The organism is Streptomyces marokkonensis, assembly GCF_039539045.1.
In the GTDB taxonomy this organism is placed as follows: Bacteria; Actinomycetota; Actinomycetes; order Streptomycetales; family Streptomycetaceae; genus Streptomyces; species Streptomyces marokkonensis.
On sequence record NZ_BAABCQ010000043.1, the window covers coordinates 1 to 48,044 of the forward strand.

At 71.4% G+C, this 48,044-nt stretch carries 43 protein-coding genes and 1 tRNA gene; 18 read left to right on the forward strand and 26 right to left on the reverse strand.

Features of this window, described 5'->3' with window-relative positions; genetic code table 11:
* The coding region (locus tag ABEA26_RS13485) for a response regulator (RefSeq protein ID WP_345592265.1) at positions 1-637 on the forward strand (637 nt) is incomplete at its 5' end.
* Positions 638-894: 257 nt separating this feature from the next.
* Here the strand turns inward: ABEA26_RS13485 and ABEA26_RS13490 are convergent.
* Positions 895-2,520 carry a protein kinase domain-containing protein gene (locus tag ABEA26_RS13490; RefSeq protein WP_345592266.1) on the reverse strand — a complete coding sequence of 542 codons (1,626 nt, stop codon included), beginning with the start codon at positions 2,518-2,520 and terminating at the stop codon, positions 895-897.
* Between the two features lie 359 nt (positions 2,521-2,879).
* Between ABEA26_RS13490 and ABEA26_RS13495 the strand changes: the two genes are divergently transcribed.
* Positions 2,880-4,571 (forward strand): Stk1 family PASTA domain-containing Ser/Thr kinase, encoded by a 1,692-nt coding sequence (locus tag ABEA26_RS13495; protein ID WP_345592268.1) that lies wholly within the window; start codon positions 2,880-2,882, stop codon positions 4,569-4,571.
* A 148-nt stretch (positions 4,572-4,719) separates the two neighbouring features.
* Here the strand turns inward: ABEA26_RS13495 and ABEA26_RS13500 are convergent, their stop codons facing one another.
* The gene (locus ABEA26_RS13500) at positions 4,720-5,259 is read right to left on the reverse strand and encodes a bacterial proteasome activator family protein (protein WP_345592270.1); all 540 of its coding nucleotides are present in this window, start codon (positions 5,257-5,259) and stop codon (positions 4,720-4,722) included.
* Positions 5,260-5,921: 662 nt separating this feature from the next.
* On the opposite strand from ABEA26_RS13500, the gene ABEA26_RS13505 reads away from it, so the two are divergent.
* Positions 5,922-6,191 carry a hypothetical protein gene (locus ABEA26_RS13505; protein ID WP_345592271.1) on the forward strand — a complete coding sequence of 90 codons (270 nt, stop codon included), beginning with the start codon at positions 5,922-5,924 and terminating at the stop codon, positions 6,189-6,191.
* Between the two features lie 10 nt (positions 6,192-6,201).
* Here ABEA26_RS13505 and ABEA26_RS13510 read toward each other — a convergent pair whose 3' ends face one another.
* Complete coding sequence (locus ABEA26_RS13510) at positions 6,202-7,182, reverse strand: NAD(P)H-quinone oxidoreductase (protein WP_345592273.1); 981 nt, start codon at positions 7,180-7,182, stop codon at positions 6,202-6,204.
* Positions 7,183-7,412: 230 nt separating this feature from the next.
* Between ABEA26_RS13510 and ABEA26_RS13515 the strand changes: the two genes are divergently transcribed.
* A complete protein-coding gene (locus ABEA26_RS13515; RefSeq protein WP_345592275.1) occupies positions 7,413-8,459 on the forward strand; it encodes an ATP-binding cassette domain-containing protein in 1,047 nt (348 codons plus the stop codon).
* Positions 8,456-9,304, forward strand: a complete 849-nt coding sequence (locus ABEA26_RS13520; RefSeq protein WP_345592276.1) for an ABC transporter permease — start codon at positions 8,456-8,458, stop codon at positions 9,302-9,304. The genes ABEA26_RS13515 and ABEA26_RS13520 overlap by 4 nt, the downstream gene beginning before the upstream one ends.
* 49 nt (positions 9,305-9,353) lie before the next feature.
* Here ABEA26_RS13520 and ABEA26_RS13525 read toward each other — a convergent pair whose 3' ends face one another.
* The 6 genes from ABEA26_RS13525 to pdhA form a co-directional block, all read right to left on the reverse strand.
* Positions 9,354-10,451 carry a potassium channel family protein gene (locus ABEA26_RS13525; RefSeq protein ID WP_345592278.1) on the reverse strand — a complete coding sequence of 366 codons (1,098 nt, stop codon included), beginning with the start codon at positions 10,449-10,451 and terminating at the stop codon, positions 9,354-9,356.
* Positions 10,448-11,929, reverse strand: coding sequence for a molybdopterin molybdotransferase MoeA (locus ABEA26_RS13530; RefSeq protein WP_345592280.1), 1,482 nt, complete (start codon positions 11,927-11,929; stop codon positions 10,448-10,450). Before ABEA26_RS13530 ends, ABEA26_RS13525 begins: the two co-directional genes overlap by 4 nt.
* Positions 11,929-12,969: an NTP transferase domain-containing protein gene (locus ABEA26_RS13535; protein ID WP_425587832.1), complete on the reverse strand. Its 1,041-nt coding sequence runs from the start codon at positions 12,967-12,969 to the stop codon at positions 11,929-11,931. The genes ABEA26_RS13530 and ABEA26_RS13535 overlap by 1 nt, the downstream gene beginning before the upstream one ends.
* Positions 12,970-13,129: 160 nt before the next feature.
* Positions 13,130-14,719 carry a dihydrolipoamide acetyltransferase family protein gene (locus ABEA26_RS13540; RefSeq protein ID WP_345592281.1) on the reverse strand — a complete coding sequence of 530 codons (1,590 nt, stop codon included), beginning with the start codon at positions 14,717-14,719 and terminating at the stop codon, positions 13,130-13,132.
* Positions 14,719-15,723, reverse strand: a complete 1,005-nt coding sequence (locus ABEA26_RS13545) for an alpha-ketoacid dehydrogenase subunit beta (protein WP_345592282.1) — start codon at positions 15,721-15,723, stop codon at positions 14,719-14,721. Before ABEA26_RS13545 ends, ABEA26_RS13540 begins: the two co-directional genes overlap by 1 nt.
* Positions 15,720-16,913, reverse strand: a complete 1,194-nt coding sequence (gene pdhA / locus ABEA26_RS13550) for a pyruvate dehydrogenase (acetyl-transferring) E1 component subunit alpha (RefSeq protein ID WP_345592283.1) — start codon at positions 16,911-16,913, stop codon at positions 15,720-15,722. The genes ABEA26_RS13545 and pdhA overlap by 4 nt, the downstream gene beginning before the upstream one ends.
* Positions 16,914-17,087: 174 nt before the next feature.
* Between pdhA and ABEA26_RS13555 the strand changes: the two genes are divergently transcribed.
* On the forward strand, positions 17,088-17,606 hold the full coding sequence (locus tag ABEA26_RS13555; RefSeq protein WP_345592284.1) for an Lrp/AsnC family transcriptional regulator: 519 nt from the start codon (positions 17,088-17,090) through the stop codon (positions 17,604-17,606).
* Between the two features lie 134 nt (positions 17,607-17,740).
* On the opposite strand, the gene ABEA26_RS13560 is transcribed toward ABEA26_RS13555, so the two are convergent.
* Positions 17,741-18,352: a TetR/AcrR family transcriptional regulator gene (locus ABEA26_RS13560; RefSeq protein ID WP_345592285.1), complete on the reverse strand. Its 612-nt coding sequence runs from the start codon at positions 18,350-18,352 to the stop codon at positions 17,741-17,743.
* The gene (locus tag ABEA26_RS13565) at positions 18,349-19,869 is read right to left on the reverse strand and encodes a 3-hydroxyacyl-CoA dehydrogenase (protein WP_345592287.1); all 1,521 of its coding nucleotides are present in this window, start codon (positions 19,867-19,869) and stop codon (positions 18,349-18,351) included. The genes ABEA26_RS13560 and ABEA26_RS13565 overlap by 4 nt, the downstream gene beginning before the upstream one ends.
* 182 nt (positions 19,870-20,051) lie before the next feature.
* On the opposite strand from ABEA26_RS13565, the gene paaN reads away from it, so the two are divergent.
* Positions 20,052-21,743, forward strand: a complete 1,692-nt coding sequence (gene paaN, locus ABEA26_RS13570) for a phenylacetic acid degradation protein PaaN (protein WP_345592288.1) — start codon at positions 20,052-20,054, stop codon at positions 21,741-21,743.
* On the opposite strand, the gene ABEA26_RS13575 is transcribed toward paaN, so the two are convergent.
* From ABEA26_RS13575 to ABEA26_RS13595, 5 genes are all read right to left on the reverse strand, one after another.
* Positions 21,740-22,549, reverse strand: coding sequence for a TrmH family RNA methyltransferase (locus tag ABEA26_RS13575; RefSeq protein WP_345592289.1), 810 nt, complete (start codon positions 22,547-22,549; stop codon positions 21,740-21,742). The two genes, paaN and ABEA26_RS13575, sit on opposite strands and share 4 nt — an antisense overlap.
* Entirely contained in the window at positions 22,546-23,835 is a 1,290-nt protein-coding gene (locus ABEA26_RS13580; protein WP_345592290.1) for an HTTM domain-containing protein, read from the reverse strand. Before ABEA26_RS13580 ends, ABEA26_RS13575 begins: the two co-directional genes overlap by 4 nt.
* A complete protein-coding gene (locus ABEA26_RS13585) occupies positions 23,832-24,815 on the reverse strand; it encodes a DUF5819 family protein (RefSeq protein ID WP_345592292.1) in 984 nt (327 codons plus the stop codon). The genes ABEA26_RS13580 and ABEA26_RS13585 overlap by 4 nt, the downstream gene beginning before the upstream one ends.
* A gap of 251 nt (positions 24,816-25,066) precedes the next feature.
* Positions 25,067-25,414, reverse strand: coding sequence for a rhodanese-like domain-containing protein (locus ABEA26_RS13590; RefSeq protein WP_345592293.1), 348 nt, complete (start codon positions 25,412-25,414; stop codon positions 25,067-25,069).
* Between the two features lie 69 nt (positions 25,415-25,483).
* A complete protein-coding gene (locus ABEA26_RS13595; protein ID WP_345592295.1) occupies positions 25,484-25,672 on the reverse strand; it encodes a hypothetical protein in 189 nt (62 codons plus the stop codon).
* A 242-nt stretch (positions 25,673-25,914) separates the two neighbouring features.
* Here ABEA26_RS13595 and ABEA26_RS13600 point away from each other — a divergent pair, with 242 nt between their 5' ends.
* On the forward strand, positions 25,915-26,916 hold the full coding sequence (locus tag ABEA26_RS13600; RefSeq protein ID WP_345592296.1) for a LuxR C-terminal-related transcriptional regulator: 1,002 nt from the start codon (positions 25,915-25,917) through the stop codon (positions 26,914-26,916).
* Between the two features lie 55 nt (positions 26,917-26,971).
* Here the strand turns inward: ABEA26_RS13600 and ABEA26_RS13605 are convergent, their stop codons facing one another.
* Positions 26,972-27,784, reverse strand: coding sequence for a J domain-containing protein (locus tag ABEA26_RS13605; RefSeq protein WP_345592298.1), 813 nt, complete (start codon positions 27,782-27,784; stop codon positions 26,972-26,974).
* A 65-nt stretch (positions 27,785-27,849) separates the two neighbouring features.
* Entirely contained in the window at positions 27,850-29,304 is a 1,455-nt protein-coding gene (locus ABEA26_RS13610) for a DUF2252 domain-containing protein (RefSeq protein ID WP_425587833.1), read from the reverse strand.
* 442 nt (positions 29,305-29,746) lie between these two features.
* On the opposite strand from ABEA26_RS13610, the gene ABEA26_RS13615 reads away from it, so the two are divergent.
* Positions 29,747-30,610 carry a dioxygenase family protein gene (locus ABEA26_RS13615; RefSeq protein ID WP_345592300.1) on the forward strand — a complete coding sequence of 288 codons (864 nt, stop codon included), beginning with the start codon at positions 29,747-29,749 and terminating at the stop codon, positions 30,608-30,610.
* Between the two features lie 395 nt (positions 30,611-31,005).
* Here ABEA26_RS13615 and ABEA26_RS13620 read toward each other — a convergent pair whose 3' ends face one another.
* Complete coding sequence (locus ABEA26_RS13620; RefSeq protein ID WP_345592302.1) at positions 31,006-32,352, reverse strand: aminotransferase-like domain-containing protein; 1,347 nt, start codon at positions 32,350-32,352, stop codon at positions 31,006-31,008.
* A gap of 133 nt (positions 32,353-32,485) precedes the next feature.
* Between ABEA26_RS13620 and ABEA26_RS13625 the strand changes: the two genes are divergently transcribed.
* Both ABEA26_RS13625 and ABEA26_RS13630 read left to right on the forward strand, forming a co-directional pair.
* Complete coding sequence (locus ABEA26_RS13625) at positions 32,486-32,899, forward strand: hypothetical protein (protein ID WP_345592304.1); 414 nt, start codon at positions 32,486-32,488, stop codon at positions 32,897-32,899.
* A 20-nt stretch (positions 32,900-32,919) separates the two neighbouring features.
* On the forward strand, positions 32,920-33,567 hold the full coding sequence (locus ABEA26_RS13630; RefSeq protein ID WP_345592306.1) for a LysE family translocator: 648 nt from the start codon (positions 32,920-32,922) through the stop codon (positions 33,565-33,567).
* A gap of 638 nt (positions 33,568-34,205) precedes the next feature.
* Here the strand turns inward: ABEA26_RS13630 and ABEA26_RS13635 are convergent.
* A tRNA-Leu gene (locus ABEA26_RS13635) sits at positions 34,206-34,292 on the reverse strand.
* Between the two features lie 552 nt (positions 34,293-34,844).
* Here ABEA26_RS13635 and ABEA26_RS13640 point away from each other — a divergent pair.
* The 6 genes from ABEA26_RS13640 to pknB all read left to right on the forward strand — a co-directional run bounded on the left by ABEA26_RS13640 (position 34,845) and on the right by pknB (position 43,104).
* Positions 34,845-35,744, forward strand: coding sequence for an FHA domain-containing protein (locus ABEA26_RS13640; protein WP_345592308.1), 900 nt, complete (start codon positions 34,845-34,847; stop codon positions 35,742-35,744).
* Between the two features lie 10 nt (positions 35,745-35,754).
* Positions 35,755-36,273: an antibiotic biosynthesis regulator FhaB gene (fhaB, locus tag ABEA26_RS13645; protein WP_345592309.1), complete on the forward strand. Its 519-nt coding sequence runs from the start codon at positions 35,755-35,757 to the stop codon at positions 36,271-36,273.
* A 141-nt stretch (positions 36,274-36,414) separates the two neighbouring features.
* Positions 36,415-37,974 carry a Stp1/IreP family PP2C-type Ser/Thr phosphatase gene (locus ABEA26_RS13650; RefSeq protein WP_345592311.1) on the forward strand — a complete coding sequence of 520 codons (1,560 nt, stop codon included), beginning with the start codon at positions 36,415-36,417 and terminating at the stop codon, positions 37,972-37,974.
* A 27-nt stretch (positions 37,975-38,001) separates the two neighbouring features.
* Positions 38,002-39,438 (forward strand): FtsW/RodA/SpoVE family cell cycle protein, encoded by a 1,437-nt coding sequence (locus tag ABEA26_RS13655; protein WP_345592313.1) that lies wholly within the window; start codon positions 38,002-38,004, stop codon positions 39,436-39,438.
* A complete protein-coding gene (locus ABEA26_RS13660) occupies positions 39,435-40,907 on the forward strand; it encodes a peptidoglycan D,D-transpeptidase FtsI family protein (RefSeq protein WP_345592315.1) in 1,473 nt (490 codons plus the stop codon). The genes ABEA26_RS13655 and ABEA26_RS13660 overlap by 4 nt, the downstream gene beginning before the upstream one ends.
* Positions 40,908-41,097: 190 nt before the next feature.
* Positions 41,098-43,104, forward strand: a complete 2,007-nt coding sequence (gene pknB / locus ABEA26_RS13665) for a Stk1 family PASTA domain-containing Ser/Thr kinase (protein ID WP_345592317.1) — start codon at positions 41,098-41,100, stop codon at positions 43,102-43,104.
* A gap of 497 nt (positions 43,105-43,601) precedes the next feature.
* Here pknB and ABEA26_RS13670 read toward each other — a convergent pair whose 3' ends face one another.
* Entirely contained in the window at positions 43,602-43,928 is a 327-nt protein-coding gene (locus ABEA26_RS13670) for a hypothetical protein (RefSeq protein WP_345592319.1), read from the reverse strand.
* A 4-nt stretch (positions 43,929-43,932) separates the two neighbouring features.
* On the opposite strand from ABEA26_RS13670, the gene ABEA26_RS13675 reads away from it, so the two are divergent.
* On the forward strand, positions 43,933-44,298 hold the full coding sequence (locus ABEA26_RS13675) for a restriction endonuclease (RefSeq protein WP_345592321.1): 366 nt from the start codon (positions 43,933-43,935) through the stop codon (positions 44,296-44,298).
* Between the two features lie 90 nt (positions 44,299-44,388).
* Here the strand turns inward: ABEA26_RS13675 and ABEA26_RS13680 are convergent, their stop codons facing one another.
* From ABEA26_RS13680 to ABEA26_RS13700, 5 genes are all read right to left on the reverse strand, one after another.
* The gene (locus ABEA26_RS13680; RefSeq protein WP_345592323.1) at positions 44,389-45,162 is read right to left on the reverse strand and encodes a class E sortase; all 774 of its coding nucleotides are present in this window, start codon (positions 45,160-45,162) and stop codon (positions 44,389-44,391) included.
* 13 nt (positions 45,163-45,175) lie between these two features.
* Positions 45,176-46,285, reverse strand: a complete 1,110-nt coding sequence (locus ABEA26_RS13685; RefSeq protein ID WP_345592325.1) for a class E sortase — start codon at positions 46,283-46,285, stop codon at positions 45,176-45,178.
* A complete protein-coding gene (locus tag ABEA26_RS13690; RefSeq protein ID WP_345592326.1) occupies positions 46,282-46,920 on the reverse strand; it encodes an aminodeoxychorismate/anthranilate synthase component II in 639 nt (212 codons plus the stop codon). The genes ABEA26_RS13685 and ABEA26_RS13690 overlap by 4 nt, the downstream gene beginning before the upstream one ends.
* Positions 46,917-47,078 (reverse strand): hypothetical protein, encoded by a 162-nt coding sequence (locus ABEA26_RS13695; RefSeq protein WP_043382636.1) that lies wholly within the window; start codon positions 47,076-47,078, stop codon positions 46,917-46,919. The genes ABEA26_RS13690 and ABEA26_RS13695 overlap by 4 nt, the downstream gene beginning before the upstream one ends.
* A gap of 81 nt (positions 47,079-47,159) precedes the next feature.
* Positions 47,160-47,939, reverse strand: a complete 780-nt coding sequence (locus ABEA26_RS13700; protein ID WP_345592327.1) for a DUF881 domain-containing protein — start codon at positions 47,937-47,939, stop codon at positions 47,160-47,162.
* Positions 47,940-48,044 lie beyond the last annotated feature (105 nt).

The following is a 48,044-nucleotide window of genomic DNA, read 5'->3' on the forward strand; positions in this document are numbered from 1 at the left end:
CCGGGTATTCCTCCTCGACGACCATGAGGTCGTCCGCCGGGGGGTGCACGATCTGCTCGGGGGCGAGGCCGACATCGAGGTGGTGGGCGAGGCCGGCACGGCGGCCGACGCACTGGCCCGGATCCCGGCCACCCGTCCGGATGTGGCGGTGCTCGACGTCCGGCTTCCGGACGGCAGCGGCGTCGAGGTGTGCCGCGAGATCCGCTCCCGGGACGAGTCCGTCCGGTGCCTCATGCTGACCTCCTTCGCCGACGACGAGGCCCTCTTCGACGCGATCATGGCGGGCGCCTCGGGCTACGTGCTCAAGGACATCCGGGGCGCCGAGCTGCTGAGTGCCGTACGGAAGGTGGCCGAGGGGAAGTCCCTGCTCGATCCGGCAGCCACCACGGGCGTGCTGGAGCGGCTGCGGGACGGCGGCACGCGTTCCGACGACCGGCTCGCCCGGCTGACCGAGCAGGAGCGGCGCATCCTCGATCTGATCGGCGAGGGGCTGACCAACCGCGCGATCGGCGAACGGCTGCACCTGGCCGAGAAGACGATCAAGAACTACGTGTCGAGCCTGTTGGCCAAGCTCGGTATGCAGCGGCGCTCGCAGGCGGCCGCCTTCGTGGCACGGCTACAGGCCGAGAGCCGCTGAGGAACGCTGAGGAACGGGGAGCGGTCCGGGAGCGTGCTTGCTGCGGATCGAGCCGCGGTTCGGCACCGTGCACTTCACGGACGGCCCCGCCGGCCCGCTGTGACGTCCGGAATCGACATCCGGAATCGACATCCGGAATCGACATCGGGAAACGTCCGAAGTCGACGCCCGGAATCGACGTCCGGAAAACGCGACGCGCGCGTGGAGCCCGTTTCCGGGTCGCACGCGCGCGTGAAGAGCGATTCGGGCGATTCGGGTCAGTCCACGACGCCGCCCGTCGGTTCGCCGCCGCCCGGCGGGGTCTCTTCGCCGCCCGGCGCGGTCTCTCCACCGCCCGGGGTCTCACCACCGCCCGGGGTCTCACCACCGCCCGGGGTCTCGCCGTCGTCCGGGGGCGTGGACGGTTCCGTCTCGCCGTCTGTCGGCTCGTTGGACGGCTGCTCGTCCGTCGCGGTCTCCGACGGCGTGTACGACGGCGTGTAGGGCTGGTCCCAGCCCCCGTCGCCCGTGCCCGCGCCGCCGTTGCCCTGCTCCGTGCCCGGGTCGGTGGTCTCCTGCGTCGTCTCGTCGCTGGGCGAGGAACTGGGCGACGCGTCGTCGGTGCTCTGCGAGGTGGTCGGCGACGGGCTGGTCGTCGGGCCGCCACCGCCCTTCTCACCGTCGCCGCCGTTCATGGCCAGCGCGACGCCCGCGGCGATGGCGATCACCGCGAGGACGGCCAGGATCCACAGCTTGCCGCGCCCGCTGCCCTTGTTGCCGTTGCCCTCGAAACCGCCGTCGTCGCCGTAGCCCCCGCCGTACCCGTTCGGCAGGATCGGCTGGGGGATCTGCGTGGTACCCGAGCCGTGGTCCGGGTGCGGCAGCGCCGTGGTGCCCGCGAGGCCTGCCGAGGGAGTGTGCCGGCCGTCGTGCGCGGCGACCGGGCCGGTGTTCCAGGTACCGGTGTGGCCGCCCTGCTCGTACAGCATCTGCAGCCCGTACTGGATCAGGCCGCGCATCTCCTCGGCGGTCTGGAAACGGTCGTCGGGCTCCTTGGCCAGCGAGCGCATCACCAGGCCGTCGAGCTCCGGCGGGGTGGCGTCGGAGACCTCGGACGGCGGCGTCGGGATGTCCTGGACGTGCTGGTAGACCACCGACAGCGGGGTCTCGCCGGTGAACGGGGGGCGCAGCGCGAGGAGTTCGTAGAGCAGGCAGCCCGTCGCGTACAGGTCGGAGCGGTGGTCGACGGCCTTGCCGAGCGCCTGCTCCGGGGAGAGGTACTGCGGGGTGCCCATGACCATGCCGGTCTGCGTCATCGTCGACTGGGCGCCGTGCAGGGCGCGGGCGATGCCGAAGTCCATCACCTTCACCGCGCCGTTGTCCGTGATGATGACGTTGGCGGGTTTGATGTCGCGGTGCACGATGCCGTGCTGGTGGGAGTAGGCGAGGGCCTCCAGGACACCGGAGACGATGATCAGCGCCTGCTCCGGGCCGGGGGCCTCGGCGTTGAGGAGGAGGTCGCGGATGGTGCGGCCCTCGACGATCTCCATCACGATGTACGGCACGGACTGGCCGCCGACGAAGTCCTCGCCGGAGTCGTACACGGCCACGATGGCGTGGTGGTTGAGGCCGGCCACCGACTGTGCCTCACGCGTGAAGCGCGCCTTGGAGACCGGGTCCTCGGCGAGGTCGGCGCGCAGCAGCTTGACCGCCACGGTGCGTCCCAGGCGGACGTCCTCGGCGGCGAACACCTCGGCCATGCCGCCCCGCCCGAGCCTGCGGGTCAGCCGGTACCGGCCGTCGCCGACCAGGCCGCCGTTGCCCCAGGCCTCCGGCGCGTCAGACATACCGCCGCCAGTCGCCTCGGGTTCGGACGGGCCCTGGGCGCGCTGCTGCTGTGCCATCAGTCCTCGCCGTCGTTTCTGCCCGCGGTGCGCGCGGTGTTGTTACGGTCTCCGTCGGCCACGCTACAGCCTCCGCACTGGCCTCCGGTCCGAGATGAGCGCCGGAACCGGCATCGAGACGGACCGGATATGAAACCCTGGTTCCGTACTGTCGTGCAAATTCCGTGAACCGGCGGTACGCCCGCTGTAACGCTTCCGCGACGCTTCCTTCGCGTACGGTCACGGAACGGGCACCACGCTTGACGTGTCAGTGCCCTGGGGCAGACTTGGCCGGGAATAGCACTTTCGATCACGATCGCAGACGCGAGCGCGCGTGCCGCCGCCACCGGCGTCGCGGCGCCTACGGGGGACAAAGAGACATGAGCCAGGACGCCGGACAGGGCCGGTACGCGGGGCGGGCGCTCGCCGGCGGCCGCTACCAGCTGCGCGACTTGCTCGGCGAGGGCGGTATGGCCTCCGTGCACCTGGCGTACGACTCAGTGCTGGACCGCCAGGTCGCGATCAAGACTTTGCACACCGAGCTGGGCCGGGAGCAGGCCTTCCGGGAGCGCTTCCGCCGCGAGGCCCAGGCAGTGGCCAAACTCACGCACACCAATATCGTGTCGGTCTTCGACACCGGCGAGGACACGTGGTCCGACGGCGGCTCCGCCGCGGGCGGCGGCATGCCGATGCCGTACATCGTCATGGAGTACGTCGAGGGTCGGCCGCTCGGCTCCGTGCTCGACGACGACGTCCGGCAGCAGGGCGCGATGCCCGCCGACAAGGCGCTGAAGATCACCGCGGACGTGCTGGCCGCCCTGGAGATCAGCCACGAGATGGGCCTGGTCCACCGGGACATCAAGCCGGGCAACGTGATGATGACCAAGCGCGGCGTGGTCAAGGTGATGGACTTCGGCATCGCCCGCGCCATGCAGTCCGGCGTGACCTCGATGACGCAGACCGGCATGGTCGTCGGCACCCCGCAGTACCTCTCACCGGAACAGGCCCTCGGCCGCGGTGTGGACGCCCGCTCCGACCTGTACTCGGTCGGCATCATGCTGTTCCAACTGGTCACCGGGCGCCTGCCGTTCGAGGCGGACTCGCCACTGGCCATCGCGTACGCGCACGTGCAGGAGGAGCCGGTTGCTCCCTCCTCCGTCAACAGCGCGCTCCCGCCGGCCGTGGACGCGCTGGTGGCCCGCGCGCTGAAGAAGAACCCGAACGAGCGTTTCCCCAGCTCCGAGGCCATGCGGGACGAGTGCCTGCGCGTGGCGGCCTCCTTCCGGGCGGCCCCGCCGAGCATCGTGCCCGGCGCGCACACGTCGAGCGGCGCGGGTGTCGGCTCCGCGGTGTTCCCGCCGGTCGACCAGAGCACACCGGCGCCGACGGGCCCCGTCCAGACGCCGTACCAGCCGACACCGAACCAGGGCCCGAACCCGTACGGCACCCCGGCGCCCGCCGCGCACTCGCCCGCGTACGGCTACCCGCAGCAGGGCGCCTACCAGACCCCGTCGCCGTACGCGCAGCAGCCGCAGCAGCCGCAATACCAGGGCGCGTCCACGCCGCCGCCGTACAACCTCGCGCCCGCCACCGCGGGGTCCGGCTCACCGGGGGGCGGCAAGAGCAACAAGATGGTGGTCATCGGCTCGATCGTGGTCTCCGTCCTGGTGGTCGGCGGTCTGATCGGTGCGCTGATGATGGACAAGGGCGGGGACGACCCCAAGGGCGGGGAGAGCACCGCGAGTGCCTCGGCGTCGGTCTCGAAGGCCGCGGGCTACCGCGGGCCGGACAAGACGAAGACGATCGAGAAGGACAAGTGCACCGAGCCGAAGGAGTCGTACAACGACCCCGACAAGATCCAGGTGCCCGACTTCACCTTCAAGTACATCGGCTCGGTCAAGGAGTGCTTCCAGGCCGCCGGCTGGCCGATAGAGGTCGTGGAGGTCGACGAGAACACGTACGGCGAGGGCTCGATCCGGGACCAGTTCCCGACGGCCGGGACGGACGTCGACCCGAAGAACATGCCGACGATCCAGCTCAAGGTCTCGACGGGCAACCCACCGTCGGCCTGATACCCCGCACGCACCACTCATGACGCACCACTCATGACGCACCACTCATGACGCATCGCGCATGACGCATCGCGCATGACGAAGGGCCCGGCAGCGGGTGCTGCCGGGCCCTTCGTGCTGTCGGTGGGTGATGGTCCCCGGGTGGGGTCTACAGGTAGGGACCGCCGGAGCGGCCGCCCGGGTGGGGCGGCTCCTCGTCATCCTGGCCGGCGCCCGGCGGGAGCGCGCGGCGCATCTGCTCCAGCTGGGCCCGCGCGGCCATCTGCTGGGCGAACAGCGTGGTCTGGATGCCGTGGAACAGGCCCTCCAGCCAGCCGACCAGCTGTGCCTGCGCGATCCGCAGTTCGGCGTCGGTCGGGGTGACGTCGTCCGTGAAGGGCAGCGAGAGCCTCTCCAGCTCCTCGACCAGCTCCGGGGCCAGGCCGTCCTCCAGCTCCTTCACCGAGCTCGAGTGGATCTCCTTGAGCCGGGCCCGGCTCGCCTCGTCCAGGGGCGCGACACGCACCTCCTCCAGCAGCTGTTTGATCATGCTGCCGATCCGCATGACCTTGGCAGGCTGTTCCACCTGATCCGTCACCGGGGTCTCGCGGGAGTCGTCGTCCCCTCCGCCGCCCAGCGCCATTCCGTCCTGGCCGACGACCAGGATCTGGGGGTTCTCCGGCGACCTGTCGTTCCTCGGCATCTCCATGCGGCCATTCTCTCGTACGCGTGCACCCCGACAGGGTGGTGCCCCCGAGAAACGTGATCCAGCACGTTCGGCCGAGTCCGGAATGCCGTTATGGCGGGCAGGTGTGAGGCTTGTTCCGTCGATTTCCGCGACTGGCCTATCACCGGGAGGGGGTCACGCACGTGACTCCATGGCTGCGCACACTGCGAGCGACGGGACTGGTGGGGGTTCTGGGGATGGGCGCGCTGGTGTCGCCGTGCGGGGCAGGGATGGCACACGGTGCCGGGTTCGCGACGGCGAGGGCCGCCACGGCCGCGTCTCCTTCCGCAGCGACGCCCGCTCCGGTTCACCGGGTGGCCGCGGACCCGGACGGCTCCGGCGGTCGCGACGAGCGGGGCGGTCACGAGCGCCTCCGCTCCGAGGACGGTCACGACGGGCCCGACAGCCCGGATACCGGCCCGGCCGCCCCGACGGACACGGCCGGCAGGGAGCCCCGCCCTACGGGCAGCACGCCGCGTGAATCCACGACGCCCTCCCCTTCCTCCCCCTCCGCTTCCTCCTCGTCCGCCTCTTCCACCGCCTCGGCTTCGGCGTCCGGCGCCCCTCACCCGGCCCCCTCCCGGGCGGGGGGCCGGCCGGGTGAGGGGCGGCAGCGGCCCGGGCGGCCCGAGGAACGGAGGCCTGTGGAGGGCGGCGCGAACGAGAACGGCGGTCACAGGGCGGACGGTGACGGCGCTGGGGGCATCCTCGGCAATCCGAACACCCCCGTGTCTCCCGGGGAGGCCGTCCTGGTGCCCTCCCCGTCCCCGTCCCGCACCCTGTCGCAGGCGAGCACGCACGCCGAGGACGCCACCGGGCCCGTACTCCGGGTCCTGCCCCTGGGCAGCGGGCTGGTCCTGATCGGTCTCGGCCTGGCTCTCGCCTTCGTGGGCCTTCGCCTGCGAAGAGGCTGACACACCTCCGCTACGAGGTGACCAGCAGCACCTTGCCGATGTGCCCGCTCTCCTCCACGACCCGGTGGGCGGCGGTGGCGTCGCTCATCGGGAGTTCGCGGTCGACGACCGGACGGACGTGGCCCCCCGCGAGCAGCGGCCAGACGTGCTCGCGCACGGCCGCCACGATGGCCGCCTTCTCCGCCGACGGGCGGGCGCGCAGCGACGTCGCGCTGACGGCCGCGCGCTTGGCCAGAAGCCTGCCGATGTCCAGCTCGCCCTTCCGGCCGCCCTGCATGCCGATGATCGCGAGCCGGCCGTTGACGGCGAGGGCCTGGATGTTGCGGTCCAGGTACTTGGCGCCCATGTTGTCGAGGATGACGTCGGCGCCCGCGCCGCCCGTCGCCTCGTTCACCTCGGCGACGAAGTCCTGCTCGCGGTAGTTGATCAGGATGTCGGCGCCCAGTTCGGCGCAGCGCTCCAGCTTCTCCTCGGTGCCCGCCGTCACGGCGACCTTGGCGCCGACGGCCTTGGCGAGCTGGATCGCCATGGTGCCGATGCCGCTGGAACCGCCGTGCACGAGCAGCGTCTCGCCGGGGCGCAGATGGGCGACCATGAAGACGTTCGACCAGACGGTGCAGACCACCTCGGGCAGTGCCGCCGCCCGCTCGACGTCGATGCCGTCCGGAAGCGGCAGCAGCTGACCGGCCGGAACGGCGACCTTCTCGGCGTAACCGCCGCCTCCCAGCAGCGCGCACACCTCGTCGCCGACGGACCAGCCGGACGCGCCCGGACCGAGTGCGGCGACGCGCCCCGAGCACTCCAGGCCGGGGTAGGGGGAGGCGCCGGGCGGGGGATCGTAGAAGCCCTGGCGTTGCATGATGTCGGCGCGGTTGACGGCGCTGGCCGCCACCTCGACCAGGACCTCGCCCTCGCCGGGCACCGGGTCGGGGACCTCGGACCAGACCAGCGCCTCGGGGCCTCCGGGTTCGGGAATCGTGATCGCATGCATGAAGGCGACGCTACTCCTCCCTCCCTGGCCGGGCCCCTCCACCGGAGTACCTCCCGTCCCCGGGCCGGGGACGGGAGGTACTCGGTCCCCGGTCCGGGGGTACTCGGTCCCCGGTCCGGGGGTACTCCGTCTTTCGGACCGTCCGCCGAAAAGCCCCGTGCGCGACCGATGAGTTTGCGCGACTGTAAAGGTCTTCCCATGCGTAGCCCAAGAACGCGGAAGGACCATCCATGTGCACGCACACGTCCGGCCTCGCGATCGAGACCGCGGGGCTGGTGAAGACGTTCGGCGAGACCCGGGCCGTGGACGGGGTCGACCTCGCGGTGCCCGCCGGCACGGTCTACGGCGTTCTCGGCCCGAACGGCGCCGGCAAGACCACCACGGTGAAGATGCTCGCCACCCTGCTGCGGCCGGACGGCGGCCAGGCCCGCGTCTTCGGCCGCGACGTCGTACGCGAGGCGGACGAGGTACGCAGCCGGGTGAGTCTCACCGGGCAGTACGCGTCCGTGGACGAGGACCTCACCGGCACCGAGAACCTGGTACTGCTGGGCCGCCTCCTCGGGCACGGCAAGACGGCCGCGCGAGAGCGGGGCGACCAGTTGCTGGCGGCGTTCGGGCTCACGGACGCGGCGGCGAAGCAGGTCAAGCACTACTCCGGCGGTATGCGCCGGCGCATCGACATCGCCGCCTCCATCCTCAACACCCCCGATCTGCTCTTCCTCGACGAGCCGACGACCGGACTCGACCCGCGCAGCCGCAACCAGGTGTGGGACATCGTGCGCGCGGTCGTCGCCCAGGGCACGACCGTGCTGCTGACCACGCAGTACCTGGACGAGGCCGACCAACTGGCGTCCCGGATCGCTGTGATCGACAAGGGGAGGGTGATCGCCGAGGGCACCAAGGGCGAGCTGAAGGCGTCCGTCGGTGCCGGCTCCGTCCATCTGCGGTTGCGCGACGCCGACCAGCGGCCGGAGGCCGAGCGGGTGCTGCGGGACCTGCTGGTCTCCGAGGTCCAGCTGGAGCCGGACCCGGTGGCGCTGACCGCCCGCCTGGGTGCCGCGGCCGACGACACCGCGGCCGACCAGGCCGCCAAGGCCCTCGGCGAGCTGGCCCGGGCCGGTGTCGTCGTCGACGACTTCTCCCTGGGGCAGCCCAGCCTCGACGAGGTCTTCCTGGCGCTGACCGGGCACGACACCGACCAGAGCACCGGCACGGGCACCGGCACGGGCACCGGCACGGGCACCGACCCTGACGCGAAGGACGAGGTGGCGGCATGAGCACGGTCACGAGTACCGAGGGCAAGGAACTCTCCCCGGTCAGCACCGAGTCGCTGGCCACCCTGCTGGTCGCCAAGGAACGCCCGCCGCGGCCCAGCGCCCTGTCCACGTCCCTGGCGTTCGGATGGCGCGCGATCCTCAAGATCAAGCACGTGCCGGAACAGCTCTTCGACGTCACCGCCTTCCCGATCATGAACCTGCTGATGTTCACGTACCTCTTCGGCGGTGCGCTGGCGGGTTCACCGAGCGACTACATCCAGTTCGTGCTGCCCGGCATCCTCGTGATGTCGGTCGTGATGATCACGATGTACACCGGGGTGTCGGTGAACGTGGACATCGAGAAGGGGGTCTTCGACCGTTTCCGCACGCTGCCGATCTGGCGGCCCTCGGCGATGGTCGGCTACCTGCTCGGTGACGCGTTGCGCTACACCATCGCGTCCGTCGTGATGCTCGCCGTGGGTCTCCTGCTCGGCTACCGGCCGGACGGCGGGTTCGGCGGTGTGATCGCCGGGGTCGCGCTGCTGCTGGTGTTCTCGTTCGCCTTCTCGTGGATCTGGACGATGTTCGGGCTGATGCTGCGCACCGAGAAGTCGGTGATGAGCATCAGCATGATGGTGATCTTCCCGCTCACCTTCCTGTCCAACGTCTTCGTCGACCCGAAGACGATGCCGGGCTGGTTGCAGGTGTTCGTCAACAACAGCCCCATCACCCACCTGGCGTCCGCCGTGCGGGGGCTGATGGCAGGCGAGTGGCCCGGCGCCGAGATCGGCTGGACGCTGGGCTGGGCGGGCCTGTTCCTCCTGGTCTTCGGCCCGGTCACGATGCGCCTCTACAACCGCAAGTAGCACGCGATCGGGCACGAGGCCCTTCGCGGGTACGGGGCCCGCGGCCCCGTCAGTCGCGGGGCAGCGGGCGGGCGTCGGGGGCCACGTGGGTGGCCGGCGTCGCCCGTACGATCGTGATCAGCCGGTCCGTCAGTTCCAGCCCGCCGACAGCCGGATCGTCGTAGCCGAGCACCCGGTGCCCGCGCAGGACACTCACCACCAGGTCGTCCGTCTCGCGCGGGTTCTTGCCCACCTCGGCCTTTATGACCGGCCGCTCCACGAGGTCGAGCCCGCTGCCCTGGCTGATGAGGTCCTCCATGACCATGCCGGCGGCGGGGCTGAGCACGGAGAGCCCGAGGAGCCGGCCCGCGGCGCTGGCACTGGTGATGACGGCATCGGCGCCGGACTGCTTCAGCAGCGGCGCGTTCTCCTCCTCGCGGACCGCGACCACGATCTTCGCACCGCGGTTGAGCTGCCGGGCCGTCAGCGTCACCAGTACGGCCGTGTCGTCGCGCTGGGTGGCGATGATGATCTGCCTCGCCCGGTACACCTCGGCACGGTTCAGCACATCGCTGCGTGTCGCGTCACCGACCACACCCGCGTAGCCGTGCGCCGTCGCGGCCTCGATGGCCTTCCCGCTGGGGTCGACCACGACGACCTGCTCCTTGCGCAGCCCGGTCGCGCAGACGGTCTGGATCGCCGACCGTCCCTTGGTACCGAAACCGACGACGACGGTGTGATCGCGCAAGGTGGACCTCCAGCGGTTCAGGCGCCACTCCTCCCGAGTGCGCTCGGTGAGGGCTTCCAGCGTGGTGCCGACCAGGATGATCAGGAACAGCACGCGCAGGGGCGTGATGACGAAGATGTTGGTCAGCCGGGCGGCGTCGCTGACGGGTGTGATGTCGCCGTACCCGGTGGTGGAGAGGGTGACGGTGGCGTAGTAGAAGGCGTCGAGGAGATCGACGGAGCCGTCGGAGTTGTCGGTGTAGCCGTCGTGGTCGGCATAGACGATGAAGGCGGTCACCAAGAGGACCAGAAGGGCCGTGGAGAGCCGTTTGCCGACCTGGCGGATCGGATGCTCCACCAGCTTCCTCGGGAGTTTCACCCGATGGGTCACGAGATGCTCGTCCGCCTGGCGGGCGATCGCGTCCTGGCCCGGAAGTTTCACGTGAAACACACTCCGATTCCGCCGGCGGCCCAGGGCAGGTCGAGCAGCTCGGCCTCCTGTCCCGGCCGCGCACCGCCCGGGGGTACGACGGCCAGGGCGTCGGCGGCCGCGATGCCGCGCAGCATGGCGGGGCCGTGGTAGCGCAGCGGAACTGCGCCGTCGCCGCGCAGGACGACGGGGACCAGCCGGGTGTCGTACGGGTGTCCCTGCACCGCGTCCCGCAGTGGCAGCGCGTACCGCTCGGGCGCGGGGCGGGCGGCGAGGGTGCGGAGCAGTGGCTCGGCGAGCGTGAGCAGTCCGGAGACGGCGGCGAGGGGGTTGCCGGGCAGACCGACGAGGTGTCGGTCTGCCTTGAGCCGGGCCAGCAGCATGGGGTGGCCGGGGCGTACCTCGACGCCGTCCACGAGGAGTTCGGCGCCGATCCGGCGCAGGACCGGGTGGACGTGGTCGACGGGGCCCGCGGCGGTGCCACCGGTCGTGACGATCAGGTCGGCGACGGAGGTCGTGATGGCGCGGTGCAGGACCTTGGCGTCGTCGCCGATCCGGCGGACCGAGCGGATTTCGGCGCCCAGGGCCCGCAGCCAGGGCGGCAGCATCGGGCCGAGTACGTCCCGGATGAGGCCGTCGTGCGGGAGGCCCTCGGTGAGCAGTTCGTCGCCGAGGACGAGCACGTCGACGCGGGGGCGGGGGACCGTGGTGAGGGTGTCGTATCCGGCGGCTGCCGCCAGGCCCAGCACGGCCGGGGTCGCCAGGGTGCCGACGGGCAACAGCTGGTCCCCGCTGCGGCACTCCTGGCCGCACGGGCGAATGTCCTGACCGTGCACGACCCCCCGGGTCGCCTGCAGCCGGCCCTTGTCGTCGGCACGGCCGTGCTCCGTGCGCAGTACGACGGTGGCGCCCGGAGGGATGCGGGCGCCGGTGGCGATCCGGACCGCCTCGCCGTCGGTGAGAGGGGCGGGTTCCGCGTGTCCGGCCAGAACGCTCTTGTCGCGCACCGTCCAGGGGCCCGGTCCCGCGACGGCCCAGCCGTCCATCGCGGAGGTGTCGAAGGAGGGCAGGTCGGTGAGGGCGGTGAGGGGCGTGGCGAGGGAGAGGCCGAGAGCCGCGTCGAGGGGCACGGAGACCGGGGCGCGGTGGGCGGCACGGGCGGCGGTGCGGGCGGCGTGCTCGGCGGTCGCCCGGGCTTCGGGCCACGGGGTCGCACGGTGATGGGGATCGGACGGCCCGTGCGGCGCGCCGTGGCGGTCGTGGGGCCCGTGGCCGTCCTGGCCCCCGTGGCCGTCCTGATGCCCGTGGTGATCGCGGTAGCCGTGGCTGCCGTACTGCCCCTGGTTGTGGGGGTGCTCGGCGTGCGTGGGTGGCGCCGCGTGATCATGGTCGCCGTGGGGAGGGCCGGGGTTCTCGTTCACGAGGGCGAGCGCCTCCTCGACGTCGAGGTCTTCCGCTTCCTCGTCGGCCCGTGTGCCGGGGGAGGTCATCACGCGTCCGGGCGGGTGTCGGGAGTGGCGTCGGGAGCCATGTCGGGCTTGCCCGCCGCGGGCGCAGGCGCTGAGTCGGCGGCCTCCTGAACCCAGCGCTGGGCGAGAGCCGTGGCCTTGCGGGCGGCCTCGGCGACTGCCTCGGGGCCTCCCCCGGCCCGTCCGGCCGCGTAGCCGACGAGGAAGGTGGTCAGCGGGGCCGCCGGCCTGGCCACCCCGTGGGCGGCGTCCCGGGCGAGGTCGAGCAGGACGCCCGTGTCGACGTCGAGGTCGATGCCCAACTCGTCCTTGGCTGCGGTAATCCATTCATCCAACACGTGACCATGCTCCCTGATGCGTGCCCTTGCGGTGGCGATGTCGTCCCAGGTGTCGCAGTCGAAGGACGCGACGGCGTCGGGGACGCGGACGAGGCGGAGGGCGCCGGTCAGGCGGCGCAGGGGCAGCCCGGTGACGTCGGCCCGGCCGGCCCGCTCTCCCCGGTCCCTGGTGAGCGTGGCCAGTTCGCGGCGCAGCGCGAGGGCTCGATAGGCGGCGACGAGGGGCTGGTCCCGGCCGTCGGCGTCGGTGAGCAGCACGCCGTCGGCATCGCTCGCGGCGAGGGCCGACACGAGTCGTCCGACGGTGGGCCCGGCGAGGAACGGCAGGTCGGCGGAGACCACCACGACGTGCTCTTCCGTGGTGTGCCGGAGGCCGGCGGCGAGGGCGGCGAGCGGTCCGCCGCCGGGCGGGTCCTCCCGGGCCCAGGTCACCGGGCGGGCGGTGGGCCGGTGGTCGGCGACGACGACGGTGGTCCGCGCTCCGGCGCAGGCGGCGAGCACCCGGTCCAGCAGCGCGCGCCCACCCACACGGAGACCGGGTTTGTCCGCGCCGCCGAGCCGCCGGGCACCCCCGCCCGCGAGCACGACGGCGTCGTACCCGGCGGGGTCCGGCCCCGGCGCGGGACCGGCGGCGGGCCCGGTGGCGGTTCCGGTGGCGGTTCCGGTTCCGGGGCCGTCGGCTGGGCCGGTGCCGGGGTCACCGGCGGGCTCGTACACGGTCACCCCCCGAGTATGCGTCCCTGCGCGATCACACGGAACGCGGGGGAGGCCACGCAATCAGAGTGTGCGCACCGGCGCCGGTGTCGACGCTGCCGCCGACGCTGCTGTCGGCACTGGCGACGCGACTGCCGGCGCGACTGCCGGCGCGACTGTCGGCGCCGCGTCACAGCGTGCGCAGCAGCACCGTCGGCTGTTCCACGCAGTCCGCGACGTACCGCAGGAAGCCGCCCGCCGTTCCGCCGTCGCACACCCGGTGATCGAAGGTGAGTGACAGCTGCACCACCTGACGCACCGCCAACTCGCCGTCGTGGACCCAGGGCTTGGGGACGATACGACCGACGCCGAGCATGGCCGCTTCGGGGTGGTTGATGATCGGCGTGGAACCGTCCACGCCGAACACGCCGTAGTTGTTCAGCGTGAAGGTGCCGCCGGTCAGCTCACCGGGTGTCAGCCGACCTGCCCGGGCCGCCTCCGTCAGCCTGGCGAACTCCCCGGTGAGCGCCTCGGCGTCCCGCGCGTGCGCGTCCCGGACCACCGGCACGACCAGCCCCCGGTCCGTCTGTGCGGCGAAGCCGAGGTGGACCCGGTCGAGCTGGACGACCTCCCGGGCCTCCGTGTCGACCGTGGAGTTCAGCTCGGGGAAGCGGGCCAGCGCGGCCGTACAGATCCGGGCCAGCAGGGCGACGAGGGAGATCTTCGGGTCACCGGCGGCGTTCATCGCGGTGCGCGCCCGCATCAGCTCGGTCGCGTCGGCGTCCACCCAGCAGGTCGCGTCGGGGATCTCGTGGCGGCTGCGGGAGAGCTTGTCGGCGACGGCGCCGCGGACGCCCTTGAGAGGGGTGCGGGTGCCGCCGGGCCGGGTTGCGGACACCGCGGGTGCCGATGCCCGGCCGCTCGCCGCCCGGTGCGACCCGCCCTCCGGAGCCGTCGTGCGGCCGCCCTGGGTGGCGGCGGCACGCAGCGCGTACTCCACGTCCGCGCGCAGGATCAGCCCCTCCGGGCCGGAGCCGGTCAGCTCGCGCAGGTCCAGGTCGTTGTGCCGGGCGAGCCGGCGTACCAGCGGGGAGATGACGGGGACCGGGCCGTCCACCGTGCCGTCCACCGTGCCGGCGGCACGGACCACCTGGCCGTTCGCCCGCCCGGACGCCGACATGGCAGACGCCGACGTGGTGGACGCCGACGTGGTGGACGCCGACGTGGTGGACGCCGACGGCACCGGCCGCACCCTGCGCCGCCGCGCGGGGGCCTCGGCCGTGCCGTATCCGACCAGGACGTTGCCCGAGCCCTCGGACTTCGCCCGCCGTGCCCCGGACTCCTCGGCCCCGGACTCCTCGACCCCGGACTCCTCGGCCACCTCCGCCGGGGCCTGATCGCCCCGGGGGCCCTCGCCGCGGACCTCCCCGGTCCGCGGCTCCCCGGTGTCCTCACCGGGCGGCTTACCGACCGCCTCGCGGCCGGTGCCCGGTCCCCCGGCCGCGCGGTCCCCGACACTCTCGCCCACCGCAACCGTCAGCAGCGGCGCCCCGACGGGCAGCTCCGTGCCCTCCTCACCGAAACGGGCGGTGACCACCCCGCCGTAGGGGCAGGGCACCTCCACCATCGCCTTGGCCGTCTCGACCTCGACGACCGGCTGGTCCACGGCGACGACGTCACCGACCTCGACCATCCAGCGCACGATCTCCGCCTCGGTGAGCCCCTCACCGAGGTCGGGGAGCTTGAACTCCAGGCCGCGCCCATCAGAAGCGTGTGCCATCAGCTTTCGGCCTCCCACTGCAGGCGCCCCACGGCGTCCAGGATCCGGTCCACACCAGGCAGGTGGTGGCGCTCCAGCATCGGTGGCGGATAGGGGATGTCGAACCCGGCCACACGCAGCACCGGCGCCTCCAGGTGGTGGAAGCAGCGCTCCGTGACCCGGGCCGCGATCTCCCCGCCCGGGCCCCCGAAGGAACCCGACTCGTGGACGACGACCGCGCGTCCCGTCCGCCGCACCGAAGCGCACACCGTCTCGTCGTCGAACGGCACCAGGGAGCGCAGATCGACGACTTCGAGGTCCCAGCCCTCGGCCCGGGCCGCTTCGGCCGCCTCCATGCAGGCGACCAGCGACGGCCCGTACGTGATGAGTGTGGCGCTCCGGCCCGAGCGCCGCACCACCGCGCGGCCTGTCCGTTCAACGGGTGTGGGCTCCTCGGGGTTCCAGGAGTCCTTCGACCAGTACAGACGCTTGGGTTCGAGGAAGACCACCGGGTCGTCGGAGGCGATGGACTCGCGCAGCAACCCGTAGGCGTCGGCGACGGTCGCGGGCGTGACGACATGGAGTCCCGGAGTCGCCATGTAGTACGCCTCGGACGAGTCGCTGTGGTGCTCGACGCCGCCGATGCCGCCGCCGTAGGGCACGCGGATGGTGAGCGGCAGGGGCATCCTCCCGCGGGTGCGGTTGCGCATCTTGGTGACATGGCTGACGACCTGCTCGAACGCCGGGTAGGCGAAGGCGTCGAACTGCATCTCCACGACCGGGCGCAGCCCGTACATCGCCATGCCCACGGCCGCGCCGAGGATGCCCGCCTCGGCGAGCGGTGTGTCCGTGCACCGGTCCTCGCCGAATTCCCCGGCCAGTCCGTCGGTGACCCGAAAGACGCCGCCGAGGGTGCCCACGTCCTCCCCCATCACGTGCACGCCCGGGTCGGCGGCCATGGCGTCGCGCAGCGCGCGTGTGAGGGCCTGCGCCATGGTGGCCGGCTTGCCGGCGACGGTGGTCATCGATGTCCCCTCTGGGGCGCCTCGGTCCCGGAACCGGAACCGGAACCGGCCCCGGCCCCGGAGCCGGCCTCCGCCTCCGCCTCCAGCTCCGCGCGCAGCAGATCCCGCTGCTCGCGCAACTGCGGCGTGGGCTCGGCGTAGACGTGGGCGAACAGGTCCATCGGGTCGAGCCGCGGGTCCTGGTTCATGCGCGCGCGCAGGTCGGCGGCCATGGTCTCGGCGTCCTCGCGGGCGGCCCGGACGGCCTCCTCGTCGAGCAGGCCGCGCTCGGTCAGCTCCCGCTCCAGCAGCTCGATCGGGTCGTGCCGCCGCCAGGCCTCGACCTCGGAGTCGCCCCGGTAGCGGGTCGCGTCGTCGGCGTTGGTGTGCGCCTCGACGCGGTACGTCACCGCCTCCACCAGCGTGGGACCGCCACCCGCGCGCGCATGCCGTACGGCGTCGGACAGGACCTCGTGCACGGCCACGGCGTCGTTGCCGTCGACCAGGCGGCCGGGCATCCCGTAGCCGACGGCCTTGTGGGCCAGCGACGGGGCCGCGGTCTGCTTGGCGAGCGGGACGGAGATCGCGAAGCCGTTGTTCTGCACGAGGAAGACGACCGGCGCCTGCCAGACGGCGGCGAAGTTCAGCGCCTCGTGGAAGTCGCCCTCGCTGGTGCCGCCGTCGCCGACCATCGCCAGCGCGACCACGCCGTCACCCTTGAGCCGCGCGGCGTGCGCGAGGCCGACGGCGTGCGGAAGCTGGGTGGCGAGCGGCGTGGACAGCGGGGCGACCCGGTGCTCGTAGGGGTCGTAGCCGGTGTGCCAGTCACCGCGCAGCAGGGTGAGCGCCTCGACCGGGTCGACGCCACGGGCGACGACGGCGAGCGTGTCGCGGTAGCTGGGGAAGAGCCAGTCCCGTTCCTCCAGCGCCAGCGCGGCGGCGACCTCGCAGGCCTCCTGACCGGTGCTCGAGGGGTAGACGGCCAGTCGGCCCTGCTTGGTCAGCGCCGTGGCCTGCGCGTTGTAGCGCCGGCCGGCGACCAGCCGGGCGTACAGCGTGCGCAGCAGGCAGGGGTCGGCGTGCTCGGCGGCCTTCGTGCCGAGGACGCGGTACGGCTCCGCGTCGGGCAGCAGCGGCGCGGGGTCGGTACGGGGCTGCCAGGCGGGCGGCGGTGTGGGCCGGTAAGCGCCCCGCTGCTCCATGACCGTCATGACGGCACCTCCTCGTGGGAGCGGCTGTGGGCTCGCCACGGGTGTGACGGGCCTCACCTACCGATTGTTCGGTCGTCGGCGCATTTTGGCTACAGGCGGCCCCAGGCTGTGGACAAACGGTTCTCCACAGCCTGAGATGGACGCAGTACGTCCATGGTAGGGAGGCGGGGGGACATGGCATCTGAACAAATGGCCGAACGCCCGGAGGAGGCCGACGGCCGGGAGGAGGCCGGCGCCCCGCCGCCGCCGCGCCCGCTGGACGCCATCGACCAGGACATCCTGCGCATGCTCCAGGCGGACGGCCGCGCCTCGATACGCTCGGTCGCCGAGCGGGTGCACGTCTCGCGCGCCAACGCCTACGCGCGCATCAACCGGCTCGTCGAGGACGGCGTCATCCGCGGTTTCGGCGCCCGCGTCGACCACGAACGCGCGGGGCACGGGACCTCGGCGTACATCACCCTGAAGATCGTCCAGAACTCCTGGCGCACGGTCCGGTCCCAGCTCCGCCGGCTCCCCGGGGCCTCGCACATCGCCCTGGTGGGCGGCGACTTCGACGTCCTGCTGCTGGTGCACACTCCCGACAACCGGGCCCTGCGCGAGCTGGTACTCACCCGCCTCCAGGCCATCCCGGAGGTGCTCAGCACGCGCACCCTGCTGGTGTTCGAGACGGAGGACCTGGAACCACAGAGCTGACCGCCGGCGCCGGTCCGGGACGAGTGGCCGCTCAGGACGCCTCACGCAGCCCGAAGGCCGCTCAGGACGCCGCGCCCGGCCCCCTCCCTCGAAGAGCTCAGGACGCCGCGCCCAGCCCCTGCCTCGAAGGTCGCTCAGGACGCCGTTCGCAGCCCTCCGAAGACCAACCGCGCCACCGCGTCGACCACTTCGCGCTCGCCCGCGCCGCCGCGGCCGTCGGTGCCGTCGGTGCCGTCGGGGCGGTACCACTCGACGATCGAGTTGATCATGCCGAAGACCAGACGCGTCGCGAGCCGCACCTCCACGTCCGCGCGCACGTCCCCCTCGGCCGCCGCCGCCTTCAGCAGATCCGCGACCCGGTGGTCGAACTCGCGCCGCCGCTCCAGCGCCCACCGCTCGGTGCCCGTGTTTCCGCGCACCCGCAGCAGCAGCGTGACGTAGGGCAGTTCGGCCATGAGCACCTCGACCATGCGCCGCACGACGTACTCCAGCCGCTCGGCGGCGGTCCCCACGCGCGCGTGCTCCTCGTCGAGGATCCCGAACAGCTCGTCCAGGGCCCGGCTCACGGCCCGGCGCAGGAGTTCCTCCTTGCCGGTGACGTGGTGGTAGATCGACGACTTGGAGATGCCGGCCGCCTTGGAGAGGTGCTCCATGGACGTCCCGTCGTAGCCGCGCTCGATGAAGATCTGCACGGCGACGGACAGCAGCGTCTCGGGCGTGTACGTGTCGCGCCTGACGGTGCTCATGAGGGGGTGCCCTCCCCCGCGTCGGAGGCGTGCGCGTGACGGTGGAGCGCGAGGGACGGGGCGTAACGCCCGGAAGGCTCGCGCAGGTGCAGCTCACCGAGCAGCTCGTACACCCACCGGAGGCCCAGCCGGCGGCCCCACTCCATGGGCCCGAGCGGGTAGTTCACACCGAGGCGCATGGCGGTGTCGACGTCCTTCGCCGAGGCCACTCCCCGAGCGACCGCGTCGTACGCCAGGTCGACGATCCGCGCGACCGTCCGCGCCACGATCATGCCGGGCACGTCACCGACGACGCTGACCTTCTTGCCGAGCGCCTGGAAGAGGCCGGTGGCCTCGGCGAGGGCGCGGGGCGAGGTGCTCCCGGAGGGCGCGAGGGCGATACGGGTGGCCCGCCGGTAGTCGAGGGCGAGGTCGAAGTGGATGTCGCCGCCGAGCTCGGCCGAGGGCTGCCCGTCGGTGAGGTGCAGCCGGCCGCCGCCGGACAGCACGAGCGACCCGGCGCCGGTGCCCTCGTCCTCGTCGCGTACCTCGATGCCCGCCTCACGGATCAGCGTGACCAGCTCGGCGGCCGGCCCCAGAGCCCCCTCGACGACCACGTACGCGGGCCGGTCGGCCGGTTCGGCGGTGTGCGGCTCGGGCCGCTCGGCGCCGTCCCGGTAGTCGTACCAGCCCTGCCCGCTCTTGCGGCCGAGGCGGCCGGACTCGACCAGGCGGCGCTGGGCGAGCGACGGCGTGAAGCGCGTGTCCTGGAAGAACGCCTGCCACACGGAGTGCGTGACGGACTCGTTGACGTCCTGCCCGATGAGGTCGGTCAGCTCGAAGGCGCCCATCCTGAAACCGCCCGACTCGCGCAGCACGGCGTCGATGGTGGCCGGGTCCGCGCCCCGGTACTCGTAGGACGCGAAGGCCTCGGCGTAGAAGGGCCGGGCGACGCGGTTGACGATGAAGCCGGGGGTGTCCGCACAGGTGACCGGGGTCTTGCCCCAGGCGCGGGCCGTCTCGTACGCGCGCGTGGCCGACGCGGGGTCGGTGGCGAAGCCGGAGACCACCTCCACCAGTGGCAGCAGCGGCGCGGGGTTGAAGAAGTGCAGGCCGACGAAGCGGCCGGGGTTGCGGAGCGCGCCGCCGACAGCGGTGACGGACAGCGAGGAGGTGTTGGTGGCGAGCAGGCAGTCGTCGCCGACGACGTCCTCCAGCGCGCGGAACAGTTCCCGCTTGACGTCCAGCCGCTCCAGGACCGCCTCGACGACCAGCGCGCAGTCGGCGAGGCCGGCGAGGGTCTCGGCGGGCTCCAGCCGGGCACGGGCCGCGTCCCGGTCCGCGCCGGTGAGCCGTTCCTTCTCGACGAGCCGGTCGAGCCGGGCGCCGATCGCGTCGGCCGCTTCCCGGGCCCGCCCGGGGACGGCGTCGTACAGCCGTACGGGATGGCCCGCGACCAGCGCCACCTGGGCGATGCCCTGGCCCATGGTGCCGGTGCCGACGACGGCCACGGGGCTGCTGAGGTCCAGTGCTGTCATGTGCGCGATCCTCCCGCACGGGGTTTTCCACAGATGCGGCGGTCCCCCTTGTCCCGACCGATCGTTCGGTTACTCTAGCCGTGTCCACCTGTTTCCGCCCAGGTTTCCCCCAGGTCGCGAACTCGACGAAGACTCCACGAAGAGTCGACGGCGGTTCGTGAGAGACGAGGAGTTGGTCCCGCATGGCCGCCGAACTCACCGCGCACCAGCTGATCGACCGGCACCGGCCGACCCTGGATCTGGCGCTCGAGACGATCCGCACGCGCGCGTACTGGTCCCCCCACCCCGAGCACCCCAAGGCCTACGGCGAGCACGGCACCCTGGACATGGCCGGGGGCAAGGCCGCCTTCGACGCCCTGCTCGGCACCCGCCTCGACCTCGGCCAGCCCGGCACCGACGACTGGGTGGGCGGCGAGGTCTCCCCGTACGGCGTCGAGCTGGGCGTGGAGTACCCGCACGCCGACCCCGACGTACTGCTGCCCGCCATGAAGGCCGGGCAGAAGGCGTGGCGGGACGCGGGGGCGGAGCTGCGCGCGATGGTCTGCCTGGAGATCCTGGGGCGGATCGCCGACCGGACGATGGAGTTCGCCCAGGCGGTCATGCACACCTCCGGACAGGCCTTCATGATGGCCTTCCAGGCCGGAGGCCCGCACGCACAGGACCGCGGCATGGAGGCCGTGGCCTACGCGTACGCGGAGCAGGCCCGCACCCCCGACACCGCGGAGTGGACCAAGCCGCAGGGCAAGCGCGACCCGCTCGCGCTGACCAAGCACTTCACCCCGGTTCCGCGCGGCATCGGCCTGGTCATCGGCTGCAACACCTTCCCGACCTGGAACGGCTACCCGGGCCTCTTCGCCTCCCTCGCCACCGGCAACGCGGTCCTGGTCAAGCCCCACCCGCGCGCGGTGCTGCCGCTCGCGCTGACCGTGCGGACGGCCCGCGACGTCCTCACCGAGGCCGGCTTCGATCCGAACCTGGTCGCGCTGGCCGCCGAGCGCCCCGGCGAGGGCATCGCCAAGACCCTGGCGACCCGCCCCGAGATCCGGATCATCGACTACACCGGCTCCACCGCCTTCGGCGACTGGCTGGAGGCCAACGCCCGCCAGGCCCAGGTCTTCACCGAGAAGGCCGGCGTCAACACGGTGATCGTCGACTCCACCGACGACTACAAGGGCATGCTCGCCAACCTGGCCTTCTCCCTGTCCCTCTACAGCGGCCAGATGTGCACCACCCCGCAGAACCTGCTGATCCCCCGCGACGGCATCCGCACCGACCAGGGCACCAAGTCCTACGACGAGGTGACCGCCGACCTGGCGCGGGCCGTCGACGGCCTCCTCGGCGACGACGCCCGCGCGAACGCCCTGCTCGGCGCGATCGTCAACCCGGACGTCAAGACCCGCCTGGAGGCCGCGGCCGGCCTCGGGGAGGTGGCCCTTGCCTCCCGCGAGCTGACCCACCCGGACTTCCCCGACGCCGTCGTGCGCACCCCGGTGATCGTCAAGCTGGACGGCGCCAAGCCCGACGACGAGGCCGCCTACACCAGCGAGTGCTTCGGCCCCGTCTCCTTCGCCGTCGCCGTCGACTCCGCCACCCACGCCGTGGACCTGCTGCGCCACAGCGTCCGCGATAAGGGCGCGATGACCGTCGGCGCCTACACGACCGACACGGAGGTCGAGGAGGCCGTGCGGGAGGCCTGCTTGGAGGAGGCGGCCCAGCTGTCCCTCAACCTCACCGGCGGGGTGTACGTCAACCAGACGGCCGCCTTCTCCGACTTCCACGGCTCGGGCGGCAACCCGGCGGCCAACGCCGCCCTGTGCGACGGCGCGTTCGTGGCCAACCGCTTCCGGGTGGTGGAGGTCCGCCGACAGGCCTAGGAACCCTGGTTCGCGCCCCCGGTGACGCTCCAGTGGTACAGCGTCATGGCCACACTGGTCGCGAGGTTGTAGCTGGAGACCTGGGGGCGCATCGGCAGCGCCACCAGGTGGTCGGCACGCGCGCGCAGCTCCCGCGACAGCCCGCTGCGCTCCGAGCCGAAGGCGAGCAGCGCGTCGTCCGGCAGCTTCAGTCCGCGGATGTCCTCGCCCTCCGGGTCCAGCGCGAACACCGGCCCCGGTGGCAGTTGCCCCACGTCCAGCCGCTCCACGGCGGTCGCGAAGTGCAGCCCCGCCCCGCCGCGCACCACCGTCGGGTGCCACGGGTCGAGCGTGCCCGTGGTGACCACGCCGGCCGCCCCGAAACCGGCGGCGAGCCGGATCACCGCCCCCGCGTTGCCGAGGTTGCGCGGCTGGTCGAGGACCACCACGGGCGTACGGCGGGGCAGGTGCGCCAGGGCCCGCAGGTTGGCCGTACGAGGGGGGCGTACGGCCAGGGCGACCACGGCGGTGGGGTGCGGGCGCGGCACGAGGGACGCGTACGTCTCGTGGTCCACCTCGGCCAGCAGACCGTCCAGCGCGTCCCGCACGTCGGGCGCCAGCTCGTCGGCGAGGGCCAGGGCGCCCGCGCGGTCACCGGTCACGGCCACCGGGACCTCGGCGCCGAAACGCAGCGCGTGTTTGAGGGCGTGGAAGCCGTCGAGCAGTACACAGGGGCCGACGTGCCGTCGCCAGGCGGCCAGTGGATCGAGGTCGGGGCCGGGCCCGGGGACGGACCCCGGGACGGGTCCTGGGACGGAATCGGTCATGTCCCGAAGCCTACGTGCGTGTGCTCGGGACCCCTCTTGTCCACCGGGCGCTCCGCACCGGCCCCGCTTTCCTCGCCTTCTCCCGCCTCGTGGGCGGCACGGGGACCGGGAACCACCGCCTCACGACCGCCCCCGCGTCCGGCCGGCGGCCGGCCCCGCAGCCGGACTCGCGCGCGTGCCGTCCCGTCGCCCATGCGGCGCAGGAACGAGGTCGGCAGGAAGACCGCGTCCGCCGCGATCATCGCCAGCGAGAAGAACGGCAGCCCGAGCACCACGGCGATCACCGCGTGCTCGGTCATCATGGCCGCCAGCAGTACGTTCTTGACCCGCCGGTTGAACAGGGTGAAAGGGAACGCGACCTGCACGGCCACCGTGCCGTAGGTGACGAGCATGACCATCGTGCCGTTGGCGGCCAACGCGTCGGAGAGGGCGGGCCAGGGCGAGAAGTAGTCCAGGTTGAGCGGGTAGTAGACCGCGGTACCGTCCTGCCAGCGCGAACCCTGGATCTTGTACCAGCCCGCGGTCGCGTAGATCAGGCAGGCCTCGGCCATGATCACGAGCAGCGCGCCGTTGTGCACGATGTTGGCGACCACGTCGAGCAGGATCCGCGGATCGCCGCTCCTGGCCCCGCGCCCCACGGCCCACCACAGGCCCTGCGCGGCCCACACCGCCCACAGCAGCGCCGGAACGAACCAGTCACCGTCCAGCCCGCCCGCCAACGTCATGGTGAGCAGCAGGAACCCGAACACCCACCACAGGACCGGACCGGCCCGGTCCACGACACGTTCCCCCCGCGCGCGGGCCTCACCCGCGCGCCGCGCCCGGCGCGCGTCCAGCGACCACACCTGGCCGCAGCGCGTGAGCACCAGGTAGATGCTCATCAGGTGCAGGACGTTGTCACCGCCGTCTCCCATGAAGACGCTGCGGTTCTGCAGCGAAAGCACACCGACCATGAAGAGCACGGACATGGTCCGGGTGCGCCAGCCCAGCAGGAGCAGCACACCGCTGAGGGCTGCCAGCGCGTAGACGATCTCGAACCAGATCCGCCCGTCCGACCACATCAGCACGGTGAAGGCGCCGTTGTCCGTGATCAGCTGCTCGGCGAGGCCGTGGCTCCAGGGCCCGTCGGGACCGTACAGCTCGTGGCGGTGGGGCAGTTCGCGCAGCAGGAAGAGCAGCCAGGTGGCGCTGAAGCCGATGCGGATCACCGCGGTCTGGTACGGGCCGAGCGCGGCGCCGGTGACGCGGGCGATGCCGCGGGAGACCGAGAGGGCGATGCCGTTCACGCGGAGTCCCCTTCCTTCACGGTGCCGTCCTCCGCGTCGCCGCCGTCCGCGTCGCCGCCGTCCGCGTCGCCCGCCACCGGCCACCAGGGCAGCTCCCGGTAGACCGGCCGGTCGGAGACCTTCTCACCGCTCCATGGGGGCGGCTCCACGCTGGTGGTCCGGGAACGGTACTGGACGCGCTCGACGACACCGCCCGGCCCGGCGGCCTCGTTGCGGTCGAGACGCAGGACCGCTATGCGCCGCAGATAGGTCTCGGACAGTGTGCCCCGCAGGCCCACGGGGCGCTCGTCGGAGTCGTGGGTGGCGACGAAGAAGTCCCAGGCCCGGCGGAGTTCGTTCTGCTGGGTGTGGCTCGGCAGCGGATTACCCTCGATGCTCCGGCCGTCCTCGGCGGACAGGTCGTACCAGCCGGTCGTCCGTATCGCGCCGTCCGCCGTGGTCACCTCGGCGCGGACCTGGACGGAGATGTTCTGCTGGAGCGGGTTGGGCGCGAAGAGCTTCCAGTTCTGTTCGAACTCCGGGTAGATCCACTCGTCGACCGCGGCGCCGTGCTGCTTGGTGAGGGTGTTCGACGGGGCGACGTGCAGGAACACCAGGCCTATGTGGGCGCAGACGGCGACGGCGACGACCGCGAGGGCGACCACGGCACCGGCCTGGTAGCACGCGGAGAGCGCGGCGACACCGGTACGGGGCTCCGCGGCCGCCGGGCCCGGCCCCGCGGACGTCGGAGGAGGGCCGGCTCCGATACCGGCCGCGACCCCGGTCCACGTCTTGGCCCCGGCCCCGGCACCAGCCCCAGCCCCAGCCCCAGCCCCAGCCCCAGCGGGCACGCTGGTCTCTGCCGGACTACCGCCGTCCGTCCCTGCTGGGCGCTCCGGCAGCTTCGGTTCACCCGGCTCGTCCGGCCGTTTCGCTCCGCTCCGGCCCTCCTGCTCGCCCCGCCCCTGCCGGGCGTTCGAGCCTGCGTCGTACGCGTCCATTGCGCCCCGTTCCGGTCCCGACCGTCGTTCCGCCCGCCCCGCCACGACGCGCCTGCGCGTCTTTCGTGCGGTTGCCCGGCAGCGTTCGAACCGGAACGGTACTCAGGACCGTCCGCCCGCACAGCCCCCGGCGGATCGACAGCACCGTGGCCGTCACCACATCCGACCGGGAGACGGCCCGGACGGCCCGGACAGCCCAGTCCGCCCGGACGGCCCGGACGACCCGGACGACCCGGACGACCCGGTCGGCCCTAGAGGACGTGCCCCGGCTCGCCCTTCCCGTCCACCACAGGACGGCCGGCCGCCGCCCACACCTGCATCCCGCCGTCGACGTTCACAGCGTCGATGCCCTGCTGAACCAGGTACATGGTGACCTGGGCCGAGCGCCCGCCGGAACGGCAGATCACGTGGACCCGGCCGTCCTGGGGCGCGGCCCCGGTCAGCTCACCGTACCGGGCCACGAAGTCGCTGATGGGAATGTGCAACGCCCCGGCGGCATGCCCCGCCTGCCACTCGTCGTCCTCGCGGACGTCCAGCAGGAAGTCGCCGTCCTTGAGGTCCGTGACCTCGACCGTGGGAACACCAGCTCCGAAACTCATGCCCCCGACGCTACCCGACGCGGCGGGTCGGGCGGCCGGGCCGCTGACGCGGGCGGCGTGCTCGGGAGGTCAGCGGGAACGGCGGGCCCGGCTCAGCCGGAAGACGCTCGCCAGGAGGACGACCAGGATGACGGCGCCCAGGCCGTAGCGGGCGCCGTCGCCCATGTCACCGGTGATCACGACGGCTTCCGCACCGCAGAGGACGGCGACGAGGGCGGCGGTCAGGACGGTGCTGTCGGTGCGGTTGTCGTCGCTCAAAATATTCTCTCCTTGGTGGGGGCGGCTTCGGCCGGAGGGCGGGTGGACGTCCTGGGGGGAACAACTCTGCCGTCCGGGCCACCCTCGAACGAGAGGGTCGACGTGCAGCTTGCTGCGCCGCCACGGTGCCGTTTCCTGCACACCGGCCGCGCGGACAGCGCCGCAGGTGGCACCCGATGCACGCCCGGGAGGATGATCCGCGAAGATCGGCGCAGGTGGTCGTGCGCCCATGAGGGGGGACCGTGTCGCAACCACGTCTGGAGCTCCTCGGAATCACCGGGGACGAGGAGGCCCTCTACCGCCGGCTGCTGCGCCAGAGCGTGGGCGACGACCATGACCAGGTCGCCGGCACCACCGACCGGACCGGCACCACCGACGGGACCGCCGCCAGGACCGCCGACCGCCTGGTCGAACTGGGCCTGGCCACCCGCAACCGCACCGGCGTCCTGCGCCCGGTCGCCCCTGCCCGGGCGGTCGAGCACCTCATCGACAACCGGCTCGACGCCCTGCGGGAGGAGCTGGATGACGCCGTCCGCACGAGCGGCGTGGTCGAGTCGCTCCAGCAGGAACGCAGGACCGCCCCGGCACGGCGCCCGCCGGGGGAAGCCCACGTCATCCAGCAGATCGAGGGCATGGACGCCGTACGCGCCGTCATCGACGAGCTGACGTTCTTCGCCCGCTCCGAGAGCCTCACCACCAACCCCACGGGCATCATCAGCCGCGAGTCGGCCGACTTCTCACGCCCTGTCGACCTGCGCGTCCTGCGCCGCGGCGTGCGCATGCGCACCCTGATGGCCGCCCCGGCCCTGGACGACCGGGCCACCCTGACGTACCTGCACGAACTGGCGGGCAAGGGAGCGGAGATACGGATCTCGCACCAGCCCCTGGAACGCATGATCATCTGTGACAGGTCCGCGGCGCTGACACCCCTCGACCGGGCGCACACCGCAAAGGGCGCCCTGCTGATCCGGGAACCCGGCCTCGTGGCCACCCTGGTCGCCCTGTTCGACCGTATGTGGGCCATGGCACAGGAACTGCCCACTCCGGACGACGAGCCGCCCACGGAGATCGAGCGCAGGATCCTCAGGTCGCTCTACACCGCCGACAAGGACGAGAGCGGCGCCCGGGACCTGGGCATCTCGGTGCGGACCTATCGCAAGCACGTGGCTTCCCTCATGGCCCGTCTGCGGGCCACCAACCGCTTCCAGGCCGCCCTGCTCGCCCAGGAACGCGGCTGGCTCTGAAGCGGACGGAGACAGCCGCGGGCCACCGGGACGACGAGCGCACCGCCGGCGGGGGCTACCGCGCCAGCAGCCCCGCCAGCTCGGTCTCCCGCTCGCCCACCTGGGCCGCCAACTGCTCGGCGATCTCCTCCAGCAGGCGGTCGGGGTCGTCCGGGGCCAGCCGGAGCATGGCGCCGATCGCGCTCTCCTCCAGCTCCTTGGCGAGCAGCGTGAGCATCTCCTTGCGCCGGTCGAGCCACTCGAGGCGGACGTACAGCTCCTCACCACGGCTCGGGCGCCGCCGGGTCGCCGGGCCTGCGGCCCACTCCTCGGCCAGCTCCCGCAGGAGACCCGCGTCGCCACGGGCGTAGGCGGCGTTGACCCGGGTGATGAACTCCTCGCGCCGGGCCCGCTCCGCGTCCTCCTGCGCCAGGTCGGGATGCGCCTTGCGGACCAGCTCGCGGTAGAGCTTGCGGGCCTCCTCGCCGGGCCGCACCCGCTGCGGGGGACGTACCGCCTGGTCCGTGAGCATCGCCGTGGCCTCCGGGAACAGCCCGTCCCCGTCCATCCAGCCGTGCAGCAGTTCCTCGACCCCGGGGATCGGCATCAGCCGGGCCCGCGCCTCGTCGGCCCGGCTCCGGTCCCCGGCGTCGCCGGTGCGGGCCGCCCTGGCCTCCAGGATCTGCGCCTCCAGCTCCTCGAGCCGCGCGTACACCGGGCCGAGCCGCTGTTCGTGCAGGCGGGAGAAGTTCTCGACCTCCACGCGGAAGGTCTCCAGCGCGATCTCGTACTCGATGAGTGCCTGCTCGGCGGCCCGTACGGCCTGTTCCAGCCGTTCCTCGGGACGCGGCGCACCCCCCTGCTCGGGCTCAGCTTCCGGCGTCGTCACCCGTCCAGCCTAGGCCACGATGCCGCCCGCCCCACCGGATCCCCGCAGCGGTCACACCGGAGCCGTCATACGCCCAGCTCCGCCGCGACCCGTCCCGCCCGCACCGCGGCCAGCAGTCCCGCGTGGTCGGCCTCCGTGCGGTCGGCGTAGGCCACGGCGAAGGCGGCCATCGCGTCGTCCAGCTCGTCGTTCTTGCCGCAGTAGCCGGCGACGATGCGCGGGTCGGCGCTGTGCGCGTGGGCGCGGGCCAGCAGGGCGCCGGTCATGCGGCCGTAGTCGTCCATCTGGTCGGCGGCCAGGGCCGTGGGGTCGACACTGCCCTTGCGGTTGCGGAACTGCCGCACCTGGAACGGCCGCCCGTCGACCGAGGTCCAGCCCAGCAGGATGTCGCTGACCACCTGAATCCGCTTCTGCCCCATGACCACCCGGCGGCCCTCGTGCGCGACGTCGGGGGCGTCGAAGCCGGCGGTCGCCAGGTGCGGCAGGAGCGCGGAGGGGCGGGCCTCCTTCACCTGGAGCACGAGCGGCTCGCCGCGGTGGTCCAGGAGCAGCACGACGTACGACCGCGTGCCCACGCTGCCGGTGCCCACGACCCGGAAGGCGACGTCGTGCACCGCGTACCGGGCCAGCAGCGGCAGCCGGTCCTCGGAGAGCGTGGCCAGGTACGGCTCCAGGGCGTTCGCGACCGCCGCCGCGTCCCCGGCCGGTACGCGCCGCAGCACCGGCGGAGCGTCGACGAAGCGCCGTCCGCCGTCCTCGGTGCGCTCGGTCGACCTGGCGGCGAAACGCCCGCTGGTGTTGGCCCGCGCCTTCTCGGAGACCCGCTCCAGCGTGCCGAGCAGGTCGTGCGCGTCGGTGTGGGAGACGAGTTCCTCGTCCGCGATGGCGTTCCAGGCGTCCAGCGCGGGGAGCCTGGCCAGCAGCCGCATGGTGCGCCGGTAGGCGCCCGCCGCGTCGTGGGCCGCCTCGCGGCAGGTTTCCTCGTCCGCGCCGGCCTCCCGGCCCGCGAGGACGAGCGAGGCGGTGAGCCGCTTGAGGTCCCACTCCCAGGGGCCGTGGACCGTCTCGTCGAAGTCGTTGAGGTCGATGACCAGGCCGCCGCGGGCGTCGCCGTAGAGGCCGAAGTTCGCGGCGTGCGCGTCGCCGCAGATCTGGGCGCCGATCCCCGTAGTCGGCGTACGCGCCAGGTCGTACGCCATCAGGCCCGCCGATCCGCGCAGGAAGGCGAACGGCGTGGCCGCCATCCGCCCGGCCCGTATCGGCGTGAGCTCGGATATCCGGCCGCGGTTGGACTCCTCCACCGCGCTCGCCGCGTCCGGCCGGGAGGGGTCCGGGTCGAGGGCGGCGTGCGCGGACCTCGGAACACGCGTGCGCAGCGCCTTGCCCTCCGCCTTCGGCGAGCCGCCGACGGGCCACCGCGCGAACCCCGGCACGGCCGGCACCCGCGCACCGGCCACCGTGCCCTCCGCGTCCGCACCCGCGCCCGTGCCCCCACGCGCCCCCGTCATCGCCTCGCCCATACCGGCCGCCCTCCCTGTTCCCGTACTCGTACCTATGCCGTGCCCGTACCTGTGCCGTGCCCGTCCGTGAGCCGTGCCCGTATTCGCGCCCCACCCGTCCGTACGTGCCACACCTGTCCGTACGTGCCACACCCGTCCGTCTCCGGCGTCGGCGCGCCACGACCGTACCTCCGGGCGAACCGCCCGTACACGGGCCCGTCCGGCCCCGTCCGGCCCCCGCCCGCATAACGCCGGGCAGGGGTCGAAACAGGAGGTTCCGGGGCCCCCACCGGCGGGCCTACGGTTCCAGCGATCACCACGGAACGCGCCCGCCGGAGCAACGACAGCAGCCTGCCCCGCACCGGCGGGCGCGTTCCCTGTCCCCGCCGTCCCGGATGCCGCACGTCCCGTCCACCTCCCCAGGGACCACCCACCGAAGAGACCGAAGAGACCGAGGACCCCCATGACCTCCGACACCTCCGACACCCCCACCACCCCCGACGAACCCGGCCACGGCATCAGCCGCAAGACCCTGCTCAGAGCGGCCGTCGCCGCCGGTGCCGCCGTCCCGCTGCTCGCCACCGGCTCCATCGCGCTCGCCCGGGACACCGCCCGTTCCTCCGCCGGACGGACCCTTCCGCCGACCCCCTTCTGCGACGACGGCGACGACCCGACGCCCGACCAGATGGAGGGCCCCTACTTCAAGCCGAACTCCCCGCTGCGCACCAACCTGGTCACACCCGGCACCGCCGGTACCCGGCTGACCGTCACCGGCTACGTCTTCGGCCGGAACTGCGTCCCGCTGTCCGGCGTACTCCTCGACTTCTGGCAGGCCGACAACGCCGGCGCCTACGACATGGCCGGATACGCCTTCCGCGGTCATCAGTTCACCGACGCCACCGGCGCGTTCACCCTGCGCACGATCGTCCCCGGCCTCTACCCGGGCCGTACCCGGCACATCCACGTCAAGGCGCAGGCGCCCGGCGAACCCGTACTGACCACCCAGCTCTACTTCCCCGGCGAACCCCGCAACAGCACGGACGCCCTCTTCGACCCGGCGTTACTGATGAACGTCCGCGACGCCGGCGGCGGCAGGGAGGGGAGCTTCGACTTCGTACTGAACGTGGACGGCGACGAGGGCCCCACGGACCCGCCCACCGATCCGCCCACCGATCCGCCGGGCGGCACCTGGACGGCGGGCCGCTCCTACGCCGCCGGCGACCGGGTGACATACGGCGGCGGCGCCTACCGCTGCCTCCAGGCGCACACCTCGATGACGGGCTGGGAGCCGCCCAACGTGCCCGCCCTGTGGCGCGCCGGAACCTGAGACCTTCTCACCGCACACCGCACACCGCACACCGCACACGGTGACACCGTGCCCGACACCGCGCCCGACACCGTGTCCGGGCAAGCGAAAGCCCCCCGGGTCCGGGACCTGGGGGGCTTCCGGCCGACGGACACCGGAAACTCGCCGGTGAGCGGCTGTGGCGTCCGGGGACGGTGCTAGTCGGCGACGCCACGTGCTCGGTCGCCGTGGAGCCGCTGCTGTCCGACGGGATGTTCCTGGCCCGTCACGGCGCCGAGTTCGCCGCCCGCGCTCTCGGCGGTGTCCTTGGCGGGACGGTGGAGGAGGAGGCCGCTTTCGCGGAGCTCGAGCGGCGCGGCGGTACCGGGAGGCGTACGACACCTGCGGTGCGGTCGGTGATCCCGTTGCCACGGGCGTCAGTCGGTGACGAGGTCCTCCGGTGCCGACCGGGCGAGTTCGACGAGCGTGCCGAGCGCCTGGGAGAGGACGTCCGGCTGGGGCGAGGCGAGGCCCAGCCGGATGGCGTTCGGCGCGTGGTTGCCGCCGATGGTGAACGCTGCTGCGGGCACGACCCCGATGCCGTGCCGCGCAGCGGCTGCGACGAAGGTGTCGGCGCGCCACGGCCGGGGCAGCTGCCACCAGCAGTGGTAGGAGCGCGGATCGCTCCGCACGGCGAAACCGGCGAGGTACCGGGCAGCCGTCTCCTGTCGTACGGCCGCTTCTCGCTGCTTGGCCTCGACCAGCTTCTTCACGGTGCCGTCCTGCTGCCAGCGGTGCGCGGCCTCCAGGGCGAACCGCATGGGAGCCCAGCCGCCCGAGCGCAGGGTGGCCTCGATCTCCCCGGCGAGTGCGGCCGGCGCCACCGCGAAGCCGAGCGTCAGGCCAGGCGCGATGCGCTTGCTCAGGCTGTCGATGAGCACGGTCCGCTCGGGCATGTAGGCGGCGAGTGGGGGAAGTTCGTCACGCAGGAAGGCCCAGACGGCGTCCTCGACCGCGGGGATCCCGAGCCGCAGCAGCACCTCGGCCAGCCGCTCGACGCGCTGGGCGGGCATGGTGAGCGAGAGCGGGTTGTGCAGCCTGGGCTGTACGTAGACGGCGCGCAGCGGCGCGGCGGCGTGCGCTTCCTCGACGGCTGCCGGGATCAGACCGGCGTCGTCCATGGCCAGGGGGACGAGGGTGATGCCGAGCCGCCCGGCGACGGCCTTGACCAAGGGATACGTCAGCTCTTCGACGCCGAGTCGCGCGCCGGGCGGCACCAGCGTGGTGATGACGGCCGAGACGGCCTGCCGCCCGTTGCCCGCGAACAGGATCCGTGTGGGGTCGGGGCGCCAGCCGCCGCGGACGAGCATGTCGGCGGCGGACTCCTGGACGGCGGGAAGGCCGGACGCGCCGACCGGGCTCAGGGCGTGGCCGAGCGCGTCGGGCCGCAGCAGCCCGCCGAGCCCTTCGGCGAGGAGTGCGCTCTGCTCCGGTACGACCGGGTAGTTGAGCCCCAGATCGATCCGGCTGCCGGCCGGTTCGGTGAGCGCGGGGACAGACGCCCCGGACGCCACCGGCACCGCCCGGACGAAGGTGCCCCGGCCGACCTCGCCGACCGTCAGACCTCGGCGGGCCAGCTCCTGGTACACGCGTGTGGCCGTGGAGTTGGCGATGCCGTGCTGCCGCGCGAACTCGCGCTGCGGGGGGAGCCGGCCGCCGGGCCGGAGGGTGCCGACTCTGATGTCCTCGGCCACGGCGTCGGCGACGCTCTGGTAGTCCTTCACGGCGCTCTCTCCCCTCGTCGGACGATCCACCCAATCACACCATTGCACCGAGAGCAATCGGAATATTGCATCGAGATATTGCACGCCATAAACTCCGGGCCTTGCGCCGAGCCCGGAAAGGAGCCTGAACACGGTGGACACGACCACGCGATCCGGGTCGCCACTCGGACGGACTCCCCTGCCCTCGCCCGACTGTCGAAGGTGCGGTTTCACGTTCGACCTGGTCAGGCAGGGCGCGGTCACCGACACGCTGCAGGAGTACGCGGGCAGGTGGCAGCGGCTGCTGCGGACACCGGGACTGAGCAACCGCCGTACCGGCACGCTCCCCTGGTCACCGCTGGAATCCGACTGTCACGTGCGGGACATGTGCCTGCTGTTCCATACCCGACTCAATGCGATCCTCGGGCGATCCGCGATTGCACCGATGCTGTCCACCGGGATGCACACGGATGCCGCTCGGCGCTATCGGGACGAGGAACCGCAGCAGGTGGCGGACGAGCTGGGGCGGGCCGCCGAGGCCCTGGTCCGCCGTGCACGAGAGCAGTGAACAGCGGATGAGGGATTTTCATGGTTGAAATGAGCGGGGTCCTCGGCGTGACGGTGGTGGCACTCGGCATGGTGCTCACCCCCGGCCCGAACATGATCTACCTCGTCTCCCGCAGCATCACCCAGGGCAGGCACGCCGGGATGATCTCCCTCTGCGGTGTGGCGGTGGGCTTCATGGTGTATCTGCTCGCCGCGAACCTGGGCCTCTCGGTCGTCTTCATCGCCGTACCGGAGCTGTACTTCGCGGTGAAACTGGCCGGTGCCGCCTACCTCGCCCACCTCGCCTGGAACGCCCTGAGGCCAGGCGGCGTCTCCGTCTTCGCCCCTCAGGACGTGCCTCACGACTCGCCGCGCAAGCTCTTCACCATGGGCCTGATGACGAACCTGCTCAACCCGAAGATCGCCATCATGTACATCTCGCTCATCCCCCAGTTCATCGACCTGGACAAGGGGCACGTCCTTCTCCAGGGCCTCGCCCTCGGCTCGATCCAGATCGTGGTCAGCGTCGCGGTCAACCTCACCATCGTCGTCGCCGCCGGCACGATCGCCGTCTTCCTCTCCCGCCGCCCCTCCTGGCTCAAGGCGCAGCGCTACGTGATGGGCACGGTGCTCGGCGCCCTTGCCGTCTCCCTCGCGGTCGACACCTCGCCACCGGCAGAGTCGAGCTGACGGCATGCCGGCATGCCGGCAACGCCAGAGGTTCGGCGAGCGCGGCGCCCGCCGTCGCGGCGGCCGTCAGCGCAGGACGGCTCTGCTGTCGCGCAGCCCCCGGCCGCACCGGGCCGACCGCGCGGGTCGGCGTGATCTCGCTGGCGTACCTGAACAGTGCGCCTCTCCTGCCCCCTCGGTTCCCCCGGTTCTCTCGGCTCCCTCGGCTCCCTCGAGAAAGAACACCCCGTCCGGCAGCCGGCGACGGTCGGACATGGGGAGCCGCCCGGTCACGAGGCGATCCGCAGGGCCGTACCGGATCCGCAGGGCCGTACCGGATCCACGGGAACGCTCCGGACGACCGGGGACACACCGTGGTGCGGCACCAGCAGGGAGCGACGGGGCCGCCGCCGTCGCGTACGGCCCTCCACTCCCGGACCGTCCTGTGCCGCACCGCCTGCCCACTTCATCCCCAAGGGATACGACACCGAGCCGGAGAAGACCGAGCCAGGAGAATGGGGCGGAGCACACTCCGCAAGCCAAGCGTGTAAGCATCATCACACTGCCGTCGACCTGCTCGCACACAGCGAAGCGGGCCCATCGTCTTCACGATGAGCCCGCTTCGTCGATACAACCGGAGCACCTTCGTCGATGCTCGCTGGTGCGCGAGGGGGGAGTTGAACCCCCACGCCCTTTCGGGCACTGGAACCTGAATCCAGCGCGTCTGCCTATTCCGCCACCCGCGCATTGGGTGTGTCCTCGGGCTCCGTCCTTGCGGTGCGGCGCCTTCCGACACGAGAACATTAGCACGCTGGAACGGGTGGATTCACATCCCTTGTCGGCGGGCGGACCAGGCATCCGACCGCCTTCGGGCACTCGGCCCGCCCGGTGTCCGTTCACGTATCAACCTCGTACCGGTCGGGGCCGTCTCACCAGGAGCCGGTAGGGGTCCGCAGTCAGGTGCGGGACACTGGTCCGCAGTCGGCTCTACGATCCTGGGCATGAGTACCTGCGGGAGCTCATCCCGAAGGACCCCGACGGTTCGAAGGGGAGCTCCGGCGGGAACTCCGAGAGGCGTCGACACCTGTCGACCGGGCCGACAGGGGGAACCAGCCGATCGACCGGCGCGTGGATACGATCAGTAAGCAGTACCAGGTAAGCAGTGCACAGGTGAGCGGTTCGCTCGTAAGCAGTACGCAGGGCGGCGGCAGGCAGAGCAGCGGCACGCAGGACGGCAGTACGCAAGGCGGCAGTACGCAAGGCAGCGGACAGGACGGCAGCGACGGAGGAGGTGCCCCATGGGAGTCCTGAAGAAGTTCGAGCAGCGCCTCGAAGGTCTGGTCAACGGCACCTTCGCGAAGGTGTTCAAGTCCGAGGTGCAGCCCGTGGAGATCGCGGGAGCGCTCCAGCGCGAATGCGACAACAACGCGACCATCTGGAACCGCGACCGCACCGTCGTACCCAATGACTTCATCGTGGAACTGAGCACGCCCGACTTCGAGCGCCTCAGCCCCTACTCCGGCCAGCTCGGCGACGAGCTCGCCGGCATGGTCCGCGACTACGCCAAGCAGCAGCGCTACACCTTCATGGGGCCGATCAAGGTCCACCTGGAGAAGGCGGACGACCTCGACACCGGCCTGTACCGGGTGCGCAGCCGTACCCTCGCCTCCTCCAGCAGCCACCAGGGCGGTCCGGCACCCGCGAGCCCCGCCGCGCCCGCCGCCCCCACCGGGCGGCCCGGTACACCCGGCGCACCCGGTGGCGCGGGCGGTGGCTACGGCTACCCGCCGACCGCACCCCCCGCCGGCGCCCCGCCGATGCCGGCCGCACCACCACCCGGCGGCCGCCCCGGCGGCTACGGCTACCCGCAACCCTCGGGCGGCCAGCAACCCCCGGCCGCACCCGCGACCGGCGGACGCACCCGCCACTGGATCGAGATCAACGGCACCCGCCACCAGATCTCCCGCGCGACACTCGTCCTCGGACGCAGCACCGAGGCCGACGTGCGGATCGACGACCCCGGCGTCTCCCGCCGGCACTGCGAAATCCGGACCGGAACGCCCTCGACGATCCAGGATCTCGGGTCCACCAACGGCATCGTGGTGGACGGGCAGCACACCACCCGCGCTACGCTCCGCGACGGCTCACGGATCGTCGTGGGCAGCACCACCATTCTCTATAGGCAAGCCGAAGGGTGATCCGGGGGCAATGTCAGAGCTGACCCTCACGGTCATGCGGCTGGGTTTTCTCGCCGTACTGTGGCTGTTCGTGATCGTGGCCGTGCAGGTCATCCGCAGCGACCTGTTCGGTACGCGGGTCACCCAGCGCGGTGCGCGGCGCGAGGCCGCCCGACCACAGCAGACCGCCACGCGCCAGGGCCAGGCGCCTCCACCGCAGCGCCAGCAGCCCAGCGGCGGCCGGGGCCGCCGAGGCGCGCCCACCAAACTGGTCGTCACGGAGGGCACCCTGACCGGCACCACCGTTGCCCTCCAGGGCCAGACCATCACGCTCGGCCGGGCACACGACTCGACCATCGTGCTGGACGACGACTACGCCTCCAGCCGCCATGCCAGGATCTACCCGGACCAGAACGGCCAGTGGATCGTCGAGGACCTGGGCTCCACCAACGGCACCTACCTGGACCGGTCCCGGCTGACGACCCCCACACCGATCGGGCCGGGATCGCCGATCCGCATCGGCAAGACCGTCATCGAGCTGCGGAAGTAGTGCTACACCAATGAAAGAGCGCGAGCGGAGCGAGCACGCAGCGGCGGCCGGCACCCCGGGCCACGGCGCGCTCCCGACCGGAGGGTGGGCAGTGTGGCTCGACACGACCGGCTGCAGTCGGAGCCGACGGGCGAGGTGCGCATGAGTCTGTCACTGCGCTTCGCCGCCGGATCGCACAAGGGCATGATCCGGGAGGGCAACGAGGACTCCGGCTACGCCGGTCCCCGCCTGCTCGCCATCGCCGACGGCATGGGCGGCCAGGCCGCCGGTGAGGTCGCCTCCTCCGAGGTGATCTCCACCATCGTCCCCCTCGACGACGACGTGCCCGGCTCGGACCTCCTCACCTCCCTCGGCACCGCCGTACAGCGCGCCAACGACCAGCTCCGCCAGATGGTCGAGGAGGACCCCGCCCTCGAAGGCATGGGCACCACCCTCACCGCCCTGCTCTGGACCGGCCAGCGCCTCGGCCTCGTCCACGTCGGCGACTCCCGCGCCTACCTCCTGCGCGACGGCGTCCTCACCCAGATCACGCAGGACCACACCTGGGTGCAGCGCCTCGTCGACGAGGGCCGCATCACCGAGGAGGAGGCGGGCACCCACCCGCAGCGCTCCCTGCTGATGCGCGCCCTCGGCAGCGGCGACCACGTCGAACCCGACCTGTCCATCCGCGAGGTACGGGCCGGCGACCGCTACCTCATCTGCTCCGACGGACTCTCCGGCGTCGTCTCCCACCAGACGATGGAAGACACCCTCGCCAGCTACCAGGGCCCCCAGGAGACCGTCCAGGAGCTGATCCAGCTCGCCCTGCGCGGCGGCGGCCCCGACAACATCACCGTCATCATCGCCGACGTCCTCGACCTCGACACCGGCGACACCCTCGCCGGCCAGCTCTCCGACACCCCGGTCGTGGTCGGCGCCGTCGCCGAGAACCAGGCCCAGTTCGGTGACAACGGCATCATGCAGACCCCGGCCGGCCGCGCCGCGGGCCTCGGCCGCCAGGGCGGGCAGCGCGGCGGGGGTGGCGAGTTCGGCCCGCCCGGCAGCGGTGACACCACCGGCTACGTCCCGGCCGGCGACTTCGAGGACTACGGGCCCGACGACTTCGTCAAACCCCGCAAGAACCGCAAGTGGCTGAAGAGATCCCTGTACGCCGCCCTCGCCCTCGCCGTCATCGGCGGCGGCACGTACGGCGGCTGGCGCTGGACCCAGACCCAGTACTACGTCGGCACCAAGGACGACCACGTCGCCCTGTACCGGGGCATCAGCCAGGACCTCGCCTGGGTCTCCCTGTCGAAGGTCCAGAAGGACCACCCCGAGATCGAACTCAAGCACCTGCCGCCCTACCAGCAGGAACTCGTCGAGTCCACCATCGCCGAAGGCGACCTGGCCGACGCGCGGGCGAAGATCGAGGAACTGGCGGTACAGGCCTCCGCCTGCCAGAAGCAGGCCGAGCAGCGCACCACGAACACCGAGAAGAACGCCAAGACGGGCGAGGGCGAGGCCGGAGGCACCACGGGAACCACCCCCGCCTCCTTCACGTCCAAGGCCTCACCGACCCCGAACGCGTCACCGAACACCTCGGGATCACCGCAGGCACCCGAATCGTCCGAGCCCCCGTCCACGACCGCACCCACTCCAGGCCCCGGCCCGACCCTCTCGGAGGAAGAGCAGAAGGTCGTCTCGCTGTGCGGTAAGCAGTAGGCAAGCCGTGAGAGGCACCGTCAAACGATGAGCAGTTCTACCAACTCGCCGACACACCACACGTCCACGATCGGCGCCATCGGCGCCCCGAGCCGGCGCAACACCGAGCTGGCTCTGCTCGTGTTCGCCGTCGTCATCCCGGTCTTCGCCTACGCCAACGTGGGACTGGCCATCAACGACGAGGTGCCCGCCGGCCTGCTGAGCTACGGCCTCGGCCTCGGCCTCCTGGCCGGTGTCGGCCACCTCGTCGTCCGCAAGTTCGCCCCGTACGCGGACCCGCTGATGCTGCCCCTGGCCACCCTGCTCAACGGACTCGGACTCGTCGCCATCTGGCGCCTCGACCAGTCCGAACTCCTCCAGCGCATCGACCAGGCCGGCAACGCCGCACCCCGCCAGCTGATGTACACCGCGATGGGCATCGCCCTGTTCGTCGCCGTGATGATCTTCCTCAAGGACCACCGCGTCCTCCAGCGCTACACCTACATCTCCATGGTCGGCGCCCTGGTCCTGCTGCTGCTCCCGCTGGTCCCGGGCCTCGGCAAGAACGTCTTCGGCGCCCGGATCTGGATCCAGGTCGGCTCCTTCTCCATCCAGCCCGGCGAATTCGCCAAGATCGTCCTCGCGATCTTCTTCGCCGGCTACCTCATGGTGAAACGCGACGCGCTCGCCCTGGCCAGCCGCCGCTTCATGGGCCTCTACCTGCCCCGCGGCCGCGACCTCGGCCCCATCCTGGTCGTCTGGGCGATGTCGATCCTCATCCTCGTCTTCGAGACCGACCTCGGCACCTCGCTGCTCTTCTTCGGCATGTTCGTGATCATGCTGTACGTCGCCACCGAGCGAACCAGCTGGATCGTCTTCGGCATGCTGATGTCCGCCGTCGGTGCCGTCGGCGTGGCCAGCTTCGAGCCCCACATCCAGCAACGCGTCGACGCCTGGCTCGACCCGATGCGCGAGTACATGCTCTCCCGCGAGCAGGTCGTGGGCCACTCCGAGCAGGCCATGCAGGCCCTGTGGGCCTTCGGCTCCGGCGGCACCCTCGGCACCGGCTGGGGCCAGGGCCACTCCGACCTCATCCGCTTCGCCTCGAACTCCGACTTCATCCTCGCCACCTTCGGCGAGGAACTCGGCCTCGCCGGCCTCATGGCCATCATCCTGCTCTACGCGCTGATCGTGGAACGCGGCGTGCGCACCGCCCTCGCCGCCCGCGACCCGTTCGGCAAGCTCCTCGCCATCGGCCTCTCCGGCGCCTTCGCCCTCCAGGTCTTCGTCGTCGCCGGCGGCGTCATGGGCCTCATCCCCCTCACCGGCATGACCATGCCCTTCCTGGCCTACGGCGGCTCCTCCGTCATCGCCAACTGGGCACTGATCGGTATCCTCCTGCGCATCAGCGACACCGCCCGCAGGCCGGCACCCGCCGCACCCGCCAACCCGGACGCCGAAATGACCCAGGTGGTCCGCCCGTGAACAAACCACTGCGCCGCATCGCGATCTTCTGCGGCCTCCTCGTCCTCACCCTGCTCATCCGCGACAACTGGCTCCAGTACGTCCAGGCGGACGAGCTCAAGGAGGACGAGCACAACCGCCGCGTCGCCATCGACCGGTACGCCACCCCGCGCGGCGACATCATCGTCGACGGCCAGGCCATCACCGGCCACGCCACCACCAAGGGCGACTTCAAGTACAAGCGCACCTACAAGGACGGCGCCATGTGGGCGCCGGTGACCGGATACGTCTCCCAGGCCTACGGCGCCACCCAGCTCGAGGCCATCGACGACGGCATCCTCACCGGCAACGACGACCGGCTCTTCTTCCGCAACACCCTCGACATGATCACCGGCAAGAAGCGCGAGGGCGGCAACGTCGTCACCACCCTCAACAGCGCCGCTCAGAAGGCCGCCTACGACGGCCTGAAGAAGCAGGGCGCCAAGGGAGCCGTCGTCGCGCTCGAACCCTCCACCGGCAAGATCCTCTCGATGGCCTCCTACCCGTCGTACGACCCCACCTCGATCGCCGGCGGCAGCGACGCCGACGGTGAGGCCTGGAACAGACTCCAGAAGAAGAACAACCCCGACGACCCGATGCTCAACCGCGCCCTGCGCGAGGTCTACCCGCCCGGCTCCACCTTCAAGGTGCTCACCGCCGCGGCCGCCCTGGAGCACGACCTGTACGACTCAGCGGACGACAGGACCGACTCCCCGCTGCCCTGGACGATGCCCGGCACCACCACCGAACTGCCCAACGAGGGCGACCTCCCCTGCGAGGACGCCACCCTCCGCGAGGCACTCCGCGTCTCCTGCAACACCGTCTTCGGCAAGATCGGCGCCGACCTCGGCAACGACAAGATGCTCGAGACCGCCAAGAAGTTCGGCTTCGACGAGGAACAGTTCGTCCCCGTCCGCTCCAACGCCTCCGTCTTCTCCGACGACATGAACGCGTCCCAGACCGCGCTCTCCGCCATCGGCCAGTACAACACCGCCGCCACCCCCCTGCAGATGGCCATGGTCACCTCGGCCATCGCCAACAACGGCACCCTGATGAAGCCGTACATGGTCGACGAACTCCAGGACCCGGGCCTGGACACCATCGAGAAGACGGACCCCGAGGAGATGAGCAAGCCGCTCTCCGCGGACAACGCCCAGATCCTCCAGTCCATGATGGAAACCGTCGTCGAGGACGGCACGGGAACCAACGCACAGCTCGACGGCGTCACCGTGGGCGGCAAGACCGGCACCGCCCAGCACGGCGTCGACAACAGCGAGAACCCCTACGCCTGGTTCATCTCGTACGCCAAGGGCGACGACGACAGCTCGCCCGTCGCCGTGGCCGTGGTGATCGAGGACGAGAACGCCAACCGTGACGACATCTCCGGCGGCGGCCTCGCGGCACCGATCGCCAAGAACGTCATGGAGGCCGTCATCGAAAGCAAGAAGTGACCGCGCCATGAACGGGACGTGACTCCCCTCACGTCCCCTTCACATCGGCGCACGTTGCGATACCGGTCCTGTATCGGCTGCCCGGCTTGGCCAAGTCACACAAAGCAAGCCGGGTACCGTAGGCCGGACGGCAGCCTCCGACCGTACAAGCATGCCGGTCGGGACCGACGGAGAGGGCTGGTAGGTAGCTATGGAAGAGCCGCGTCGCCTCGGCGGCCGGTACGAGCTGGGCCCGGTGCTCGGCCGTGGTGGCATGGCGGAGGTTTACCACGCACATGACACCCGGCTCGGACGCCAGGTAGCGGTGAAGACGCTGCGCGCGGACCTCGCGCGCGACCCGTCCTTCCAGGCCCGCTTCCGCCGGGAGGCCCAGTCGGCCGCCTCGCTCAACCACCCCGCGATCGTGGCGGTCTACGACACGGGCGAGGACTACATCGACAACGTGTCGATCCCGTACATCGTCATGGAGTACGTCGACGGCTCCACACTCCGCGAACTGCTCCACTCCGGCCGCAGACTCCTGCCGGAGCGGACCCTGGAGATGACCATCGGCATCCTCCAGGCCCTGGAGTACTCGCACCGCGCCGGCATCGTCCACCGCGACATCAAACCGGCCAACGTCATGCTGACGCGGGACGGCCAGGTCAAGGTCATGGACTTCGGCATCGCCCGCGCCATGGGCGACTCCGGCATGACCATGACCCAGACCTCCGCGGTCATCGGCACCGCCCAGTACCTCTCCCCGGAGCAGGCCAAGGGCGAGCAGGTCGACGCCCGCTCCGACCTCTACTCCACCGGCTGCCTGCTCTACGAGCTGCTGACCGTACGCCCGCCCTTCGTCGGCGACTCCCCGGTCGCGGTCGCCTACCAGCACGTCCGCGAGGAACCGCAGGCGCCCAGCGTCTTCGACCCCGAGATCACGCCCGAGATGGACGCGATCGTGCTGAAGGCCCTGGTCAAGGACCCCGACTATCGCTACCAGTCGGCCGACGAGATGCGCGCCGACATCGAGGCCTGCCTCGACGGCCAGCCCGTCGGCGCCACCGCCGCGCTGGGCGTCATGGCCGCGGGCGGCCACGGCGCCTACCCCGACGACCAGCCGACGACCGCCCTGCACTCCGACGCCGGCGCCACGGCCATGCTGCCGCCCATGAACGCGGACGACGGCGCCTACGGCTACGACGACCGCCCCGACCGGCGCCGCCAGCAGCCCCGCAAGTCCCACACCTCCACGATCTTCCTGGTCCTGGCCGGCATCCTCGTCCTCGTCGGCGCCATCCTCATCGGCAAGTACGCCATCGGCGGCGGAGGAGGCCCCGGCAACGGCACGGTCGAGGTGCCCAACCTGGTCGGCCAGACGCAGGACGACGCCAAGCAACTGCTCACCAACTCCGACCTCGAGCTGGGAACGGTCGAACAGAAGCCCTGCGAGGACCAGAAGAAGGGCAGCGTCTGCGACCAGGACCCCAAGCAGGGCACCAAGGTCGACAAGGAGTCCACCGTCAACCTGGTCGTCTCCACCGGCGCGCCCAAGGTCGCCGTGCCGAACGTGATCGACAAGAACGTCGACGAGGCCACCCAGCTGCTCGAGGACAAGGGCTTCAAGGTCGAGACCAAGCAGACCGAGTCCTCCCAGGACGAGGGCACGGTCCTCAACCAGAACCCCGACCCGGGCGAGGAGCTGGAGAAAGACTCCACGGTGACCCTGGAGGTCGCCAAGGCCGCGGAGAAGGCCACGGTGCCCGACGTGATGGGCCGGTCCTGTGAAGACGCGACGTCCCAGGTGGAGAACAGCAACCTGGTCGCCTCCTGCACGGAGCAACCCACAAGTGACCCGAACCAGGTCGACAAGGTCATCTCCACCACACCCCAGCCCGGTCAGCAGGTCGACCCGGGCTCGCAGGTGACGATCGTCATCGGCAAGGCCGTACAGAAGACCGCGGTGCCGGAGATCAAGATGGGCACCCCCCTGGCACAGGCCCAGCAGGTCCTGACCCAGGCCGGCTTCACCAACATCCAGGTGCCCGGCCCCAAGGACGGCAACGCCATCGTCATAAAGCAGGACCCGCCGGCGGGCACCGAGGTCGACGACCCGGCCGCCACGCCGATCACCCTCACGACCGTGGGCGGCAACGGCAACGGCAACGGCGGTGACAACGGCGGCGGCATCTTCGACGGCCTGCGCGGCGACGACTGACACGCCCGCGCGATCCCGAACGACCAGAGCCCCGGCCCCTCAGCGGAGGGACCGGGGCTCTGTCGTGCGCGTCACCGGGAATCGATCGTGTCTTCGTATGTCATGACTCGTTGACTCAGGGTGACCACAGAAGCCGCCCGAGGTAGCCATACATGATCAACGAGACCGCCCTACTGGAATCACCGGCCCTGCGCGACAGCGTGCTCGAACGCACGGACGTACTCGACAAGGTGAAAGCACTGTCCCTGCTACCGGACGGCATGCACGTGACGACGGCGATGGCGGCCGTGTACTTCGAGGTCACCGTCGAAGCCGTCCGGCAGTTGGCCAAGCGCCATCGTGAGGAACTCACAGCCAACGGAATGACCGTGCTCCGAGGCGCTGACCTGCGGAAATTCGAGAGTGACAATATGTCACTCTCGCTGGCCAGTTATCCACAGGCCCGCCGAAGCCTCACCACCTACTCCAGGCGAGCCGTACTCAACATCGCCATGCTGCTACGCGACAGCGACATCGCCCGCCAGGTACGCAGGTACCTGCTCGACATGGAGCACCTGGCCCGCACACAGCCTGTGGACAGCCCCCACACCACAGCCCCCTCCGCCCTCGACGCCCGCATCGACGAGCGCATCACCCACATCCTCGGCAGGACCGTCGTGCCGATGTTCAACGCGCTGATCGCCACATCCGGCGAACACCGTCACGAGCTCATCGAACTCCGCGCGGACATCGAGAACGTCGAGCGCAAGCTCTGCTGGCACCACAGGCGCCTCGCCACTCTGGAAGGAGACGGCCCCCGCAGACAACGTCAGGTCCACACTCAAGGCCATGACCTGGAAGGCGTTCGAGCACCACGTAGCCGACCTGCTGCGCCGGGACGGCTGCGTCGACGTCGTCGTACGGCAGGCCCGTACCGACCGGGGCATCGACATCACCGGCCGGACCGCGGACGGGCGTACGGTCGCCGTCCAGTGCAAGAACCGGGCCGGTCGCTGGGCCGTGCCCAGCGCCGACATGCAGAAGTTCGCCGGCGCGTCACGCGCCATCGCCCAGGCGGACATCGCCCTCTTCGTCGCCACGTGCAACTTCAACCACGAATCGGAGGCGATCGCCAAACTCACCGGCGTCGTCACCGTGAACCGCGAGGAGCTGGAGGCCTGGAGCGCCGGAGTACGTCTCAAAGCACTCCGCTGAGCACCTCGACAAGAGGCCCGAAGCCGCAAAAGGACGTTGCGGCTTCGGGCCTCCCCCATGCTAAGCGACCGGCCTCCACAAGAAGGCCGGTCAGCGCAGTTCCTTCGGCGGAGTCCGCTCCCCGTCCACCTTCTCCGTACGCACCAGCTCCCCCCACACCACGTACCGGTACCGGCTCGTGTACAGCGGCGTGCAGGTCGTCAGCGTGATGTAGTGGCCGGCCTTCTTCTTGCCGGACTCCTTGGGGACCGCGTCGAGGACGTCGACGTTGTACTTCGACGTCTCGGGAAGGACCGCGTAGGTCTTGTAGACGTACCACTTGTCCTTCGTCTCGAAGACGATCGGGTCCCCTTCCTCGATCTTGTCGATGTCGTGGAACTTCGCCCCGTGCCCGTCCCGGTGCGCCGCCAGCGAGAAGTTGCCCTCCTTGCCCGACGTCGGCAGAGCCGACTTCACCGGGTCGGTGTAGTAGCCAGCCACGCCGTCGTTGAGGACCTTCATCGACGTGCCCTTCTCCACCAGGATGTCGCCGTTCCCCATCGCCGGCACGTGCAGGAAGCCGATGCCCGCCTTCGTGTCCAGCGCCCCCGGGCCGTCCGGGCCGACCCGGTCCTGTGCCCAGTCGTCACGGACCTTGTCGGCCTGCTTGTCCGCCGCGCGGTCGGCGACCACGTTCGTCCACCAGAGGGAGTAGACGACGAACAGGCCCAGTACCAGGCCCGCGGTGATGAGGAGCTCGCCGAGGACGCTGACGGCCTGCGCGAGGACACGCCCGGGCCCTCGCCCACGGCGGCGTGCCGTGGGACCCGGCGAGCCGTCCGCGACGGCCTGCTCTTCGTGCTCCGTGTCGGTGGTCGCTGCCACTGGTCATCCGCCCTTAACTGACGAGCGCATCCGGCTTGCCCTTGCTGCGCGGCCGTTCCTCGACCATCTTGCCCCAGACGATCATCCGGTACTTACTGGTGAACTCCGGCGTGCAGGTGGTGAGCGTGATGTAGCGGCCCGACTCCTTGAACCCCGACTGCTTCGGCACCGGGTCGAGGACGCTGATGTTGCTCGGCGACGTCACCGGCAGGATCGACGCCATCTTGTACACGAAGTACTTGTCCTGAGTCTCCACGACGATCGGATCGCCCGCGCTCAGCTTGTTGATGTACCGGAACGGCTCGCCATGCGTGTTGCGATGCCCCGCCAGCCCGAAGTTGCCCGCCTTCGCGTCCGGCATCGCCGTCTTCAGCGCGCCCTCGGCGTAGTGCCCGACCATCCCCCGGTCCAGCACCTTCTCGTCGTCGATGCCCTCCGCGATCGGCACCACCACGTCCAGCTTGGGAATGTGCAGCAGTGCGAAACCCTGCCCCGGCTCGAAGACCCCCGGACTCCGCTTGCCGTTCGCCCAGTCCTCCTGGAGACTGCTCGCCTCCTTGTCCGCCTGCGCCTGCGCCCGCACGTTCGTCCACCACAACTGGTACGTGACGAACAGCAGCATCAGCACACCCGACGTGATGAAGACCTCACCGATCGCCCTGCTCGCGATCACGGCCGCGCCCGGCTTGCGCGCACGGGCCTGCCGACGCGCCTCAACGCGGGACAGGGGCGCTTTCGGCTCCTCCCCCGACTCCGATGTCGCCGACGACCCCCGAAAGGCCCCACGGCGCCCGTGACGCCGTTTCGCGGCCTTCCTGCGGGCCGCGCGCCCACCACCCACGGGTACATCGGATGCGGGAGCCGCCGAGGAATCGGGCCCCCCTCGCTCCCGCGGCGGCTCGGGTACCCGCAGCGCCACCGTCTCGTCGTCCTCGACGACCGGCCGATACGCCCCCTCCGAAGAGAAGTCCCCGGAAGAGAGACCCTCAGAAGAAAAGCCCCCGGAAGAGAGGTCCTCGTACCAACCGTCCCCGAACGCACCGGAATCCCCGTACGGCTGCCCGTACGAGGATCCCCGGTCACCGGCCGCGCCGGAGTCGCGCTCGGGGCGCAGTGCGGTCACGCCGTGGCCCTGCCCACCACCGGGGCGAGCCCCGCCGACCTCGCCACCGCGTCCTGGTCGCCGCACTCCGCCAGCCAGTTGGCCAGCATCCGGTGCCCGTGCTCGGTCAGCACCGACTCCGGATGGAACTGCACACCCTCGACCGGCAGCTTCCGGTGGCGCAGCCCCATCACGATCCCGTCCGGCGTACGGGCCGTCACCTCCAGCTCGGCCGGCACCGTGGTCGGCTCCGCCGCAAGCGAGTGGTACCGCGTCGCCGTGAAGGGCGAGGGCAGACCCGCGAAGACGCCCTTCCCCGCGTGCTCGACCGGCGAGGTCTTGCCGTGCAGCAGCTCCGGCGCCCGGTCCACCACACCGCCGTACGCCACCTGCATCGACTGCATGCCGAGACAGACCCCGAAGACCGGAACCCCGGTCGCCGCACAGTGCCGCACCATCTCCACGCACACCCCCGCCTGCTCCGGCGCACCCGGTCCGGGGGAGAGCAGCACACCGTCGAAGCCGTCCTGGGCGTGCGCCGTCGACACCTCGTCGTTGCGCAGCACCTCGCACTCGGCGCCCAGCTGGTACAGGTACTGCACCAGGTTGAAGACGAAGCTGTCGTAGTTGTCGACGACGAGGATGCGCGCGCTCACTGGTTGTCCACCGTCACATCGTTGAAGGGAAGCAGCGGTTCGGCCCACGGGAAGACGTACTGGAACAGGACGTAGACCACGGCCACCGCCAGCACGAGCGAGAGCAGCGCCTTCACCCACGCGTTCCCCGGCAGATGCCGCCAGATCCAGCCGTACATGCCGTCCCTTCCGTCGCACCACGGCGCCGGAATCACGCCGTACGGCACCAGACTAACGGCGAGGGGCCCTCCACAACGGCGTCAATCCACAGGCCGGGCATAGTGCAGGTCCGCCGTGCCCGAGTAGCCCGGCAGCGTCACCCGCCCCTCGTCCTCGACCTTCCAGCCGAGCCCGTAGACGTTGACGTACACCATGTAGTTCTGGATCGTCGGCGACGCCGACAGCGCGTCCTTCAGCCGCTCCGGATCACCGACCGCCTGGATCTTGTACGGCGGCGAGTAGACCCGGCCCTGAAGGATCAGCGTGTTGCCCACGCAGCGCACCGCGCTGGTGGAGATCAGCCGCTGGTCCATGACCTTGATGCCCTGCGCCCCGCCCTGCCACAGCGCGTTCACCACGGCCTGCAGATCCTGCTGGTGGATCACCAGGTAGTCGGGCTCGGGCTCCGGGTAGCCCGGGAGCTTGGCGGTGGCGTCCGGCGGGGCGTCGTCGAGCGTGACCGAGATCGACTCGCCCTTCAGCTCCTGCGTACCCGCCTTCTTCTCCAGCTCGGCGAGCCTGTCCGCCTCCGCCTTCGTACTTCCGTTGTCCCGCTCGGCGAGTGCGTCGACGTCGTCCCGGAGAGCCGCGTTGGACTCCTCCAGCTGACCGTTCTCCCGACTGCGCTCGTGGATGAGGTCGGACAACTTGAGCAAAGAGGCATCCGTGCGGATATTGGTGCCCTTGGCGGTATTGAAGCTGGTGAAGAAAATGAGCCCCGCGAGCGCGAAGACGGCTGCCGTGAGTACCCGAACCGGCCGGAAACGGCGCTTGTGGACAGGACTGGATTCGGTCCCGGAGGAGTCGGCAGAATTGCTCAACGTACCCTTATCTCCTTCGGCGCCACGGAAGCACTACGCTAACGGACGCCCGGGGGAGCGCTTCAAGTCCCCGACCCCGTTCCCTGCGCGGCCACGCAGCGCATC

Bases quoted from the DNA above. Each gene is read 5' to 3' on its own strand.
- ABEA26_RS13490 (WP_345592266.1), bottom strand. From the start codon at position 2,520: ATGGCACAGCAGCAGCGCGCCCAGGGCCCGTCCGAACCCGAGGCGACT.
- ABEA26_RS13495 (WP_345592268.1), top strand. From the start codon at position 2,880: ATGAGCCAGGACGCCGGACAGGGCCGGTACGCGGGGCGGGCGCTCGCC.
- ABEA26_RS13500 (WP_345592270.1), bottom strand. From the start codon at position 5,259: ATGGAGATGCCGAGGAACGACAGGTCGCCGGAGAACCCCCAGATCCTG.
- ABEA26_RS13510 (WP_345592273.1), bottom strand. From the start codon at position 7,182: ATGCATGCGATCACGATTCCCGAACCCGGAGGCCCCGAGGCGCTGGTC.
- ABEA26_RS13515 (WP_345592275.1), top strand. From the start codon at position 7,413: ATGTGCACGCACACGTCCGGCCTCGCGATCGAGACCGCGGGGCTGGTG.
- ABEA26_RS13520 (WP_345592276.1), top strand. From the start codon at position 8,456: ATGAGCACGGTCACGAGTACCGAGGGCAAGGAACTCTCCCCGGTCAGC.
- ABEA26_RS13530 (WP_345592280.1), bottom strand. From the start codon at position 11,929: ATGACCTCCCCCGGCACACGGGCCGACGAGGAAGCGGAAGACCTCGAC.
- ABEA26_RS13540 (WP_345592281.1), bottom strand. From the start codon at position 14,719: ATGGCACACGCTTCTGATGGGCGCGGCCTGGAGTTCAAGCTCCCCGAC.
- ABEA26_RS13545 (WP_345592282.1), bottom strand. From the start codon at position 15,723: ATGACCACCGTCGCCGGCAAGCCGGCCACCATGGCGCAGGCCCTCACA.
- pdhA (WP_345592283.1), bottom strand. From the start codon at position 16,913: ATGACGGTCATGGAGCAGCGGGGCGCTTACCGGCCCACACCGCCGCCC.
- ABEA26_RS13555 (WP_345592284.1), top strand. From the start codon at position 17,088: ATGGCATCTGAACAAATGGCCGAACGCCCGGAGGAGGCCGACGGCCGG.
- ABEA26_RS13560 (WP_345592285.1), bottom strand. From the start codon at position 18,352: ATGAGCACCGTCAGGCGCGACACGTACACGCCCGAGACGCTGCTGTCC.
- ABEA26_RS13565 (WP_345592287.1), bottom strand. From the start codon at position 19,869: ATGACAGCACTGGACCTCAGCAGCCCCGTGGCCGTCGTCGGCACCGGC.
- paaN (WP_345592288.1), top strand. From the start codon at position 20,052: ATGGCCGCCGAACTCACCGCGCACCAGCTGATCGACCGGCACCGGCCG.
- ABEA26_RS13575 (WP_345592289.1), bottom strand. From the start codon at position 22,549: ATGACCGATTCCGTCCCAGGACCCGTCCCGGGGTCCGTCCCCGGGCCC.
- ABEA26_RS13585 (WP_345592292.1), bottom strand. From the start codon at position 24,815: ATGGACGCGTACGACGCAGGCTCGAACGCCCGGCAGGGGCGGGGCGAG.
- ABEA26_RS13590 (WP_345592293.1), bottom strand. From the start codon at position 25,414: ATGAGTTTCGGAGCTGGTGTTCCCACGGTCGAGGTCACGGACCTCAAG.
- ABEA26_RS13610 (WP_425587833.1), bottom strand. From the start codon at position 29,304: ATGGGCGAGGCGATGACGGGGGCGCGTGGGGGCACGGGCGCGGGTGCG.
- ABEA26_RS13615 (WP_345592300.1), top strand. From the start codon at position 29,747: ATGACCTCCGACACCTCCGACACCCCCACCACCCCCGACGAACCCGGC.
- ABEA26_RS13630 (WP_345592306.1), top strand. From the start codon at position 32,920: ATGGTTGAAATGAGCGGGGTCCTCGGCGTGACGGTGGTGGCACTCGGC.
- ABEA26_RS13640 (WP_345592308.1), top strand. From the start codon at position 34,845: ATGGGAGTCCTGAAGAAGTTCGAGCAGCGCCTCGAAGGTCTGGTCAAC.
- fhaB (WP_345592309.1), top strand. From the start codon at position 35,755: ATGTCAGAGCTGACCCTCACGGTCATGCGGCTGGGTTTTCTCGCCGTA.
- ABEA26_RS13650 (WP_345592311.1), top strand. From the start codon at position 36,415: ATGAGTCTGTCACTGCGCTTCGCCGCCGGATCGCACAAGGGCATGATC.
- ABEA26_RS13655 (WP_345592313.1), top strand. From the start codon at position 38,002: ATGAGCAGTTCTACCAACTCGCCGACACACCACACGTCCACGATCGGC.
- pknB (WP_345592317.1), top strand. From the start codon at position 41,098: ATGGAAGAGCCGCGTCGCCTCGGCGGCCGGTACGAGCTGGGCCCGGTG.
- ABEA26_RS13675 (WP_345592321.1), top strand. From the start codon at position 43,933: ATGACCTGGAAGGCGTTCGAGCACCACGTAGCCGACCTGCTGCGCCGG.
- ABEA26_RS13695 (WP_043382636.1), bottom strand. From the start codon at position 47,078: ATGTACGGCTGGATCTGGCGGCATCTGCCGGGGAACGCGTGGGTGAAG.